Annotated in this window: 52 protein-coding genes and 4 pseudogenes (1 of these 56 running past the window's edge); 38 read left to right on the top strand and 18 right to left on the bottom strand. The window is 70.9% G+C overall.

Annotated elements, in window-relative coordinates; all coding sequences use genetic code 11:
* Positions 1 to 107 precede the first annotated feature (107 nt).
* Positions 108 to 1,046, bottom strand: coding sequence for a GntR family transcriptional regulator YhfZ (gene yhfZ, locus ACZ7LS_RS27000; protein ID WP_382517157.1), 939 nt, complete (start codon positions 1,044 to 1,046; stop codon positions 108 to 110).
* A gap of 67 nt (positions 1,047 to 1,113) precedes the next feature.
* Positions 1,114 to 1,995: a class I SAM-dependent methyltransferase gene (locus ACZ7LS_RS27005; RefSeq protein WP_382517154.1), complete on the bottom strand. Its 882-nt coding sequence runs from the start codon at positions 1,993 to 1,995 to the stop codon at positions 1,114 to 1,116.
* 203 nt (positions 1,996 to 2,198) lie between these two features.
* On the opposite strand from ACZ7LS_RS27005, the gene proS reads away from it, so the two are divergent.
* From proS to ACZ7LS_RS27095, 18 genes and pseudogenes are all read left to right on the top strand, one after another.
* A complete protein-coding gene (gene proS, locus ACZ7LS_RS27010; RefSeq protein ID WP_385133393.1) occupies positions 2,199 to 3,614 on the top strand; it encodes a proline--tRNA ligase in 1,416 nt (471 codons plus the stop codon).
* A 294-nt stretch (positions 3,615 to 3,908) separates the two neighbouring features.
* The gene (locus tag ACZ7LS_RS27015; protein ID WP_030351743.1) at positions 3,909 to 4,502 is read left to right on the top strand and encodes a hypothetical protein; all 594 of its coding nucleotides are present in this window, start codon (positions 3,909 to 3,911) and stop codon (positions 4,500 to 4,502) included.
* Positions 4,503 to 4,712: 210 nt separating this feature from the next.
* Positions 4,713 to 5,159 carry a 30S ribosomal protein S16 gene (rpsP, locus tag ACZ7LS_RS27020; protein WP_129772198.1) on the top strand — a complete coding sequence of 149 codons (447 nt, stop codon included), beginning with the start codon at positions 4,713 to 4,715 and terminating at the stop codon, positions 5,157 to 5,159.
* Positions 5,160 to 5,161: 2 nt separating this feature from the next.
* Positions 5,162 to 5,401 (top strand): RNA-binding protein, encoded by a 240-nt coding sequence (locus ACZ7LS_RS27025; protein WP_382517146.1) that lies wholly within the window; start codon positions 5,162 to 5,164, stop codon positions 5,399 to 5,401.
* Between the two features lie 93 nt (positions 5,402 to 5,494).
* Complete coding sequence (gene rimM, locus ACZ7LS_RS27030) at positions 5,495 to 6,133, top strand: ribosome maturation factor RimM (RefSeq protein WP_382517915.1); 639 nt, start codon at positions 5,495 to 5,497, stop codon at positions 6,131 to 6,133.
* A complete protein-coding gene (trmD, locus tag ACZ7LS_RS27035) occupies positions 6,133 to 6,954 on the top strand; it encodes a tRNA (guanosine(37)-N1)-methyltransferase TrmD (protein WP_382664646.1) in 822 nt (273 codons plus the stop codon). The genes rimM and trmD overlap by 1 nt, the downstream gene beginning before the upstream one ends.
* Before the next feature lie 127 nt (positions 6,955 to 7,081).
* Positions 7,082 to 7,432: a 50S ribosomal protein L19 gene (gene rplS, locus ACZ7LS_RS27040; protein ID WP_129772195.1), complete on the top strand. Its 351-nt coding sequence runs from the start codon at positions 7,082 to 7,084 to the stop codon at positions 7,430 to 7,432.
* A gap of 70 nt (positions 7,433 to 7,502) precedes the next feature.
* Positions 7,503 to 8,402, top strand: a complete 900-nt coding sequence (gene lepB, locus ACZ7LS_RS27045; protein ID WP_385133397.1) for a signal peptidase I — start codon at positions 7,503 to 7,505, stop codon at positions 8,400 to 8,402.
* A pseudogene (gene lepB / locus ACZ7LS_RS27050) lies at positions 8,395 to 9,511 on the top strand (signal peptidase I). Before lepB (ACZ7LS_RS27045) ends, lepB (ACZ7LS_RS27050) begins: the two are co-directional and overlap by 8 nt.
* A complete protein-coding gene (lepB, locus tag ACZ7LS_RS27055; RefSeq protein ID WP_382517913.1) occupies positions 9,504 to 10,328 on the top strand; it encodes a signal peptidase I in 825 nt (274 codons plus the stop codon). The pseudogene lepB (ACZ7LS_RS27050) and the gene lepB (ACZ7LS_RS27055) overlap by 8 nt, the downstream one beginning before the upstream one ends.
* A gap of 83 nt (positions 10,329 to 10,411) precedes the next feature.
* The gene (lepB, locus tag ACZ7LS_RS27060) at positions 10,412 to 11,182 is read left to right on the top strand and encodes a signal peptidase I (protein WP_382517139.1); all 771 of its coding nucleotides are present in this window, start codon (positions 10,412 to 10,414) and stop codon (positions 11,180 to 11,182) included.
* Between the two features lie 133 nt (positions 11,183 to 11,315).
* Positions 11,316 to 11,792 (top strand): NUDIX hydrolase, encoded by a 477-nt coding sequence (locus ACZ7LS_RS27065; RefSeq protein ID WP_382517910.1) that lies wholly within the window; start codon positions 11,316 to 11,318, stop codon positions 11,790 to 11,792.
* Between the two features lie 54 nt (positions 11,793 to 11,846).
* Complete coding sequence (locus ACZ7LS_RS27070; protein WP_014675276.1) at positions 11,847 to 12,155, top strand: DUF2469 domain-containing protein; 309 nt, start codon at positions 11,847 to 11,849, stop codon at positions 12,153 to 12,155.
* Positions 12,156 to 12,296: 141 nt separating this feature from the next.
* Complete coding sequence (locus tag ACZ7LS_RS27075; RefSeq protein WP_382517136.1) at positions 12,297 to 12,674, top strand: YraN family protein; 378 nt, start codon at positions 12,297 to 12,299, stop codon at positions 12,672 to 12,674.
* Complete coding sequence (locus ACZ7LS_RS27080; RefSeq protein WP_385133401.1) at positions 12,674 to 14,296, top strand: YifB family Mg chelatase-like AAA ATPase; 1,623 nt, start codon at positions 12,674 to 12,676, stop codon at positions 14,294 to 14,296. The genes ACZ7LS_RS27075 and ACZ7LS_RS27080 overlap by 1 nt, the downstream gene beginning before the upstream one ends.
* Positions 14,293 to 15,435 (top strand): DNA-processing protein DprA, encoded by a 1,143-nt coding sequence (dprA, locus tag ACZ7LS_RS27085; protein ID WP_382968524.1) that lies wholly within the window; start codon positions 14,293 to 14,295, stop codon positions 15,433 to 15,435. The genes ACZ7LS_RS27080 and dprA overlap by 4 nt, the downstream gene beginning before the upstream one ends.
* A gap of 245 nt (positions 15,436 to 15,680) precedes the next feature.
* Positions 15,681 to 16,517: an RNA polymerase sigma factor WhiG gene (gene whiG / locus ACZ7LS_RS27090; RefSeq protein WP_129772189.1), complete on the top strand. Its 837-nt coding sequence runs from the start codon at positions 15,681 to 15,683 to the stop codon at positions 16,515 to 16,517.
* 79 nt (positions 16,518 to 16,596) lie between these two features.
* A complete protein-coding gene (locus tag ACZ7LS_RS27095) occupies positions 16,597 to 17,136 on the top strand; it encodes a TetR/AcrR family transcriptional regulator (RefSeq protein ID WP_078490686.1) in 540 nt (179 codons plus the stop codon).
* Positions 17,137 to 17,267: 131 nt separating this feature from the next.
* On the opposite strand, the pseudogene ACZ7LS_RS27100 reads toward ACZ7LS_RS27095, so the two are convergent.
* A pseudogene (locus tag ACZ7LS_RS27100) lies at positions 17,268 to 17,900 on the bottom strand (murein hydrolase activator EnvC family protein); the annotation flags it as partial.
* Between the two features lie 284 nt (positions 17,901 to 18,184).
* Here ACZ7LS_RS27100 and rpsB point away from each other — a divergent pair.
* From rpsB to ACZ7LS_RS27145, 9 genes and pseudogenes are all read left to right on the top strand, one after another.
* Positions 18,185 to 19,156, top strand: a complete 972-nt coding sequence (rpsB, locus tag ACZ7LS_RS27105; protein ID WP_385133405.1) for a 30S ribosomal protein S2 — start codon at positions 18,185 to 18,187, stop codon at positions 19,154 to 19,156.
* Between the two features lie 93 nt (positions 19,157 to 19,249).
* Positions 19,250 to 20,086: a translation elongation factor Ts gene (gene tsf / locus ACZ7LS_RS27110; RefSeq protein ID WP_382664637.1), complete on the top strand. Its 837-nt coding sequence runs from the start codon at positions 19,250 to 19,252 to the stop codon at positions 20,084 to 20,086.
* Between the two features lie 156 nt (positions 20,087 to 20,242).
* The gene (gene pyrH, locus ACZ7LS_RS27115; RefSeq protein WP_365976750.1) at positions 20,243 to 21,022 is read left to right on the top strand and encodes a UMP kinase; all 780 of its coding nucleotides are present in this window, start codon (positions 20,243 to 20,245) and stop codon (positions 21,020 to 21,022) included.
* A gap of 126 nt (positions 21,023 to 21,148) precedes the next feature.
* Positions 21,149 to 21,706 carry a ribosome recycling factor gene (frr, locus tag ACZ7LS_RS27120; RefSeq protein WP_030351725.1) on the top strand — a complete coding sequence of 186 codons (558 nt, stop codon included), beginning with the start codon at positions 21,149 to 21,151 and terminating at the stop codon, positions 21,704 to 21,706.
* Positions 21,706 to 22,776 (top strand): phosphatidate cytidylyltransferase, encoded by a 1,071-nt coding sequence (locus tag ACZ7LS_RS27125; protein WP_382664634.1) that lies wholly within the window; start codon positions 21,706 to 21,708, stop codon positions 22,774 to 22,776. The genes frr and ACZ7LS_RS27125 overlap by 1 nt, the downstream gene beginning before the upstream one ends.
* A 211-nt stretch (positions 22,777 to 22,987) precedes the next feature.
* Positions 22,988 to 24,100 carry a dual-specificity RNA methyltransferase RlmN gene (gene rlmN / locus ACZ7LS_RS27130; RefSeq protein WP_382517117.1) on the top strand — a complete coding sequence of 371 codons (1,113 nt, stop codon included), beginning with the start codon at positions 22,988 to 22,990 and terminating at the stop codon, positions 24,098 to 24,100.
* A gap of 267 nt (positions 24,101 to 24,367) precedes the next feature.
* On the top strand, positions 24,368 to 25,519 hold the full coding sequence (locus ACZ7LS_RS27135) for a thiamine ABC transporter substrate-binding protein (RefSeq protein WP_382517114.1): 1,152 nt from the start codon (positions 24,368 to 24,370) through the stop codon (positions 25,517 to 25,519).
* Between the two features lie 77 nt (positions 25,520 to 25,596).
* The gene (locus ACZ7LS_RS27140; RefSeq protein ID WP_385133411.1) at positions 25,597 to 27,210 is read left to right on the top strand and encodes an ABC transporter permease; all 1,614 of its coding nucleotides are present in this window, start codon (positions 25,597 to 25,599) and stop codon (positions 27,208 to 27,210) included.
* Positions 27,210 to 28,238, top strand: a pseudogene (locus tag ACZ7LS_RS27145) (ABC transporter ATP-binding protein); the annotation flags it as partial. The gene ACZ7LS_RS27140 and the pseudogene ACZ7LS_RS27145, both read left to right, overlap by 1 nt.
* Positions 28,239 to 28,377: 139 nt before the next feature.
* Here ACZ7LS_RS27145 and ACZ7LS_RS27150 read toward each other — a convergent pair.
* The 6 genes and pseudogenes from ACZ7LS_RS27150 to ACZ7LS_RS27175 all read right to left on the bottom strand — a co-directional run.
* Positions 28,378 to 28,647: pseudogene (locus ACZ7LS_RS27150) on the bottom strand (response regulator transcription factor); the annotation flags it as partial.
* Between the two features lie 23 nt (positions 28,648 to 28,670).
* Entirely contained in the window at positions 28,671 to 29,804 is a 1,134-nt protein-coding gene (locus tag ACZ7LS_RS27155; protein WP_382517109.1) for an LOG family protein, read from the bottom strand.
* Between the two features lie 129 nt (positions 29,805 to 29,933).
* Entirely contained in the window at positions 29,934 to 31,277 is a 1,344-nt protein-coding gene (locus ACZ7LS_RS27160; protein ID WP_385133415.1) for a hypothetical protein, read from the bottom strand.
* Positions 31,259 to 31,987: an ABC transporter ATP-binding protein gene (locus ACZ7LS_RS27165; RefSeq protein ID WP_382517103.1), complete on the bottom strand. Its 729-nt coding sequence runs from the start codon at positions 31,985 to 31,987 to the stop codon at positions 31,259 to 31,261. Before ACZ7LS_RS27165 ends, ACZ7LS_RS27160 begins: the two co-directional genes overlap by 19 nt.
* Positions 31,988 to 32,221: 234 nt before the next feature.
* Positions 32,222 to 33,601 carry an aspartate aminotransferase family protein gene (locus ACZ7LS_RS27170; protein ID WP_382517100.1) on the bottom strand — a complete coding sequence of 460 codons (1,380 nt, stop codon included), beginning with the start codon at positions 33,599 to 33,601 and terminating at the stop codon, positions 32,222 to 32,224.
* Entirely contained in the window at positions 33,586 to 34,089 is a 504-nt protein-coding gene (locus tag ACZ7LS_RS27175) for an Lrp/AsnC family transcriptional regulator (protein ID WP_382517097.1), read from the bottom strand. The genes ACZ7LS_RS27170 and ACZ7LS_RS27175 overlap by 16 nt, the downstream gene beginning before the upstream one ends.
* A 193-nt stretch (positions 34,090 to 34,282) precedes the next feature.
* Between ACZ7LS_RS27175 and ACZ7LS_RS27180 the strand changes: the two genes are divergently transcribed.
* Both ACZ7LS_RS27180 and ACZ7LS_RS27185 read left to right on the top strand, forming a co-directional pair.
* Positions 34,283 to 35,722 carry a gamma-aminobutyraldehyde dehydrogenase gene (locus ACZ7LS_RS27180; RefSeq protein ID WP_382517094.1) on the top strand — a complete coding sequence of 480 codons (1,440 nt, stop codon included), beginning with the start codon at positions 34,283 to 34,285 and terminating at the stop codon, positions 35,720 to 35,722.
* 340 nt (positions 35,723 to 36,062) lie between these two features.
* Entirely contained in the window at positions 36,063 to 36,932 is an 870-nt protein-coding gene (locus ACZ7LS_RS27185) for an MIP/aquaporin family protein (RefSeq protein ID WP_382665030.1), read from the top strand.
* A gap of 77 nt (positions 36,933 to 37,009) precedes the next feature.
* Here ACZ7LS_RS27185 and ACZ7LS_RS27190 read toward each other — a convergent pair whose 3' ends face one another.
* The 6 genes from ACZ7LS_RS27190 to ACZ7LS_RS27215 form a co-directional block, all read right to left on the bottom strand.
* Positions 37,010 to 38,224, bottom strand: a complete 1,215-nt coding sequence (locus tag ACZ7LS_RS27190) for a serine hydrolase domain-containing protein (RefSeq protein WP_385133420.1) — start codon at positions 38,222 to 38,224, stop codon at positions 37,010 to 37,012.
* Positions 38,225 to 38,322: 98 nt separating this feature from the next.
* Positions 38,323 to 39,033, bottom strand: a complete 711-nt coding sequence (locus ACZ7LS_RS27195) for a response regulator (RefSeq protein ID WP_382517085.1) — start codon at positions 39,031 to 39,033, stop codon at positions 38,323 to 38,325.
* Positions 39,030 to 40,304, bottom strand: coding sequence for a sensor histidine kinase (locus ACZ7LS_RS27200; protein WP_385133423.1), 1,275 nt, complete (start codon positions 40,302 to 40,304; stop codon positions 39,030 to 39,032). Before ACZ7LS_RS27200 ends, ACZ7LS_RS27195 begins: the two co-directional genes overlap by 4 nt.
* A 1-nt stretch (position 40,305) precedes the next feature.
* Positions 40,306 to 41,121 carry an SAM-dependent methyltransferase gene (locus ACZ7LS_RS27205; protein ID WP_385133426.1) on the bottom strand — a complete coding sequence of 272 codons (816 nt, stop codon included), beginning with the start codon at positions 41,119 to 41,121 and terminating at the stop codon, positions 40,306 to 40,308.
* Between the two features lie 96 nt (positions 41,122 to 41,217).
* Positions 41,218 to 42,018 carry a glycerophosphodiester phosphodiesterase gene (locus ACZ7LS_RS27210; protein WP_385133478.1) on the bottom strand — a complete coding sequence of 267 codons (801 nt, stop codon included), beginning with the start codon at positions 42,016 to 42,018 and terminating at the stop codon, positions 41,218 to 41,220.
* Positions 42,019 to 42,020: 2 nt separating this feature from the next.
* Entirely contained in the window at positions 42,021 to 43,046 is a 1,026-nt protein-coding gene (locus ACZ7LS_RS27215) for an adenosine deaminase (RefSeq protein ID WP_382517079.1), read from the bottom strand.
* Between the two features lie 167 nt (positions 43,047 to 43,213).
* On the opposite strand from ACZ7LS_RS27215, the gene ACZ7LS_RS27220 reads away from it, so the two are divergent.
* A complete protein-coding gene (locus ACZ7LS_RS27220) occupies positions 43,214 to 44,014 on the top strand; it encodes a DUF4190 domain-containing protein (protein WP_385133429.1) in 801 nt (266 codons plus the stop codon).
* Here ACZ7LS_RS27220 and ACZ7LS_RS27225 read toward each other — a convergent pair.
* Positions 43,988 to 44,665, bottom strand: a complete 678-nt coding sequence (locus tag ACZ7LS_RS27225) for an NADAR family protein (protein WP_385133432.1) — start codon at positions 44,663 to 44,665, stop codon at positions 43,988 to 43,990. The genes ACZ7LS_RS27220 and ACZ7LS_RS27225 overlap by 27 nt on opposite strands.
* Before the next feature lie 224 nt (positions 44,666 to 44,889).
* Between ACZ7LS_RS27225 and ACZ7LS_RS27230 the strand changes: the two genes are divergently transcribed.
* The 8 genes from ACZ7LS_RS27230 to ACZ7LS_RS27265 all read left to right on the top strand — a co-directional run bounded on the left by ACZ7LS_RS27230 (position 44,890) and on the right by ACZ7LS_RS27265 (position 54,963).
* Positions 44,890 to 46,410 (top strand): gamma-aminobutyraldehyde dehydrogenase, encoded by a 1,521-nt coding sequence (locus tag ACZ7LS_RS27230; protein WP_385133435.1) that lies wholly within the window; start codon positions 44,890 to 44,892, stop codon positions 46,408 to 46,410.
* A 42-nt stretch (positions 46,411 to 46,452) separates the two neighbouring features.
* Complete coding sequence (locus ACZ7LS_RS27235; RefSeq protein WP_382517070.1) at positions 46,453 to 47,700, top strand: ABC transporter substrate-binding protein; 1,248 nt, start codon at positions 46,453 to 46,455, stop codon at positions 47,698 to 47,700.
* A 75-nt stretch (positions 47,701 to 47,775) separates the two neighbouring features.
* Positions 47,776 to 48,960, top strand: a complete 1,185-nt coding sequence (locus tag ACZ7LS_RS27240) for an ABC transporter ATP-binding protein (protein ID WP_382517068.1) — start codon at positions 47,776 to 47,778, stop codon at positions 48,958 to 48,960.
* Positions 48,957 to 49,889, top strand: a complete 933-nt coding sequence (locus ACZ7LS_RS27245; RefSeq protein WP_385133439.1) for an ABC transporter permease — start codon at positions 48,957 to 48,959, stop codon at positions 49,887 to 49,889. Before ACZ7LS_RS27240 ends, ACZ7LS_RS27245 begins: the two co-directional genes overlap by 4 nt.
* Complete coding sequence (locus ACZ7LS_RS27250) at positions 49,889 to 50,686, top strand: ABC transporter permease (RefSeq protein WP_382517063.1); 798 nt, start codon at positions 49,889 to 49,891, stop codon at positions 50,684 to 50,686. Before ACZ7LS_RS27245 ends, ACZ7LS_RS27250 begins: the two co-directional genes overlap by 1 nt.
* A gap of 129 nt (positions 50,687 to 50,815) precedes the next feature.
* A complete protein-coding gene (locus ACZ7LS_RS27255) occupies positions 50,816 to 52,258 on the top strand; it encodes an NAD(P)/FAD-dependent oxidoreductase (protein ID WP_382873108.1) in 1,443 nt (480 codons plus the stop codon).
* Positions 52,259 to 52,464: 206 nt separating this feature from the next.
* On the top strand, positions 52,465 to 52,953 hold the full coding sequence (locus tag ACZ7LS_RS27260; protein WP_382517057.1) for a bifunctional DNA primase/polymerase: 489 nt from the start codon (positions 52,465 to 52,467) through the stop codon (positions 52,951 to 52,953).
* A 183-nt stretch (positions 52,954 to 53,136) separates the two neighbouring features.
* Positions 53,137 to 54,963, top strand: coding sequence for a chitinase (locus ACZ7LS_RS27265; protein ID WP_382874471.1), 1,827 nt, complete (start codon positions 53,137 to 53,139; stop codon positions 54,961 to 54,963).
* Here ACZ7LS_RS27265 and ACZ7LS_RS27270 read toward each other — a convergent pair.
* Together ACZ7LS_RS27270 and gabT are read right to left on the bottom strand one after the other, a co-directional pair.
* Positions 54,917 to 55,492 carry a phosphatase PAP2 family protein gene (locus tag ACZ7LS_RS27270; RefSeq protein ID WP_382664603.1) on the bottom strand — a complete coding sequence of 192 codons (576 nt, stop codon included), beginning with the start codon at positions 55,490 to 55,492 and terminating at the stop codon, positions 54,917 to 54,919. The two genes, ACZ7LS_RS27265 and ACZ7LS_RS27270, sit on opposite strands and share 47 nt — an antisense overlap.
* Before the next feature lie 463 nt (positions 55,493 to 55,955).
* On the bottom strand, positions 55,956 to 56,548 hold the final stretch of the coding sequence (gene gabT, locus ACZ7LS_RS27275; RefSeq protein ID WP_382517049.1) for a 4-aminobutyrate--2-oxoglutarate transaminase. 742 nt of this gene lie beyond the right edge of the window; the window shows 593 of its 1,335 coding nt (coding positions 743–1,335); the start codon falls outside the window, past its right edge — the gene reads right to left on this strand; its stop codon occupies positions 55,956 to 55,958.

Genomic DNA, 56,548 nt, shown 5'->3' on the forward strand with positions numbered 1-56,548 from the left:
GGGTCCGGTCCTCGGAGCCGACGAAGAGACAGTAACCAGGATTTTGTATTTTGAGCCGACGCGTCGGCGCGCGCAGGTGTCCTTTCGCGTGGCCGTGGCCGTGACGGTCAGTACGAGGGCGTGCGCTCACCGCGCAACACCTCGGTCTGGAGGGTGGTGACGACCGACAGATCGAGGGATTCGCGTACGGCGCCGAGCGCCTTCGCCCCCTCCGTCCTGCCGATGATCGCCGCGCTGGAGTTGCGCAGCGACAGATCGCGGGTGATCTCGTCGCCGAGCGGCAGGACGTCCACGCTCACCCCGAGCAGCCCCTGCGCCTCATCGAGGTTCCAGACGGTGGCGTCGGCCTGATCGTGTTCGAACAGCTCGCGCAGCTGCATGTACGACGCCTCGATCCACTCGATGTCCGGGCGCCCGGCGAACGCGCGCTCGGCGAGCATCCGCTGATCCTCCGAGGCGTGGTCGACGGCGACGCGCAGCCCCGGGGTCTCCGGGTCCGAGCCGCGCCGCAGCAGCAGACCGTGCGCCCCGACGTACGTGGCCGGGCCCAGATCCGCGACCAGCTCGACGGGATGGTCCTCGATCAGCCGGTCGGCGGCGAAGCGCGACAGGACGACGAGATCGACCTTGCCTTCGAGGAGGGCGGTCGTACGGGCGCCGGCGCCCCGCATGAAGGTGATCGCGAAAGGCGCGCCGGCCTCCTCGAAGGCGGCGCGCAGCCCGGTCGCCAGCCCCTCGTACCGGCGGGAGTACGGCAGCGGCATCGCGGCGAGGAGCGTGCCGAGCCCGGAGAGCCGCCACAGTATGGAGCGGTCCGAGCGGACGAGGAAGGTGCCGAGATGGCCCCGGGCCGTCGTCTCGATCGCCTCGGCGTTCTCCAGCAGCTGGAGCGCGGCCTGGACGGTGCCGTTCCCCACGCCCAGCTCCACGGCGAAGTCCCGCACGCGCGGCAGCCGGGTCTCCGGCTCGTGGTTCAGCAGGAGAACCGCCAGCTGCCGGGCCGCGAGGCCGTTGCGGGTCAGGAAACGCTCGTCGAAGCCAGTCACGGGTGCGACAGTAAACAGAATTCCGGATACTGTCCAGGGTTTGGTGCCGGTCCGTTATGAGCGGACCTCAGGGCGTACGGGCGATCAGATACCGGAAGACATTCGGCATCCAGACCGTGCCGTCACGGCGCAGATGCGGATGGAGCGCCTCACCGATCTCCTTCTCCACCAGCCGGCGGTTCGTCGTCCGGATCGCGCCGTCGAACACCCCCGTCGACAACAGGCCGCGGACCGCGCTCTCCTGGTCCGCGTATCCGAACGGGCAGGCCACCCGGCCCGAACCGTCCGGCTTCAGACCGGCCCGCGCCGCGACCTCCTCCAGATCGTCGCGGTGCCCCGGCCGCCGGGCGCCCCTGCGCGGGCGGTCGCCCAGCCGGCCCGCGACCCGCAGCACCCCGTCCGTGGCACACCGCTCCGGCGGACCCCAGGCCGCGAGCACCACGGGCGTGCCGCGCCGGGCCAGTGGTATCGCCTCGTCGAGCGCCGGTCCCAGCCCCTTCGCGTCGCCCGCCACGGAGCCGATCGGCTGGAAGGCGGTGATCAGGTCGTACGGTGAACGGCCGGGCCCCGGCGCGGCGTCGGCCATCCGGTCCACCGGCAGCAGTGTGCCCGTGTCGGCCGCGCGGTCCGTCCGGCCGTCCCGCTCCAGGTCGGCGCGGAGCCGCTCGCGGGCCAGTGCCAGCCGCTCATGGTCGGAATCGACACCGGTCACCCGCGCACCCCGCGCGGCCGCGAGCAGCAGCGCGAGCCCCGAGCCGCAGCCGAGGCCGAGCACCCTGGTCCCGCTCCGGACCTCCAGGCGCTCGTACACCGCCTCGTAGAGCGGCACCAGCATCCGTTCCTGGATCTCGGCCCAGTCGCGGGCGCGCGCGCCCGCCTCGGCGGAGGCCGCCGGTGCCGTGCCCGTGGTCGAGAGCCGCTGGTGGTGCCGGCCGAGCGTACGTGTCATGGATAGCGCCCCAATCCGCCGAGAGGTCGGTCATGCCCTGATGGACTCCCCCCGTGTACGTGCGCGCGTTCTTCCCCCGTATGCCAGAGAACTCCGCATCCGTGCCCGCGTCCAGTGGGCGGCGGGCAAAGCGTGTTTGCCCCGGGCGTGCGCCCCCGCGCGCATGGCCGGTTCCTTGCGTCCGGGCCCGTACGATGCCCGCCATGGCGAAGGCACCTGTTCTCACGCCCCGGGCCGACGACTTCCCCCGCTGGTACCAGGATCTGATCAACAAGGCCGAACTGGCCGACAACGGGCCGGTGCGCGGCACGATGGTGATTAGGCCATATGGGTACGGTCTGTGGGAGCGGATGCAGCAGGAGCTGGATGCCCGTATCAAGGCCGCCGGCGCCTCGAACGCGTACTTCCCGCTCCTCATCCCGCGGTCGTATCTGACCCGGGAGGCGGCGCACGTCGAGGGTTTCGCGCCCGAACTGGCGATCGTCACGCACGGCGGCGGCAAGGACCTGGAGGAGCCGGTCGTCGTCCGGCCCACCTCCGAGACGATCGTCAACGAGTACTTCGCCAAGTGGGTGCGCAGCTACCGCGATCTGCCGCTGCTGATCAACCAGTGGGCCAACGTCGTCCGCTGGGAGATGCGCCCCCGCGTCTTCCTGCGCACCACCGAATTCCTCTGGCAGGAGGGCCACACCGCCCACGCCACCTCCGAGGACGCCAGGGACTACGCCGCGCACATCCACCGGAACGTCTACGCGGACTTCATGACCGAGGTCCTCGGAATCGATGTCGTCCTGGGCCGCAAGACCGCGCGCGAGCGCTTCGCCGGAGCGGTCAACACCCTCACGCTCGAAGGGATGATGGGCGACGGCAAGGCCCTCCAGATGGGCACGAGCCACGAGCTGGGACAGAACTTCGCGCGGGCCTTCCACACCCGGTATCTGTCGAAGGAGGGCACCGAGGAGCTGGTCTGGCAGACCTCCTGGGGCGCCTCGACGCGGATGATCGGCGGACTGATCATGTCCCACGGCGACGACGACGGACTGCGCGTCCCGCCGCGCCTCGCCGCCGTACAGGCCGTCGTGCTGGCCATCAAGGACGACGAACCGGTCCTGGCCGCCGTCCGTGAGACCGCCGAGCGCCTCCGGCTCGCCGGCGTCCGGGCCCTGGTCGACGACCGCACCGACATCCCCTTCGGCCGCCGGGCCGTCGACTGGGAGCTGAAGGGCGTGCCCGTACGGATCGAGATCGGCCCGCGCGACCTGGAGAACGGCACGGCGATGCTCGTACGCCGGATCCCCGGAGGCAAGGAGCCGGTGGCGGCGGGCGCCCTCGCCGGGCTGCTGCCCACCGTCCTTGAGGACGACCAGGCCCTGCTGCTGACGGAGTCCAGGGCGCGCCGCGAGGCCCGTACCGCCGACGTCTCCACCGTCGCCGAGGCCGCCGAGGCCGCCGCGGCGGGCGGCTGGGCACGCATTCCCTGGGCGACGCTGGGTACCCGCGGAGAGGCGGCTCTCGCCGAGCGCGGGGTCTCCGTACGGTGTCTGGTCGCCGAGGACGGGGCGGTGCCGGAAACGGATGATGAGGCGGGTAGTGTCGCCATTGTGGCCCGCGCGTATTGAGCGGATCCGTCACCAGGCGTCCAGCGCGTCCCCCGTCCGGAACCCCTTCCGCGGGGAGCCCCTCTTGAGGGGGAGAAGCTCCTCTTGAAGAGGAAGCGCCGGTGTACGTAGATCGTCTACGCGTCGAAGCGTACGAGACGCTACGTACCACCTTGGTAGGAGCTGTGAGACTTCTCCGCAGATCAGCGCACCCGCCCTCGTCCGGACGCATCAATGGCAACTGACGGGTACGTGCAAATTATTTGGGATGCCCCGTAATGGAACCCGGGAGCCTTCCGGCTCGTTGTTCACGACGTGAGCACGACACCACCTGTTCTCGCCGCAGAGCTGGCGCAGGCGTGGGCCGATATTCAGCGGTCCCACCCCGAGCTGCCGGATCTTGCCGCGCCCGAGTCCCTGATCGGAGAGTCGTCGTCCGCCTGTGGCGCCGAGCTCTCTTTCGAACGACTGCTTCACGAAGCGGTCCATGGCATCGCCGCGGCCAGAGGTGTCCGGGACACCTCGCGGGCCGGCCGCTATCACAACCGCCGATTCCTGGCGATCGCCGAGGAGATGGGCCTCGACCATCCCGAGGAGCCGCATCCCAGCAGTGGTTTCTCCCTGGTCTCGCTCAGCCCCGAGGCGAAGCGGCGGTACCGCCCCACCATCGAGCGATTGCAGCGCGCCCTCAAGGCGCACACGGTCGCGACGGCCGCCGACACCAAGCGCAGCTTCCGCGGCCCGGCCGCCAGACACGGCTCGTCGGGCGGCGGGGTACGCGTCAAGGCGGTCTGTGACTGCGGGCGGAACGTACGGGTCGTACCGTCGGTCCTCGCCCAGGCCCCGATCGTCTGCGGTGGCTGCGGCAAGCCCTTCCGTATCCCCGAAGTGGTCGGCGCCGCGGGCTGAGTCACCGGCCGTCCCGGACGCTCCCGCCCCCTGCCCGCCACCGGGTCATGCCCGGTCGCGGGCGTATGGCAGAATGGCCAGCTGTACTCGACAGTCGCACAGGACCCCTCTCTCCTCCGGCTGACGCGTCCATCGGGCGGATCGGGTACCGCAACCCCACGCGGCATCCCGTTGTGCCCAACCACGTCAAGACCAGGAGACACCACTCCAGTGGCAGTCAAGATCAAGCTGAAGCGTCTGGGCAAGATCCGTTCGCCTCACTACCGCATCATCGTCGCCGACTCCCGTACCCGCCGCGACGGCCGGGCCATCGAGGAGATCGGTCTGTACCACCCGGTGCAGAACCCCTCGCGCATCGAGGTCGACTCGGAGCGCGCGCGTTACTGGCTGTCCGTCGGCGCCCAGCCGACCGAGCCGGTTCTCGCGATCCTCAAGCTCACCGGTGACTGGCAGGCGCACAAGGGCCTGCCGGCCCCCGCGCCGCTGCTCCAGCCGGAGCCGAAGGCCGACAAGCGCGCCCTCTTCGAGGCCGCCGCGAAGGACGCCGGCGACGAGCCCAAGGGTGAGGCGATCACTCAGAAGGCCAAGAAGTCCGACAAGAAGGCCGACGAAGCCGGGACCGAGTCCTCGGCCGCCGCCGAGTCGACCGAGGCCTGAGCATGCTCGAGGAGGCTCTCGAGCACCTCGTGAAGGGCATCGTCGACAACCCGGACGAAGTGCAGGTGGCCTCGCGCGACCTGCGCCGCGGCCGTGTGCTGGAGGTCCGGGTGCACCCGGACGACCTCGGCAAGGTGATCGGCCGCAACGGCCGCACCGCACGTGCTCTGCGGACCGTCGTGGGCGCCATCGGCGGCCGCGGCATCCGCGTCGATCTCATCGACGTGGACCAGGTTCGCTGAGCCAGCAGAACACCGGCAGGGGCCGGGAGGGCCACGGCCTTCCCGGCCTTCGCTGTTTCCGGTGCGTGATCGTGACAAGAAGGTGGAGTGTCAGTGCAGTTGGTGGTCGGGCGGGTGGGCCGCGCCCATGGGATCAAGGGCGAGGTCACCGTCGAGGTGCGTACGGACGAGCCCGAACTGCGGCTCGGGCCCGGCGCCGTACTCGCCACGGAACCGGCGCAGGCCGGACCGCTGAGGATCGAGACGGGCCGGGTGCACAGCGGCAGGCTGCTGCTCCGCTTCGAGGGCGTACGCGACCGTACGGGCGCCGAGGCGCTGCGCAATGTCCTGCTGATCGCGGAGGTCGACCCCGAGGAACTCCCCGCCGACCCCGAGGAGTTCTACGACCATCAGCTGATGGACCTGGACGTGGTACTCGCCGACGGCACGGAGATCGGGCGGATCACCGAGATCTCGCATCTGCCCTCGCAGGACCTGTTCATCGTGGAGCGGCCGGACGGCAGCGAGGTGATGATCCCCTTTGTGGAGGAGATCGTCACCGAGATCGACCTGGAGGAGCAGCGGGCCGTCATCGACCCGCCGCCGGGGCTGATCGACGACCAGGCGGAGATCGCCTCGGGCCGGGACGGTGACGCCGGCGGCGCGTCCGGTACGCCCGGCCAGGACGGCGCGTCCGGCGAGGGAGCCACGTCCTCCGGCAGGGACGGCGCGTCCGGTGGGGACGGCGGCTGATGCGGCTCGATGTGGTCACGATCTTCCCGGAGTACCTGGAGCCGCTGAACGTCTCGCTCGTCGGCAAGGCCCGCGCGCGCGGCCGGCTCGACGTGCACGTGCACGACCTCCGGGAGTGGACGTACGACCGGCACAACACGGTCGATGACACCCCGTACGGCGGCGGTCCCGGCATGGTCATGAAGACCGAGCCCTGGGGCGACGCGCTGGACGACGTCCTGGCGAGCGGCTACGAGTCGGGCGCCCACGGCCCGGTCCTGGTCGTGCCCACCCCCAGCGGCCGCCCGTTCACCCAGGAACTGGCCGTCGAGCTGTCCGAGCTGCCCTGGCTGGTCTTCACCCCGGCGCGTTACGAGGGCATCGACCGCCGGGTCATCGACGAGTACGCGACCCGCGTACCGGTGGTCGAGGTCTCCATCGGTGACTATGTGCTCGCCGGCGGCGAGGCCGCCGTACTGGTGATCACGGAGGCCGTGGCCCGGCTGCTGCCCGGTGTGCTCGGCAACGCGGAGTCGCACCGCGACGACTCCTTCGCCCCCGGCGCGATGGCGAATCTGCTGGAGGGCCCCGTCTACACGAAGCCGCCGGAGTGGCGCGGGCGCGGGATTCCCGGGGTGCTGCTCAGCGGCCACCACGGCAAGATCGCGCGCTGGCGGCGGGACGAGGCGTTCCGGCGCACCGCCCTCAACCGGCCCGATCTGATCGAGCGTTGCGACCCGGCGTCCTTCGACAAGAAGGACCGCGAGACGCTCTCCATCCTGGGCTGGGCGCCGGAGCCCGGCGGCCGATTTTGGCGCAGGCCAGGGGCCATGGAAGAATAGGCCGCTGCTGTACGTCCGGTGTGCGCCCCTGCCACAGGGGGAACGACGCCCGCCCGACGCGGACAGCACATCCGACTCTCTCGATATCCGCTGATGACCTGTGGCATCAGCGAGGAAGCAGACCTTCATGGCCAGCCTGCTCGACGTCGTCGACGCATCGTCGCTCCGCAGCGACCTCCCCGCTTTCCGTCCCGGTGACACCGTGAACGTCCACGTACGGGTCATCGAGGGCAACCGCTCCCGTATCCAGCAGTTCAAGGGCGTCGTCATCCGCCGCCAGGGCTCCGGCGTCCGTGAGACCTTCACGGTCCGCAAGGTCTCCTTCTCCGTCGGCGTCGAGCGCACCTTCCCGGTGCACAGCCCGATCTTCGAGAAGATCGAGCTCGTGAGCCGCGGTGACGTCCGTCGCGCCAAGCTGTACTACCTCCGTGAGCTGCGCGGCAAGGCCGCGAAGATCAAGGAGAAGCGCGACAGGTAAGCCCGTGGCGTCCGGGCCCGCTCGGACGCGCACCCGGGTCCGCAGGGCCGCCGGATAAGATCTGGCCCCGATGGACACCGAAGCACGACAGACGGAGCGCGACCGCTCTTCCGCTTCCCACGACGGGACGGAAGAGGGGTCGCGCTCCGCGTGTTCCCCCCGTTCCCCCCGTTCCTCCCGGTGGCTGCCCGGGGTGTCCGGACTGTCCGGGCTCTCGTGGGGAAGGGTGGGGCTGCTCGGGCTCGCCTGCGGGGTCTTCGCACTGCTCCTCAGCAACTTCGTGGTGCAGCCGTTCCTGATCCCCAGCGGTTCGATGGAGCCCACGCTCCAGGTCGGGGACCGGGTGCTCGTCAACAAGGTGGCGTACCGTTTCGGTACCGCGCCGGAGCGCGGTGATGTGGTGGTCTTCGACGGCACCGGATCCTTCGTCCAGGAGCCGACGGGGGAGAACCCCGTCACCGGGCTGCTGCACGGGGCGGCCGCGGCCCTGGGTCTCGCCGAGCCCGCCGAGACCGACTTCGTCAAGCGCGTGGTCGGTGTGGGGGGTGACCGCGTGGTCTGCTGCGACAAGGGGGGCAGGGTCGAGGTGAACGGCCGGGCCGTGGACGAGCGGTATCTGTACGCCGGAGACGCGCCCTCCAGCGTCCCCTTCGACATCGTCGTACCCCGGGGCACCCTCTGGGTGATGGGCGACCACCGCAGCAATTCGCGCGACTCCCGCGACCATCTCGGCGACCCCGGCGGCGGCATGGTGCCCGTGGACAAGGTCATCGGACGGGCGGACTGGATCGGCTGGCCGCTGGGCCGCTGGGCCGCTCTGGAGCCGACAGAGGCCTTCCAGGGCGTACGGGGGCCGGGGGACGCCGAGCCCACTGGTGCCGGGGCGGACTCCGGTGACGCAGCGGCCCCGGGTGACGAGGCGGCCCCGGGTGGTATGGAGACCCCTGTCCCGGGCGGTGTCCATGGGTAAGCGGGGGCGCCGCCGCCGTCCCAGCCATGGGGCCGACACCCGGCTGCCGACCGGCTCCCGGCCCACCACCGGCCGGACGCTGCCGGGGCGCGCGGAGCGCCGTAAGCTCGCCCGCCGGGTGAAGCGGCGCCGTCGCAGGTCCGCGGCGAAGGAGATACCGCTGCTCATCACCGTGGCGGTGCTGATCGCGCTCGTCCTCAAGACGTTTCTGGTGCAGGCGTTCGTGATCCCCTCGGGATCGATGGAGCAGACGATCAGGATCAGCGACCGGGTGCTGGTGGACAAGCTCACGCCGTGGTTCGGCTCGAAGCCGGAGCGCGGCGATGTCGTGGTCTTCAAGGACCCCGGCAACTGGCTCCAGGACGAGAAGCCGGCGCCGGACGACTCGCCCATTGTGATCAAGCAGGTCAAGCAGGCGCTGACGTTCATCGGACTGCTGCCGTCCGCCGACGAGCAGGATCTGATCAAGCGCGTCGTCGCGACCGGCGGGGACACCGTCAAGTGCTGCGACCGGGACGGCAAGGTCACCGTCAACGGCACGCCGCTGACCGAGCCGTATCTGAACCCCGGGAACGCGCCCTCCACGATCCCCTTCGAGGTGCGGGTGCCGGCCGGACGCATCTTCGTGATGGGGGACCACAGGTCCAATTCGGCCGACTCCCGCTTCCACCTCCAGGAGGCGGACAAGGGGACCGTCTCGGAGGACGAGGTGGTGGGCCGCGCGGTCGTCATCGCCTGGCCGGTCGGTCACTGGCGGCGACTGGAGGAGCGGGAGACCTACGCTTCGGTCCCCGATCCGCGCGCCGCGCCGACGACGGCACTGGGGCCGTCCCATAGTCTGTCTTCCCAGGATCTGAACGGATTGATCCGGCTCCCGAGCCCTGCGGAACTCCCGCTCGTTATGGGAGTGGTGGGCCTGTCCCGTCTCCGGGGCAGGCGGTCGCACGGAGTAATCGCACGGAGTGAGGAGTGGATGTGGGGGATGTGGCGGTCGGCGCACGATCCGGACACGATGATCCCGAGGAGGGACACGAGCAGCTCGCCGAGTCGCCCGAGAACGTGACGGACAGGCGGACGGAACGCGGAAGCGGGTCCGGTGGGATCCATGACGGCGACAGGGACGGCGACAGCGACGGAGACGGATCGGACGCGAGGAAACCGCGCTCCTTCTGGAAGGAGCTGCCCCTCCTCATCGGGATCGCGCTCCTGCTGGCGCTTCTGATCAAGACTTTCCTGGTGCAGGCGTTCTCGATCCCCTCGGACTCGATGCAGGACACCCTGCAGCGGGGCGACCGGGTGCTGGTGGACAAGCTCACCCCCTGGTTCGGCTCCGAGCCGGAGCGCGGTGAGGTCGTCGTCTTCCATGACCCGGGCGGCTGGCTGGACGACACCCAGGCACCCGAGCCGAATGTGGCGCAGCGGTTCCTGAGCTTCATCGGGCTGATGCCGTCGTCCGAGGAGAAGGACCTGATCAAGCGGGTCATCGCGGTCGGCGGTGACACGGTGGAGTGCAAGAAGGGTGGAAAGGTCCAGGTCAACGGGGTTCCGTTGAACGAGACGGATTACATCTACCCGGGCAACACTCCCTGTGACGACAAGCCGTTCGGGCCGATCGACGTGCCCAAGGACAGCATCTGGGTGATGGGCGACCACCGGCAGAACTCGCTGGACTCCCGCTACCACCAGGAGCTGACCGGTAACGGCACGGTCTCCAACGACGAGGTCGTCGGGCGCGCGTTCGTGGTGGCCTGGCCGGTCAACCGCTGGTCGCTGCTTCCGGTGCCCGGCACGTTCGACCAGTCGGGGCTGAGCGCGGCGGCGTCGGTGGCCTCGGCCGCGGTTCCGGGGGCGCTGGGCCTGGCCGGAGCGGTGCCGTTCGTACTGTGGCGCCGAAGGAGGCTGACCCGGGGGCGTACCGCCGGGTAGGGTGCCGTCCCGGATCGTCGATCTCCGAGGATCATTCTCCGGAACGGTGAGTGATCGTTCTCCGGAACGGGGGGAGTGCTGGGATGAGCGGATCAGGACGAGCGGAACGTGCGAACGGCGGCCATGGCCGCCTCGGCAGTGTGCTGTCGGGGCTGGCCGTGGCCGTCGGCTGTGTGCTCTTCCTCGGCGGGTTCGTGTGGGGGGCCGTCGAGTACCTGCCGTACACCGTCCCGACCAACTCGATGGACCCGACCGTGAAGGCCGGTGACCGGGTGCTGGCGCAGCGGATATCCGGCGACGAGGTGCGCCGCGGCGACGTGGTGGTCTTCAAGGACGCGGACTGGGCCAATATGCCGATGGTGAAGCGGGTGGTCGCGGTCGGCGGCGACACGATCGCCTGCTGTGACGCGGACGGCCGGCTCACCGTCAACGGCACGGCGGTCGAGGAGCCGTACGTACAGGGAATGATCGGTGGGCGGGCGTCCACGACCGACTTCGACGCGACCGTGCCCGAGGGGAAGCTGTTTCTGCTCGGTGATGAACGCAGCGGTTCGCTGGACTCCCGGGTCCATCTGGAGGACGCGGGGCAGGGATCGGTGCCGCGCTCGGCGGTCGACGCGCGCGTCGACGCCGTGGCCTGGCCGCTGGGCGGGGTGATCGAACGGCCGGCGGGATTCGCCGCGCTGCCGGGCGGGGTGTCCGGGCCGGGGCCGGTGCGGCTGATCGTGGGGGCGGTGGTGGCCGGGGCGGCGCTGATCTTCGGCGGGGCGGCGTACGGGCCGGTCGCCCGGCGGTTCTCGAAGCCGCGGGCCGGTGGCCGGAGTGGTGAAGGGGTGTCCGCGGGTGTCCGCTGAATCTGCCGGGGCTGCTGGGGCCGCCGGGGCAGCGGGGGCAGCTGGGGCAACCGGGGCCGCACGGTCCGCCGGGGGCGCCGGGTCGCCGGGGCCGCCGGGGCAGGGTGGGACCGCCGGGCAGGGTGAGCGAGCGCTGCGGAAGGTGGCGCGGGTGGTGCTGCTGGATCCGGAGGACCGGATTCTGCTGTTGCACGGATACGAGCCCGGTGACCGGGACAACACCTGGTGGTTCACGCCCGGCGGGGGCCTGGAGGGCGACGAGACCCGGGAAGAGGCCGCGCTGCGCGAGCTGGCGGAGGAGACGGGGATCACAGAGGTGGAGCTGGGACCCGTGCTGTGGCGCCGGACCTGCTCCTTCCCGTTCGACGGGCGCCGCTGGGATCAGGATGAGTGGTACTTCCTGGCGCGTACGACGCAGACCGAGACGTCGCCCGAGGGGCTGACCGAGCTGGAGCTGCGAAGTGTCGCGGGGTTGAGGTGGTGGACCTCCGCCGAACTGTCGGCGGCGCGTGAGACGGTGTATCCGACCAGGCTCGCCGAGCTGCTGCGCACGCTGCTCGACGAGGGTCCCCCGGGTGCGCCGGTGGACCTCGCCCCCGAGAGCGTCTAGGGGCGCGAGTGCCGGAGCACAATGGGGGGACGTACGGCTGAAGGGGAACATGCCATGAGCGCCGAGGACCTCGAGAAGTACGAGACCGAGATGGAGCTGAAGCTCTACCGGGAGTACCGAGATGTCGTCGGTCTGTTCAAATACGTGATCGAGACCGAGCGTCGCTTTTATCTCACCAATGACTACGAGATGCAGGTGCACTCGGTGCAGGGTGAGGTCTTTTTCGAGGTCACGATGGCGGATGCGTGGGTCTGGGACATGTACAGGCCGGCCAGGTTCGTCAAGCAGGTGCGGGTGCTCACGTTCAAGGACGTGAATATCGAGGAGCTGAACAAGAGCGACCTCGAACTCCCCGGCGGCTGAAGGACGTGATCGTGCCGGGGGCGCCGGAGCGCGGGAGCGCCACGGACGAGTGAGCGGGTTTTCCACAACCACCGGGTTGTCCACCAAGATCCACTAGTTGCGGGCGGTCGCGTCAGAGTCGGTACCGGAGGTGGTGCCGGAATGAACGCGACGGGGGCACTGGGGCGGTACGGCGAGGATCTGGCGGCGCGGCGGCTGGCCGACGCGGGGATGACCGTGCTGGCGCGCAACTGGCGGTGCGGCAGGGTCGGCGAGATCGACATCGTGGCCCGCGACCAGGACAGCGGCGGCCGGGACGTACTGGTCGTCTGCGAGGTGAAGACCCGCAGGGCCGGCTGGTTCGAGCATCCGATGGCCGCGGTCACGCCGGTGAAGGCGGACCGGCTGAAACGGCTCGCGTACTGCTGGCTGGAGCGGTACGGCGGTCCGCCGCCCGGCGGGGTGCGGATCGATCTCATCGGGGTGCTGCTGCCCGGCCGGGGCGCGCCCGTGGTCGAGCACGCCCAGGGGGTGGCCTGATGGGGTTCGCGCGTGCGTGCTCGGTGGCGCTGCTGGGCGTCGAGGGTGTGGTGGTCGAGGTCCAGGCGGACCTGGAGCCGGGAGTGGCCGCCTTCACCCTGGTGGGGCTGCCCGACAAGAGCCTGGTGGAGAGCCGCGACCGGGTGCGGGCGGCCGTGGTGAACTCCGGGGGCGAGTGGCCGCAGAAGAAACTCACGGTGGGGCTGAGCCCCGCCTCCGTGCCGAAGGGTGGCAGCGGCTTCGACCTCGCCGTGGCCGCCGCGGTGCTCGGCGCGGCCGAACGGATCGATCCCAGGGCCATCGCCGATCTGGTCCTGATCGGGGAGCTCGGTCTGGACGGGCGGGTCAGGCCGGTGCGCGGGGTGCTGCCGGCCGTGCTCGCGGCGGCGGAGGCCGGCTACCGCCAGGTCGTCGTCCCCGAGCAGACAGCGGGCGAGGCCTCCCTGGTGCCGGGGGTGTCGGTCCTCGGGGTACGGACGCTGCGCCAGCTCATCGCCGTACTGACCGACGAGCCGGTGCCCGAGGAGCCGCCGGAGAGCGCGCCGGGACGTCCCGACGCGATGCTGGCGGGGCTGATGGTGCCCGGCGCCGGGGTGGGCACCGGTCTGGCCACGGGCGCCGGGGCGGGCGACGGACACCGGCCGGATCTCGCGGACGTGGCGGGTCAGGAGCCGGCCCGTACGGCGCTGGAGGTGGCCGCGGCCGGCGGGCACCATCTGCTGCTCCACGGGCCGCCGGGAGCGGGGAAGACGATGCTGGCGGAGCGGCTGCCGGGTGTTCTGCCGCCCCTGACCGGCCAGGAATCCCTGGAGGTCACGGCCGTGCACTCGGTGGCGGGCATGCTGCCGCCCGGCGAGCCGCTCGTCAGCGCCCCGCCCTACTGCGCACCGCATCACTCGGCGACCATGCAGTCCCTGGTCGGCGGCGGGAGCGGGCTTCCGCGGCCGGGCGCGGTGTCGCTGGCGCACCGAGGAGTGCTCTTCCTCGACGAGGCGCCGGAGTTCTCGGGCCGGGCGCTGGACGCTCTGCGGCAGCCGCTGGAGTCCGGCCATGTGGTGGTGGCACGCAGTGCCGGGGTGGTGCGGCTGCCCGCGCGGTTTCTGATGATCCTCGCGGCCAATCCCTGCCCGTGCGGGCGGCACACTCTGGTCGGGGCCGCGTGTGACTGCCCGCCCTCGGTGATCCGGCGCTACCAGGCCCGGCTGTCCGGGCCGCTGCTCGACCGGGTCGATCTGCGGGTCGGTGTCCAGCCCGTCCACCGCGCGGACCTGCTGGGGCAGGGCGGCAGGGGCGAGTCCACGGCGGCGGTGGCCGTGCGGGTACGGGAGGCCAGACAGCGGTCGGCGGCCCGGCTGGAGGGCACGCCGTGGACGGTGAACAGCGAGGTGCCCGGCCATGAGCTGCGTACGCGCTGGGCCGTCGCCCCCGGAGCGCTCGCGGCGGCGGAACGCGATCTGGAGCGTGGCCTGCTCACCGCGCGCGGTCTGGACCGGGTGCTGCGGGTGGCCTGGACAGTCGCGGACCTCGCCGGGCGAGCCCGGCCGGAATCACGCGATGTGGCCCTGGCGCTGGAGCTGCGTACCGGTGTGGCCAGGGGTGCGGCGGCAGGAGCGGCGTCATGATCGCCGTCGCCCCGGGGGAGCGGCTGGCGCGGGCCGCGCTCACGCGGATTCTGGAACCGGGAGACGAGTGCGGCGGACGGTGGCTGCGGAGGTACGGGGCGGCTCGGCTGCTGGAGCTGCTCACCTCACCGGACGCCGGACCTGAGCAGCTCACCGAGGCCGGTGAGCGGCGGCTCGGCGGCTATCGGATACGGGCGGCGACGGCCGATCCCGAGCGCGATCTGGCGGCGGTGAACACGCTCGGCGGCCGGTTCGTCTGCCCCGGCGACCGGGAGTGGCCCAGCCAGCTCGACGACCTGGAAGCGGCCGCGCCCATCGGGCTGTGGGTGCGCGGCGCGGCGGATCTGCGGCTCTGGTCACTGCGCTCCGTCGCGGTGGTCGGCGCCAGGGCGTGTACTCCGTACGGGGCACATATGGCGGCGAGTCTGGGCTCTGGTCTGGCGGAGCGCGGCTGGGTGGTGACCTCAGGCGGAGCGTTCGGGGTGGACGGCGCGGCGCACCGCGGCGCGCTGGCGGCCGACGGCGCCACCGTGGCCGTCCTCGCCTGCGGGGTCGACGTGGTCTATCCGCGCGGTCACACGGAGCTGATCGGACGCATCGCCGAACAGGGCCTGGTCATCGGTGAATTACCGCCGGGCGACCATCCCACCCGCAGCAGGTTCGTTCTCCGCAACCGCGTGATCGCCGCGCTCACCAGGGGGACTGTCGTGGTGGAAGCGGAGTACCGCAGCGGATCCCTGGTCACCGCGCGCGCGGCGCGGCGGCTCGGCCGCTTCACGATGGGCGTGCCGGGCCCCGCCACCAGCGGCCTCTCGGCGGGCGTGCACGAACTGCTGCGCGGTGAGGGAGTGCTGGTCACGGACGCCGCGGAAGTGATCGAGCTGGTGGGAGACATGGGCGAGCTGGCACCGCTCCGACGCGGTCCCGTACTGCCCAGGGATCTGCTCGATCCGGTCAGCGCACGGGTTCTGGAGGCGCTGCCCGCGCGAGGGGCCGCGCGTGGGCCGGAGATCGCGCGCGGCGCGGGCACGACCACGGACGAGGCGCTCGGCAGATTGTACGAACTGCACTCGTTGGGGTTCGTCGAACGGCATGGCGACGGCTGGCAGTTGGCCGCCGCGCGGCGAGGCGGTACTTGACCTGGGGCATTCGGGTGAAAAGGTGATGCGAATGACCCCTGTCTCTCGATCGGTGACACACCAGGGGCCGGCGCGAGCGGCGTCGGCCCCGGACCGACGGTGTGGCCGGCGGCGTCCGTCATGGCGGGTACGGGCGCCCGTTCCTCGCTCAGCGCGACGCGCCAGTCACGCTACGCTCACCTGCATTCCGGCCCCCGAGACAGATGTCCCCCCGCACTTCACAGCAGAACGGCTCAAGGCAACGCATGCCCCAGCACACCTCCGGGTCTGACCGCGCGGCGGCGCCCCCTGCCGCCCGGAGCGGCGTGCGGCCCCCCGCGCCCTCGTCGCTCGACGAGTTGTGGCGGTCGTACAAGGCCACGGGCGACGAGCGGCTGCGCGAGCAGTTGATCCTGCACTACTCGCCCCTGGTGAAGTATGTGGCGGGCCGGGTGAGCGTGGGGCTGCCGTCCAATGTCGAGCAGGCCGATTTCGTCTCCTCCGGGGTCTTCGGTCTGATCGACGCGATCGAGAAGTTCGACATCGAGCGGGCCATCAAGTTCGAGACCTACGCGATCACCCGTATCCGCGGCGCGATGATCGACGAACTCCGCGCCCTGGACTGGATCCCACGCTCCGTACGCCAGAAGGCCAGGGCCGTCGAGCGCGCCTACGCCACGCTGGAGGCCCAGCTGCGGCGCACGCCCTCGGAGCCCGAGGTCGCCGCCGAGATGGGGATCGCGCTGGAGGAACTGCACGCGGTTTTCAGCCAGTTGTCCCTGGCGAACGTCGTGGCGCTGGAGGAACTGCTGCATGTCGGCGGCGAGGGCGGTGACCGGCTCAGCCTCATGGACACCCTGGAGGACACCGCCGCCGACAACCCGGTGGAGGTCGCCGAGGACCGCGAGCTGAGACGGTTGCTCGCGCGGGCCATCAACACCCTCCCCGACCGGGAGAAAACCGTCGTCACGCTCTACTACTACGAGGGCCTCACGCTTGCCGAGATCGGCCATGTCCTCGGGGTGACCGAGAGCAGGGTCAGCCAGATCCACACAAAGTCCGTGCTGCAGCTGCGGGCGAAGCTGGCCGACGTCGGACGCTGACGCTGTGTGGGCGCCCGCTCATCCGTAGAGTGGAGGCGTGCCCAGGATTCGAGCGGCCTCCGTGGCCGAGCACCGGACCATGCAACGAGGCGCCCTGCTGGACGCCGCGCGTTCCCTCCTGTCCGAAGGCGGTACGGACGCGCTGACCTTCCCCGCACTCGCCGAGCGCACCGGCCTCGCCAGGTCCTCCGTCTACGAGTACTTCCGCTCGCGCGCCGCTGTCGTCGAGGAACTGTGCGCCGTCGACTTCCCGGTCTGGGCGGCCGAGGTCGAGGCCGCCATGGCCGGAGCGGAGACGCCCGAGGCCAAGATCGAGGCGTATGTGCGCCGTCAGCTCGCGCTGGTCGGGGACCGGCGCCACCGCGCGGTCGTCGCCATCTCCGCGAGTGAGCTGGACGCCGGGGCCCGCGAGAAGATCCGTGCCGCGCACGGCGGTCTGATCGCCATGATCGTGGAGGCGCTCGGCGAACTGGGCCATGAACAGCCCCGGCTCGCCGCGATGCTGCTCCAGGGCGTCGTGGACGCGGCGGTCAGACGTATCGAGCTCGGCGCGGCCGAGGCGCCCCCGGAGATCGCCGAGGCGGCCGTCTCCATGGCGCTGCGCGGCGTACGGGGCTGAGCGCCGGGCGCGGACGTAGGCGGCGCGTACACGGACGGCGCGTACGCCGGCGGATGCGCCGCCAGTGTCCACCGCACGCCCCACTGGATTCGTACCGCCCGGACTCGTACCGCCCGGACTTGTTCCGGTTCCGGTTCGGGGACGCCGAAGACCGGCAGGAGCCGCGACGGACCCCGGCGCAGCAGCTCGCGGGGCAGCAGGGACAGCGGGTTCAGATGGACTCCGCCCCGCAGCAGACCCCAGTGCAGACATCCCCGCGCGCAATGGGACGGAGCGCCCGTCATCGTGGCGACCCGCTGGCCCGCCGTCACCTCGTCTCCCTCGGCGACGAGAGGCGACACCGGCTGGTAGGTCGTCCGCAGCGGCGGATCGCCCGTACCGGACAGCGTGATCGAGAGCACCCCGCGCCCCGCCACCCGCCCTGCGAAGGAGACCCGGCCCGCTGCCGCCGCGCGTACCGGCTCCCCGGCCGCCGCGGCCAGGTCCACCCCACGATGACCGGGGCCGTACGCCGAGGCGGGCGGCTCCCAGCCCCGCAGCACCGCCGGACCCGGACGCGCACCCACGCCCACGGGCCAGGCCCGGCCCTCGCCGCCGCCGGGCGCCTTCGCGGCCACCGCCTCCGGCGCGGCCCACAGCCCGAGCGGTGCCGGAACGGCGGCGACGAGTACGCCGAGCGCGAGCAGTACGAGCCGTACGCGGCGCCGGACGAGGAGAGGGGAGAGAAGGGCGAGTGTGCCGACGTGGTCACGGAAAGTAGTCATGCCGTCCACGGTCCCGCATGAGGGCCCCAGCGCGCTGATCATGAACGGGATCTGTGGAGTACCGACGGGTTGTGGACAACGCCGTCACCCAGGGGTGCGAAGGTCCCGTACACTTCTCGTGGCGATCCGGGTCACCGGGTCGACTTCGCACGCCCCGCCATCGGCCCCTTCGCGCCGATGTCAGCGCTTCTCGGTCTCGGTCTTCCGTGGCACAGCGCATCGGGGCGTCAGGCGCGACTGCCGTCCGGCGGACGCGACAACCGAGTATCTCAAGGAGTGCGGCCATGGCCGTCGTCACGATGCGGGAGCTGCTGGAGAGCGGCGTCCACTTCGGTCACCAGACCCGTCGCTGGAACCCGAAGATGAAGCGCTTCATCTTCACCGAGCGCAACGGCATCTACATCATCGACCTGCTCCAGTCGCTGTCGTACATCGACCGCGCCTACGAGTTCGTCAAGGAGACCGTCGCCCACGGCGGCTCCATCATGTTCGTCGGTACGAAGAAGCAGGCCCAGGAGGCCATCGCCGAGCAGGCGACGCGCGTCGGCATGCCCTACGTCAACCAGCGCTGGCTGGGCGGCATGCTCACCAACTTCTCCACCGTCTACAAGCGCCTTCAGCGTCTGAAGGAGCTTGAGCAGATCGACTTCGAGGACGTGGCCGCCTCCGGCCTCACCAAGAAGGAGCTGCTGGTCCTCTCCCGCGAGAAGGCCAAGCTGGAGAAGACCCTCGGTGGTATCCGCGAGATGCAGAAGGTGCCCAGCGCCGTCTGGATCGTCGACACCAAGAAGGAGCACATCGCCGTCGGTGAGGCGCGCAAGCTCCACATCCCGGTCGTCGCGATCCTCGACACCAACTGCGACCCCGACGAGGTCGACTACAAGATCCCGGGCAACGACGACGCGATCCGCTCCGTCACCCTGCTCACCCGCGTGATCGCCGACGCCGTCGCCGAGGGCCTCATCGCCCGTTCCGGCGTCGCCACCGGTGACTCGAAGCCGGGCGAGAAGGCCGCCGGCGAGCCGCTCGCCGAGTGGGAGCGCGACCTGCTTGAGGGCGAGAAGAAGGACGACGCCGAGAAGCCGGCCGAGGCCGAGAAGCCGGCCGAGGCCGAGAAGCCGGCCGAGGCCGAGGCCAAGACCGAGGGCGACGTCCAGACCTCCGCCGAGACGGAGAAGGTCGCCGACGCGGAGCAGGCCGAGGCCCCCGCCGAGGCCCCCGCCGAGGCTCCGGCCGCGGACACCGAGCAGGCCTGACCTTCCCCAGGTTCGGTAGTTGACGGCGGGGGCCCACCGGCCCCCGCCGTTCACCCGTAGATCCTTCAGACCTTCGAGAGAGAATTACAGATCATGGCGAACTACACCGCCGCTGACGTCAAGAAGCTCCGTGAGCTCTCCGGCGCCGGCATGATGGACTGCAAGAAGGCGCTCGTCGAGGCCGACGGTGACGTCGACAAGGCCGTCGAGCTTCTCCGTGTCAAGGGTCAGAAGGGCGTCGCCAAGCGCGAGAGCCGTTCGGCCGAGAACGGCGCCGTCGTCTCCCTCATCTCCGAGGACAAGACGTCCGGCGTTCTGCTTGAGCTGAAGTGCGAGACGGACTTCGTCGCCAAGGGCGACAAGTTCCAGACCGTCGCCAACACGCTCGCCGCCCACGTCGCCGCGACCTCCCCGGCCGACCTCCAGGCGCTGCTCGCCTCCGAGATCGAGGCCGGCAAGACCGTCCAGGCGTATGTCGACGAGGCGAACGCCAACCTCGGCGAGAAGATCGTCCTGGACCGGTTCGCGCAGTTCACCGGCGGTTACGTGGCCGCCTACATGCACCGCACCATGCCCGACCTCCCGCCGCAGGTCGGCGTCCTTGTCCAGCTGGACAAGGAGAACGAGGACATCGCCAAGGACATCGCGCAGCACATCGCCGCGTTCGACCCGAAGTACCTCAGCCGCGACGAGGTCCCGGCCGAGACGGTCGAGAACGAGCGTCGCGTGGCCGAGGCCACCTCGCGCGAGGAGGGCAAGCCCGAGGCCGCCCTGCCGAAGATCATCGAGGGCCGGGTCAACGGCTTCTTCAAGGACGTCGTCGTCACGGAGCAGGCGTTCGCCAAGGACAACAAGAAGTCCGTCCAGAAGGTCCTGGACGAGGCCGGTGTCACCCTGACGCGCTTCGTGCGCATCCGGGTCGGCGTCTGAGTCTGTACGCGATCAACCCAAGACCCCGATAGGGTCTGACGCAGTCGTCCGGGTACCTGCCGGGCGGCCGCAGATCTGACGAGGAGGCCATTGCCGCACAGGGAACCGCAAGGACCCCGGCAATGGCCTTCTTCGTATGCGCACGAGGAGATCTCCATGGAACAGGCCGACACAAGCGACGACGGCAAGAAGAGCGACGACGGCAGGAATCACGGCCACGGCCGCTTCATGCTGAAGCTGTCCGGTGAGGCGTTCGCCGGACGGGGAGCGCTCGGCGTCGACCCCGATGTCGTCCACGCCATCGCCCGCGAGATCGCCGCCGTCGTCCGGGACGGCGCCCAGATCGCGGTCGTCATCGGCGGGGGCAACTTCTTCCGGGGTGCCGAACTCCAGCAGCGCGGCATGGACCGGGCGCGCTCCGACTACATGGGCATGCTCGGCACGGTCATGAACTGCCTCGCCCTCCAGGACTTCCTGGAGAAGGAGGGCATCGACTCCCGTGTCCAGACCGCCATCACCATGGGGCAGGTCGCGGAGCCGTACATCCCCCTCCGCGCCGTGCGCCACCTGGAGAAGGGCCGCGTCGTGATCTTCGGCGCCGGTATGGGCATGCCGTACTTCTCGACCGACACCACCGCCGCCCAGCGCGCGCTGGAGATCGACGCCGAGGCATTGTTGATGGGGAAGAACGGAGTCGACGGGGTGTACGACTCCGACCCCAAGACCAACCCCGCCGCGGTCAAGTTCGACGCCCTGGAGTACGGCGAGGTGATCGCCGGAGATCTGCGCGTCGCCGACATGACCGCCATCACGCTGTGCCAGGACAACAAGCTGCCGATCCTCGTCTTCGAATTGCTGAAGGAAGGCAATATCGCGCGTGCGGTCAAGGGTGAGAAGATCGGCACACTCGTGAGCGACCAGGGCACCCGGAGCTGATCCGGGGCCGCCCCGCACGGGATGGACAAAGCCCTGCCGGTCGGACACCGTGCAGGACAAGACGCGACGCAGGTTCCGCCGGCCGATTCGCACGCCGGGCCCACTCAAGACACGCAGGAGCAAGTGGTGATCGAAGAGACCCTCCTCGAGGCCGAGGAGAAGATGGAGAAGGCCGTCCTGGTCGCCAAAGACGACTTCGCCGCGATCCGCACAGGGCGGGCGCACCCGGCGATGTTCAACAAGATCGTGGCGGACTACTACGGTGCTCTGACCCCGATCAACCAGCTCGCCTCGTTCGCCGTGCCCGAGGCGCGGATGGCCGTGGTGACCCCGTTCGACAAGAGCGCGCTGCGCAATATCGAGCAGGCGATCCGCGACTCCGACCTCGGCGTCAATCCGAGCAACGACGGCAACATCATCCGGGTGGTGTTCCCCGAGCTGACGCAGGACAGGCGCAAGGAGTTCATCAAGGTCGCCAAGACCAAGGCCGAGGACTCGAAGATCTCGATCCGCGCGGTCCGCCGCAAGGCCAAGGAGACCATCGACAAGCTGATCAAAGACGGCGAGGTCGGCGAGGACGAGGGCCGCCGCGCCGAGAAGGAGCTCGACGACACCACCGCGAAGTATGTCGCGCAGGTGGACGAGCTGCTGAAGCACAAGGAAGCCGAGCTGCTCGAAGTCTGATGAACGACTCTTCCCGGGGAGCCTCGTCGACAGCCGGATACTGGGGACCGACCGACCCGGGGGCTGTCCCGGCGGGTCCCGCATACGATGAGCATCCCGCACAGCAGACTCGGCCCATGCCCATCGTGCCCGACGGACCCGCCGACAGCGGGAACCAGGATGACGACCGGGGGGCTGCTCGGCCGGGCGGCCCCCTGTTCCGTGACAAGACCCCGCAGGAGCCCATGGCAGCCCCGCCGCCACCCCCGCCGAAGAAGCGGGCCGGACGTGATCTGCGTGCGGCCATAGGGGTCGGTATCGGGCTCGGCGCGGTCGTCGCGGCCTCGCTCTTCATCGTGAAGGCCGTTTTCATCGGTGTCATAGCGGTCGCGGTGGTGATCGGGCTGTGGGAGCTGACCTCACGGCTCGACGAGAAGAAGGGCATCAAGGCACCGCTCGTCCCACTCGCCGTCGGCGGCGCCGCGATGGTCGTCGCCGGATACGCGCGGGGAGCGGAAGGTGCCTGGGTCGCGATGGCCCTCACCGCGCTCGCGGTGCTGATCTGGCGGATGACGGAACCGCCCGAGGGCTACCTCAGAGATGTCACGGCGGGCGTCTTCGCCGCGTTCTACGTGCCGTTCCTGGCCACCTTCGTCGCGATGATGCTCACCGCGCACGACGGTCCGTGGCGGGTGCTGATGTTCCTGCTGCTGACGGTCGTCAGCGACACGGGCGCGTACGCGGTCGGCTGGCGCTTCGGCACGCACAAGCTGGCGCCCCGTATCAGCCCCGGGAAGACCTGGGAGGGGCTGGCCGGAGCTGTCGGCTTCGCGATGGCGGCCGGTGCGCTCTCCATGGAGTTCCTGATCGACGACGGGGTCTGGTGGCAGGGACTGCTGCTGGGACTCGCGGTCGCGGCCAGTGCCACCCTCGGTGATCTCGGCGAGTCCATGATCAAGCGGGATCTCGGCATCAAGGACATGGGCACGCTGCTGCCGGGGCACGGCGGGATCATGGACCGGCTGGACTCCCTGCTGCCCACGGCGCCGGTGGTCTGGTTGCTGCTGGTGCTCTTCGTGGGCTCCGGGTAGTGCTCCCGTCCCCGGCAAGGTCGGCCCGTCGCGGCACTACCCGTACCGGTTACCCTGAAAGGGCTCGCCGCTCACGGGTGGCGGGCCCTTTTGAGCCCCGCGGCTGTGAAGCCGTTCCCGTGAGGTCTCCCGGCACCGGCACAGTCCTGCCGTACTCCCCGCCACAGCGGGGGTAGCCCGGCCTCGCCGCATCGAGGAGATTTGGTTTTTCATGGCCCCGCCGACACCCGGAGAACTCACTTTCGTCGCGCCTCGCGGAGCCAAGAAGCCCCCGCGGCATCTCGCCGACCTCACCCCCGCGGAGCGCCGCGACGCCGTCGCCGCGATCGGCGAGAAGCCGTTCCGCGCCAAGCAGCTGTCGCAGCACTACTTCGCGCGGTACGCGCACGACCCCGAGCAGTGGACCGACATCCCGGCCGCCGCCCGCCAGAAGCTCGCCACGGAGCTGCTGCCCGACCTGATGTCGGTGGTACGGCACATCTCGTGCGACGACGACACCACCCGTAAGACCCTGTGGCGGCTGCACGACGGCACGCTCGTCGAGTCGGTGCTGATGCGCTACCCGGACCGCGTCACCATGTGCATCTCCTCGCAGGCGGGCTGCGGGATGAACTGCCCGTTCTGCGCCACCGGCCAGGCCGGTCTCGACCGCAACCTCTCCACCGCCGAGATCGTGCACCAGATCGTCGACGGCATGCGCGCGCTGCGTGACGGCGAGGTCCCCGGCGGCCCCTCGCGGCTGTCCAACATCGTCTTCATGGGCATGGGCGAGCCGCTCGCCAACTACAACCGGGTGGTCGGGGCGATCCGCCGGCTCACCGACCCCGAGCCGGACGGGCTGGGCCTCTCGCAGCGCGGGATCACCGTCTCGACGGTCGGTCTGGTGCCCGCGATGCTGCGCTTCGCCGACGAGGGCTTCAAGTGCCGGCTCGCGGTCTCCCTGCACGCGCCCGACGACGAACTGCGCGACACTCTCGTGCCGGTCAACACGCGGTGGAAGGTGCGCGAAGTGCTGGACGCCGCCTGGGAGTACGCGGAGAAGTCGGGCCGCCGGGTCTCCATCGAGTACGCGCTGATCCGCGACATCAACGACCAGGCCTGGCGCGGCGACCGGCTGGGCCGGCTGCTCAAGGGCAAGCGGGTGCACGTCAATCTCATCCCGCTCAACCCGACGCCCGGCTCCAAGTGGACGGCGTCGCGCCCCGAGGACGAGAAGGCGTTCGTCGAGGCGATCGCGGCCCACGGGGTGCCGGTGACCGTACGGGACACCCGGGGCCAGGAGATCGACGGGGCGTGCGGACAGCTGGCGGCCTCGGAGCGGTAGGAACGCGGGAGGAGTCGGTACGGCGCCACGGGGTAATCTTGGCCTGAACGTATTGCATATTTTCCGACAGGGGAGCGCCACAGCGCTGAGAGTGCGGCACATGTCCGTGGGAGCGGGCAGCGGTCGCAGACCCTCTGAACCTTGCCCAGGTCATTCTGGGTAGGAAGTTCGGACACCACTCAAGCTGTAGCGCCCTGCCCGGAGTCCGGCCGGTACGGACCCCGGGCGGGGCCGCGTCTTCTCCTGGACATCCCAGGAGGAAAGTCAGTGAGCAGTACCCGTATTCGTACCCGTACGCGGACCAGCATCCGTACGCGGACCAGCACGAGAAGGGCGGCGGCCGGCGCGCTCGCCGCCGCGCTCGGCGTCTCGGCGCTCGCCGCCTGCGGCGGGTCCGGCGGCTCCACGTCGTCCGGCGACGGCGGCAGCGGCCCCGAGTCGAAGACCGTCACCCTCGTCAGCCACGACTCGTTCAACGCCTCGCCCGCCGTGCTGAAGGAGTTCACCAAGGAGACCGGTTACACGGTCAAGGTCCTGAAGAGCGGCGACGCCGGAGAGGCCCTCAACAAGGAGATCCTGACGAAGGGTTCGCCCCAGGGCGATGTCTTCTTCGGCGTGGACAACACCCTGCTCTCCCGCGCCCTCGACAACGGCCTGTTCACGCCGTACGAGGCGAAGGGCCTGGACCGCGTCGAGGACAGTACGCGGCTCGACAAGGACAAGAACCGGGTCACCCCGGTCGACACCGGCGACATCTGCGTCAACTACGACAAGAAGTACTTCGCGGACAAGAAGCTGGCGCCGCCGCGGACCTTCGACGATCTGATCAAGCCCCAGTACAAGAACCTCCTCGTCACCGAGAACGCCGCGACCTCCTCACCCGGCCTCGGCTTCCTCCTCGGCACGGTCGCGCGGTACGGCGACAAGGGCTGGCAGGACTACTGGAAGAAGCTGAAGGACAACGGGGTCCAGGTCGTGGACAGCTGGGAGCAGGCGTACAACGACAGCTTCTCCGGCTCCGCGGGCGGCAAGAAGGCCAAGGCCGACCGGCCGCTCGTCGTCTCGTACGCCTCCAGCCCGCCCGTCGAGGTGCTGTACGCGGAGCCCCGGCCCGAGGAGGCGCCGACCGGCGTCTCCACCGGGACCTGCTTCCGGCAGACCGAGTTCGCCGGTCTGCTGGGCGGCGCGAAGAACGAGGCCGGCGGGAAGGCGCTGCTGGACTTCCTGATCGGTGAGAAGTTCCAGGCGGACATGCCGCTGAACATGTTCGTCAACCCCGTGGTCAAGGATGTCGCGCTGCCGGAGCTGTTCACGAAGTTCGGCGCGACCGTCGACACGCCCAGGACCGTGGCGCCCGACACCATCGCCGCCCACCGTGAGCAGTGGATCCAGTCGTGGTCCTCACTCGTAGTGAAGTAACACCCAGGACGCCGGGGGGAGGGCGGCCGGGGCGCGGCCGGGCCCGGGGGCGCGGAAACGCCCTGCGGCTCGCCCTCATGGCCGTGCCCCTCGCCTTCTTCGCCGTCTTCTTCGCCTACCCGGTGGCCGCGATCGTGGGCCGGGGACTGAAGACGGACGGCGGCTGGCAGTTCGGCCGGATCGGGGACGTACTGACCCGCCCTGACATCCTCGGCGTCCTGTGGTTCACCACCTGGCAGGCGCTCGCCTCCACGGCGCTCACCCTGCTGATCGCGCTGCCGGGCGCGTATGTTTTCGCACGCTTCGACTTCCCCGGCAAACAGCTGCTGCGCGCGGTCGTCACCGTCCCGTTCGTGCTGCCGTCCGTCGTGGCCGGCACCGCCTTCCTGGCGCTGCTCGGGCGCGGCGGACTCCTCGACGACCTGTGGGGCGTACGGCTCGACACCTCGGTCTGGGCGATCCTCCTCGCGCATGTCTTCTTCAACTACGCGGTGGTCGTCAGGACGGTGGGCGGGCTGTGGGCGCAGCTCGATCCGCGCCAGGAGGAGGCGGGCCGGGTGCTCGGCGCGGGGCGGCTCGCGGCCTGGTGGCGCGTGACGCTGCCGGCCCTCGGTCCCGCCGTCGCGGCCGCCGCGCTGATGGTCTTCCTCTTCACCTTCACCTCCTTCGGGGTCGTACAGATCCTGGGCGGTCCCGGCTTCTCCACCCTGGAGGTGGAGATCTACCGGCAGACCGCGCAGCTCCTCGATCTGCCCACCGCCGCCGTGCTCACGCTGGTGCAGTTCGCGGCGGTCGGCGCGGTCCTGGCGGTGCACGCGTGGACCGTACGGCGGCGGGAGACCGCGCTGCGGCTGGTCGACCCCGCGCTGACCGCCCGCCGGCCGCGCGGCGCCGGACAGTGGGCGCTGCTCGGCGGGGTGCTCGGCACCGTACTGCTGCTGATCCTGGTGCCGTTGGGGGTGCTCGTCGAACGCTCCCTGAGCGGTCCCGGCGGGTACGGATTCGACTTCTACCGGGCCCTCGGATCGGTGGAGTCCAGCGGCGGCACCTTCCTCGTGCCGCCGCTGGAAGCGGTCTGGAACTCCCTGCGGTACGCGCTCGTCGCGACCGCCGTCGCGCTGGTGGTCGGAGGGCTGGCCGCCGCCGCGCTCACCCGGCGCGCGGGCCGTCTCGTGCGGGGCTTCGACGCGCTGCTGATGCTGCCGCTCGGCGTCTCGGCCGTGACCGTCGGCTTCGGTTTCCTGATCACGCTGGACAAGCCGCCGCTGGATCTGCGGGCCTCCTGGATCCTGGTGCCGCTCGCCCAGGCGCTGGTGGGGGTCCCCTTCGTCGTACGGACCATGCTGCCGGTGCTGCGGGCGGTGGACGGACGGCTGCGCGAGGCGGCGGCCGTGCTCGGAGCGTCACCGCTGCGCGCCTGGCGGGAGGTGGACCTGCCGCTGGTGCGGCGGGCTTCGCTGGTCGCCGCCGGGTTCGCGTTCGCCGTCTCGCTCGGCGAGTTCGGCGCGACGGTCTTCATCGCGCGCCCGGACCGGCCGACGCTGCCGGTGGCCGTCGCGCGGCTGCTGGGGCGGCCGGGTGAGCTGAACTACGGCCAGGCGATGGCCCTTTCCACGGTCCTGATGGTGGTGTGCGCGGTGTCGCTGCTGGCGCTGGAACGTATCCGTACCGACCGCTCGGGAGAGTTCTGATGGCCTTGCTGACCCTGTCGGATGTGACCGTACGGTTCGGCGCGCGCACCGCGCTCGACGCGGTGGATCTGGAGGTCGCCGAGCACGAGACCGTCTGTGTGCTCGGACCGAGCGGCAGCGGCAAATCCACGCTGCTGCGGGTGGTCGCCGGACTCCAGGAGCCGGCCGGCGGACGGGTGGCGCTCGACGGCTCCGACCAGTCGGGGGTACCGGTGCACCGGCGTGGGGTCGGCCTGATGTTCCAGGACCACCAGCTCTTCCCGCAGCGCGACGTGCGCGGCAATGTCGCCTTCGGGCTGCGGATGCGCGGCGCCACCCGGGACGAACAGGCCCGCCGCGTCGAGGAGTTGCTCGATCTCGTCGGACTGCCGGGGGCCGGCCGCCGGGCCGTCGCCGAGCTGTCGGGCGGCGAACAGCAGCGGGTCGCGCTGGCACGGGCGCTCGCGCCGAGGCCGCGGCTGCTGATGCTGGACGAACCGCTCGGCCAGCTCGACCGCGGCCTGCGCGAACGGCTCGTGGTCGAACTGCGCGGCCTGTTCGGACGGTTGGGCACGACCGTGCTCGCCGTCACCCACGACCAGGGCGAGGCCTTCGCGCTCGCCGACCGGGTGGTGGTGATGCGCGACGGCCGTATCGCCCAGACGGGCACCCCGCTGGAGGTCTGGCAGCGGCCCGCCTCCGCCTTCGTCGCCCGCTTCCTCGGCTTCGGCAATGTCGTGGACGCGACGGTGAGCGGCGCGGTCGCCGACACGGTCTGGGGGAAGGTGCCGGTCCCCGACGGATCGGCCCAGGGCGAGCGGACGGTGCTGGTACGGCCCGCCGGGGTACGTCTCGTGGCCCCGGGTGAAGGGCTGCGCTGCGTCGTCGGGGCGCGTACGTTCACCGGCGGCCGGGTCGCCGTACGGCTACGGCCCGGCGCGCCCACCGGCGCGCCGGACATCGAGGCCGAGTGCGGGCTGCGCGAGGCGCCGGAGGAGGGCGCGGAGGTGGGGGTCGTCTTCGCCGCCGAGGAAGTGGTGGTGCTGGCCGCTCAGGACCGGCCCGGAGTGCCGGCCGCTCAGAACCGGCCGGATACGCGGGCGGCGGATCAGGACCGGCCGGGAGTGCGGGCCGCTCAGAACCGGCCGGATACGCGGGCGGCGGACACGGCCGGGGCGTCCCCGTACCTCACGGGTCATGGCGCCGCGCGCCCGGCCGCACCGGACCGAGTTCGTACGCCAGGATCACCGCCTGCGCCCGGTCCCTGAGCCGCGCCTTCGCGAACAGCCGGCTGATGTGCGCCTTGACCGTGTGGTCCGCGATGGTGAGCCGGCCGGCGATCTCGGCGTTGGACGGACCGCGCGCGAGCGGCGCGTCGCCCCTGGCCACGACCCGTACGGCGTCCAGCGGTTCGGGAAACGTCGCGTCCTTCAGGAGGAAGCCGTCCGCTCCCGCCGCTCACCTCGTCGACGGCCCGCCGCTCACCCCGCCGCGAGCCGGGCGAGCGCCGCCGGTGCCTCGTCCACCGTGTCGACGAGCGCGATACGGGACTCCATCCGGCGTTCCCGCGCGAGCGCCGTCAGCAGCGGCCAGGCAGGCAGCCGCTCCGTCCAGTGGGCCCGGTCGACCAGGACCATCGGGGTCGGCTCACCGCGCGACTCGTAGTAGTTCGGCGTCGCGTTGTCGAAGATCTCCTGGACGGTGCCCGCCGCGCCCGGCAGGAAGACCACGCCCGCGTTGGAGCGCGCCAGCAGGCCGTCCTCGCGGGTGGCGTTGGCGAAGTACTTGGCGATGTGCGCGGCGAAGGCGTTGGGCGGCTCGTGGCCGTAGAACCAGGTGGGGATCCCGATCGAGGCCTCGCCCTTGGGCCAGCGCGCGCGTACGGCGAAGGCGGCCCGCGCCCAGTCGGATATGGAGGGCACGAACGACGGTGCCTCCGCGAGCATGCCGAGCGCCTCGTCCAGCATGTCGTCGGGGTGGGAGGCCGCGTACGCGCCGAGGTTCGCGGCCTCCATGGCGCCGGGCCCGCCGCCGGTCGCCACGGTCAGTCCGGTACGGGTGAGCGAGCGGCCGAGCCGTGCCGCGCCGGCGTACGCGTCGGTACCGCGCGCCATCGCGTGTCCGCCCATCACGCCCACCACCCTGGCGCCCACGAGGAGTTCGTCCAGGGCGTCGGAGATCGCGTCGTCGTGCACCGCGCGCAGCATGGACGCGAGGATGTCGCCGTCCGCCTTGGTCCGCTGGAACCACGCGTAGGCGCGCGCGTCGGGTGTGGCCTCGTAACCGCCTTCCGCCAGCCCCTCGAAGAGCTGGTCGGGCGAGTAGACGAACCCTCGGTAGGGATCGAACGGGAGATGGGGAACGGGCGGGAACACCATGGCGCCGTCGGACCGGACCTTGTCGGCGGCGCGGGGCTCCATGGGGCAGCCGAGGAAGACGGCGTCGGCGGTGTCGGTGCGGAGCAGTTCCGGCGTACGGGCCGTCAGATCGACGGACTGCAGCCGGTATCCGCCGAGCGTGCCCGCCCGCACGACCCGGTCGAACTCGTCGAGGGTCTCGATCTCGTGGTCCTCGTGGTCCTCGGTGTGCGCGGGGGACTGGGCGTCGTTCGGCATGGGGTCACGATAGGGCGTGGCCGACGGGGTGTTGCCGCCAGGGCCCCCGGCCCGACGGCCCCGGAACGCCGGAACCGGCCGTCCCCCGCACTCGGGCGGGGCACGGCCGGTTCCGGCGAGAGCGCCGGCTCAGTTGGTCAGCGGGACCGCCGCCAGGGCCGCCACCGCCCAGGTCAGCGGGGCGAACACCACGAGGATCGTGGTCGCGCGCACCGCCGCCGCCGTCCGCAGGAGCGTGGCGGGGGCACCGAGCCGGTACAGGGACTCGGTGGTGGAGACACGGGCCTGTTTGGCCTCCAGGACCGCCGTCAGAACCGTGGCCACCGTGCAGCCGATGACCAGGGCGGCGCCGAGGCCGGTCAGCGGGCCGAAGGGCCGTTCCTCACCGGGGCCGTACAGGGACGCCGCGGCGAACGCGCCCGAGACCACCGCGCACAGCACGCCCAGCGGGCGTCCGATGCGGCGCGCCTCGGCCATCAGCGTGCGGCCCGCGAGCAGCCGGATCGCGCCGGGCCGCATGGCCTGGAGCAGCAAGCCGCAGAGATGGGTGATCCCCGGCCCGGCCAGCGCCAGGCCGAGCGCCGTCAGCGCCCAGCCCGCCAGCACTCCGGCCGAACTGCCGTCGAAGTGGCCCGGCAGCGGCGGCGGGGTGCCGCCACCGCCCCGGCTCGCGTAGGTCTCGACCGCGAGCCCCGCCGCCGCGATCGCGACACCCCACGGCAGACCGGCCGGCGTCGGCCCCGGTTCGGGTACGCGCACGGGCGGCATCAGCCTGGGCTCGTCGATGGCGGTGTCCGGGGCCTTGGCCGCCTCCGCGGCCTCCGCCGCCTCGATGGCCTTGCCCGACGCCGTATGCGGATCCGCGTCCATGTCCGCGCCCGCGCCCGTGTCCGTGTCCGGATCCGTGGTCGCCACCATGGTGTTGACGGGCCGGACCGGCATCCTGGCGGGGGCGGGCGGGAGCCCGGCCGTGGTGCGCGTCCGCAGCGCCAGCCAGGTCGCCGCCGACGCCAGCACCGGCACCGCGGCCAGCAGCGTCAGTGCCGCGCCCAGCGGCAGCGGACGGCCCGCGGCGAGCAGTTTCGCGGCCTCGCCGTCGAACGGCATCCCCGTCAGATCACCGCGCAGATGAAGGAAGAACAGCAGCGCCACCGCGCTGCCCAGCGTGCAGGACACGGCGGTCGACGCGGCGGCCAGCGCCGCGAGCCGCGCCGGGCCGAGGCCCACCGCCGACAGCCCGGAGCGGGGCAGGGTGCTCTGATCGGTACGGGCCGTGGCGACCGCGAACTGCACCGTCGCGGCCAGCGGGATCAGACACCAGAGCAGTCGCGCCTGGGACCCGGCCGGATGGTCCAGCGCCCAGCCCAGGGTGCACAGAAGAAGGAAACCGACCCCGGCGGAGGCGGCGGCGACCAGCAGCCGGCGCAGCAGGACCAGGGGGTGGGCGCCGCGGCCTAGACGGAGAGCGAGCACGCGGCCCGGCCTTCCGCCTCGGACGGCCGGAGGGAGTTGACCCGGCGTCCGTCCACCAGTGAGACCGTACGGTCGGCGAGCGCCGTGAGCTCCTCGTCCAGAGTGGCCAGGACGACGGTGATCCGGTGCGAGCGGGCCGCGGTGGTCAGCGTGCGCAGCACCTGCGCGCCGTCCGTGAGGTGCAGCGCCGCCGCCGGCTCGTCGGCGAAGAGCACCGAGGGCGTGGTGACCAGCGCGCGGGCGACGGCGACGCGTTGCCGCTGTGCCTGGTACAGCGCGTACGGACGTTTACGGGCGCAGCCGCCGATGTCGAGGCGCTCCAGCCACTCCATGGCCGCCGCCTTGGCGGCGCGATGGGACGAGCCGCGCATCAGCAGCGGCAGGGCCGCGTTCTCCCAGGCGTTGAGTTCGGGGACGAGGGACGGCTCGGGGCCGATCCAGCTGAAGCGGTCGCGGCGCAGCTGTTCGCGGAGCGCCGCGCTCATGGTGTGGACCGGCGAGCTGTTGAACCAGACCTCGCCCTCCTGCGGCACCAGCTGACCCGACAGACACCGCAGCAGAGTCGTCTTGCCGCTGCCGCGCGGGCCGTTGACGGCGAGGATCTCACCCTCGCGCACCCCGAGCGAGACGCTGTCGAGTGCGGGGGAGCCGTTGTGGGAGTAGTTCAGAGAACGCGCCCAGAGCACGTCGTTGTCCGGTGGGGCCACCATTGGCGTACACCTCGGTTCGGATTTACCTCCCCCGTCCGGGGGAACGAAGGCGGCGACGATCGGTCACTGGGCACGGTAAGGATTCGGAGCCGGGAGTACGGACAGCACACGGCCCGGGTGCCGCCCTTCTCACTCGAAAGGCGGCACCCGGGCCGTCATGCGGGGGTGGGTTCCGTACGGTCGGTACGGAACCGGCCGGAGGTGTCCCGGGAAACGGGAGGGACACCGTCGGCGTCAGAGCTTGGTCCACGCCTCCGTCAGCACCGACCGCAGGATTCCCTCGATCTCGTTGAACGTCGACTGGTCGGAGATCAGCGGCGGCGCCAGCTGCACGACCGGGTCGCCGCGGTCGTCGGCACGGCAGTACAGGCCGTTCTCGTACAGCCCCTTGGAGAGGAAGCCGTACAGGACGCGCTCGGTCTCCTCGTCCGTGAACGTCTCCTTCGTGGCCTTGTCCTTCACCAGCTCGATGCCGTAGAAGAAGCCGTTGCCGCGCACGTCGCCGACGATCGGCAGGTCGTGCAGCTTGTTCAGCGTGTCGAAGAAGGCGGACTCGTTGTCCAGGACGTGCTGGTTGAGGCCCTCGCGCTCGAAGATGTCGAGGTTGGCGAGGCCGACCGCCGCCGAGACCGGGTGGCCGCCGAAGGTGTAGCCGTGCAGGAAAGTGTTGTCACCCTGGTAGAACGGCTCGGCGAGCCGGTCGGAGACGATGCACGCGCCGATCGGGGAGTAGCCCGAGGTCATGCCCTTGGCGCAGGTGATCATGTCCGGTACGTAGTCGAACTTGTCGCACGCGAACATCGTGCCGAGCCGGCCGAAGGCGCAGATGACCTCGTCGGAGACGAGCAGGACGTCGTACTGGTCGCAGATCTCGCGGACCCGCTGGAAGTATCCGGGCGGGGGCGGGAAACAGCCGCCCGCGTTCTGCACCGGCTCCAGGAAGACCGCCGCGACCGTGTCCGGACCCTCGAAGAGGATCTGCTGCTCGATCTGGTCGGCGGCCCAGCGGCCGAAGGCCTCGGGGTCGTCGCCGTGGAGCGGCGCGCGGTAGATGTTGGTGTTCGGCACCTTGTGCGCGCCCGGGACCAGCGGCTCGAACGGCGCCTTCAGGGCCGGCAGACCGGTGATGGACAGGGCTCCCTGCGGCGTGCCGTGATAGGCGACGGCGCGTGAGATGACCTTGTACTTGGTCGGCTTGCCGGTCAGCTTGAAGTACTGCTTGGCGAGCTTCCAGGCGGTCTCGACCGCCTCGCCGCCGCCCGTGGTGAAGAAGACCTTGTTGAGGTCGCCCGGCGCGTAGTGGGCGAGCCGCTCGGCCAGCTCGACGGCCTTGGGGTGCGCGTACGACCACACCGGGAAGAAGGCCAGCTCCTGCGCCTGCTTGTAGGCGGTCTCGGCCAGCTCGTGGCGGCCGTGCCCGGCGTTCACCACGAAGAGCCCCGAGAGACCGTCCAGGTAGCGCTTGCCCTGATCGTCGTAGATGTAGGTGCCCTCACCACGCACGATGGTGGGCACGGGTGCGTTCTCGTACGACGACATGCGGGTGAAGTGCATCCACAGGTGGTCGTACGCGGTTTTGGAGAGGTCCTTGCTCACGGCTATCGGGTTCCCCACATGTAGGTCTGCTTCTTCAGCTTGAGGTAGACGAAGCTCTCGGTGGAGCGCACGCCGGGGAGCGCGCGGATCCGCTTGTTGATGACGCCCAGCAGGTGGTCGTCGTCCTCGCAGACGATCTCCACCATCAGGTCGAACGAGCCCGCGGTCATCACCACGTACTCGCACTCGTCCATGGCCGACAGCGCGTCCGCGACGGGATCGAGATCGCCCTCGACATTGATGCCGACCATCGCCTGGCGCCGGAAGCCCACGGTGAGCGGGTCGGTGACGGCGACGATCTGCATCACGCCCTGGTCGAGCAGCTTCTGGACGCGCTGGCGCACGGCCGCCTCGGAGAGGCCGACGGCCTTGCCGATCGCGGCGTACGGACGCCGCCCGTCCTCCTGGAGCTGTTCGATGATCGCGAGGGACACGGCATCGATGGACGGCGACGATCCGTTCCCGGTCCTGGAGTCTGTCCTGGAGTCTGCGCTGCGACTGGCCACGCGCTTCACTGTGCACTGCGACTCGTCTGTCCCGCAACCCTGTATCGATGAAATTCGTTGTTGAGGCGATCGAATCTCACCGAATCCGAAGTTGTGGGGGGTCCGGCCTGTCGAAAGCGTCGACCGACCGATTAGGGTGGGTGTCTCACCCATCGGACATTCCGATACGTAACTTCCGACAGGAGGGGTGGCAGTGACCACCGAGCTGCGCCGGCTGCGTAACTACATCAACGGAGAGTTCCGGGACGCCGCGGACGGGCGGACCATCGACGTGGTCAACCCGGCCACGGGCGAGGTGTACGCCACCTCCCCGCTCTCGGGGCAGGCCGACGTCGACGCCGCCATGGAGGCAGCCGCGGCCGCCTTCCCGGCCTGGCGCGACACCACCCCGGCAGAACGCCAGAAGGTACTGCTCAGGATCGCGGACGCCTTCGAGGAGCGGGCGGAGGATCTGATCGCCGCCGAGTCCGAGAACACGGGCAAGCCGCTGGAGCTGACCCGTACCGAAGAGATCCCGCCGATGGTGGACCAGATCCGCTTCTTCGCGGGCGCCGCCCGGATGCTCGAAGGCCGCTCGGCCGGGGAGTACATGGAGGGGCTCACCTCCATCGTCCGCCGCGAGCCGGTCGGCGTCTGCGCGCAGGTCGCGCCGTGGAACTACCCGATGATGATGGCCGTGTGGAAGTTCGCGCCGGCCCTCGCCGCGGGCAACACCGTGGTGCTCAAGCCGTCGGACACCACCCCGGCCTCGACCACGCTGATGGCCGAGATCATCGGCGCGATCGTCCCCAAGGGCGTCTTCAACGTCATCTGCGGCGACCGCGACAGCGGCCGGGCGATGGTCGAGCACCCGATCCCGGCGATGGCCTCGATCACCGGTTCCGTACGGGCCGGCATCCAGGTCGCCGAGTCGGCGGCCAAGGACGTCAAGCGCGTCCACCTGGAGCTGGGCGGCAAGGCGCCGGTCGTCGTCTTCGAGGACGTCGACATCGCCAAGGCCGTCGAGGACATCGCGGTGGCGGGCTACTTCAACGCGGGCCAGGACTGTACGGCCGCCACCCGCGTCCTCGTCCACGAGTCGATCCACGACGAGTTCGTGACGGCGCTCGCGAAGGCCGCGGCCGACACGAAGACCGGCGCGGCGGACGACGAGGACGTGCTGTACGGCCCGCTCAACAACGCCAACCAGCTGAAGCAGGTCTCCGGCTTCATCGAGCGGCTGCCGGCCCACGCCAAGGTCGAGGCGGGCGGCCACCAGGTCGGCGACAAAGGCTACTTCTACGCCCCGACCGTCGTCTCCGGCCTCAAGCAGGACGACGAGATCATCCAGAACGAGGTCTTCGGCCCGGTCATCACCGTCCAGTCCTTCACGGACGAGGCGCAGGCGCTGGAGTACGCCAACGGCGTCGAGTTCGCGCTCGCCTCCTCGGTGTGGACCAAGGACCACGGCCGCGCGATGCGGATGTCGAAGTCCCTGGACTTCGGCTGTGTGTGGATCAACACCCACATTCCGCTGGTCGCGGAGATGCCGCACGGCGGCTTCAAGAAGTCCGGCTACGGCAAGGACCTCTCGGCGTACGGCTTCGACGACTACACGCGTATCAAGCACGTGATGACCTCGCTCGACGGCTGACCGGGCCGCCGGGGCGGGTTCCCGGCCGGGCGGAATTCCCGCCGGAAGGGCGGGCGGTGGACTTCTTGTCCACCGCCCGCCCTTTTCGTTCGCGCGCGGCGGAAAACCCTCACCCGAATGGCTCCCCCGCCTGTGTGACAGGCCCTCAGCTGTGCGCCGCACTCGCCGGGCGCATTCCGCCGGACGGTCCTACAGTCGCTTCTATCAAGGCCCGCTCGGGCCGTCCGATGGATGCGCGAAGGCTGTCCGAAGCAGGTCTGAAGCAGGAGGAGCGATGGCGACCACCAGTACGACCACCAGTACAAAGCGCCGGGGCTACCACGAAGGACTCAATGGCGAGCTGCTCGCGGAATTCCTGGGAACGTTCGTACTGATTCTGCTGGGCTGCGGATCGGTCGCCGTGGCCGTCGCCGGACTTCCTGGTTCGGGCCGCCAGACGGTCGCCTTCGGCGCCGCGAACTGGCTGATCATCTCGTGGGGCTGGGGTCTGGGCGTGGTCTTCGGGGTGTACGTCTCCGGAGGTATCAGCGGAGGGCATATCAACCCGGCCGTCACGCTCGCCTTCGCCGCGCGCCGCGGATTCCCCTGGAAAAAGGTCCTTCCGTACTGGGGCGCACAACTCCTGGGCGCCTTTCTCGCCGCCGCCCTGGTATTCGGCGCGTACAGCTGGGCCATCAACGATTTCAATGACAAGGCCGGAGTCGCCAGGGACGAGTCTCTCTCCACCTTCTCGATTTTCGCCACCTTCCCGGCCGAATACTTCGGCAATTCCTGGTGGGGTCCCCTGCTGGACCAGCTCATCGGGACCGCGATTCTCCTGATCCTGGTCTGCGCGCTCATCGACACGCGCAACAGCGGGCCCTTGTCCAATCTCGCACCGTTCCTGATCGGTCTGGTCGTCTTCGCGATCGGTCTGAGCATCGGGACGAACGCCGGATACGCGATCAACCCCGCACGCGACTTCGGTCCGCGGCTGTGGACGTACATCGTGGGCTGGGGGGACATCGCGCTGCCGGGCAGCTTCCAGTGGTTCAGCGGCTACTTCTGGATCCCGATCGTCGGACCGCTGGTCGGGGGGCTCATCGGGGTCTTCGTCTACGACCTGTTCATCGGGAAGGTGCTGACGGCCCGCGCCAAGGAGGTGCCGCCGGAGACGCTCAGGGCCGAGGACCCGGGTCCGTCGCGGGAGGACCCGGGCGCCGACCTGTGAGGCCATCGGTCTGAGAGGCGGCGGGCCGGCGCGGGCGCGGCTCCGCGCGGGCGCGGCTCTCCCCGTGCGCGGAGGGCCTACGCGGGCGGGGCCTGCTCCTCGGACGGCGCGCCGAACGTGGCGACCATCAGCTTCAGCGCGGTCGGATTCATGTCCCTGCCCTTCGCGTCCGTCGCGTTGACGCTGTACACCAGGGTCCGGGAGAGATCCCGGGTGGCGGCGACCGCCGTGTTGTAGCCCCATCGTCCGCCCGTCTTGCCCCACACCTGACGGCCCCCGAGCGTCGCCACCGACAGACCGGCGCTGTACGCGGCGGGGTCGCCGGACTCATGGTCGCGCACGGACGGGTCCGGCAGGGTGAACATCTCCGCCAGCTGCGGCTCCGGCACCACCCGGCCCCGGAACAGGGCCTGGAGGAACCGTTCGAGATCGGCGGTGGTGGAGATGACGTCGCCCGCCGCCCAGGCGTCCGTGGCCCCCCACGCCGTCACATCGCGCAGTTCGGAGCCCTCGTCGGAGCCGTCGCCGGGCCGGGAGAAGGACTGATAGCCGTGGTTGTGCGGCCCCTTGATACGCGGATCGTCGCCGGGGAAGTACGTGTCGCGCAGCCCGAGCGGTGCCAGCACACGGCGGTGGACCTCGGCGGCGTACCGGCCGCCCGTGACCCGCTCGATCAGCAGCCCCAGCACGGTGTAGTTGATGTTGAGGTAGTGCTGCGCCTCCCCGGGCGCGAACTCCCGCTCCCGCGCGGTCGCCGACGCGACCATGTCCCGCGGGTCGTGGCGGTCGAAGCGGTGGGCGTACGACTCCTCGACGGTGCTCCAGGGCAGCTCGGCCGCCGGGATTCCGCTGGTGTGGTCGAGCAACTGCCTTACGGTCACCGCGCCGTACGCCGCCGGGATCAGCGCCGGCAGATAGGACCTGGCCGGGCGGTCGAGGTCCACCTTCCGCTCGGCGGCGAGCTGGAGCACCACGGCGGCGGTGAACACCTTGGTCACCGAACCGGCCCGGAAGCGGCCGTCCTCGTCGGCGGGCCGGCCGCCGCGCAGATCGTGGACGCCCGCGCCGCCGCGCCAACTGCCGTCATCGCCGCCGACCCTGACCAGCGCGGCGGTCGCGTCGGCGCGGGGCAGACCGGCGAGCGCGGACCGCAGCGCCTCGGCGTCGGGGGCGGTTCCGTACGTGTCGCTGTGCGGAGCCGCCGTGGCGAGGGCGGCCGGGGCCGCGGGTCCCGCCGCGAGCCCCAGAACGAGGGCGGCGGCCAGGGCGGCGGTGCGTGTGCGGGCAGGCATCTCTGGGTCTCCAGGCGCGAGGCGGGTGGTGCCGACCCGTCCCATCCTGCTGAGCGCGGCGGTCCGGCGGATCGCCTGAGCGAGCGGTCCTCGCGGTCTCAATCCCTCGCCGGTACGGGGGAGCCGGGCACGCCGTCTCCTCCGTGGGGAGGATGCCCGGCGGTGACCAGACCGGTCTCGTACGCGCAGATGACCGCCTGGACGCGATCGCGCAGACCGAGCTTCGCCAGTACGTGTCCCACATGCGTCTTGACGGTGTGTTCGCTGACGGTGAGCGCCGCCGCGATCTCCGCGTTGGACAGACCGCGGGCCAGCTGCAGCAGCGTCTCGCGCTCCCTGGCGGTGAGGACACCGAGCCGCGCGGCACCCGCCGCCGCGGGCCTCGGCGGCTGCCGGGTGTACTCCTCGATGAGCCGGCGGGCCACCGACGGGGCGAGCAGGGAGTCCCCGGCCGCCACCACCCGTACCGCGTGCACCAGATCGTCGCGCCTGACGTCCTTGAGCAGGAACCCGCTCGCCCCCGCGTGCAGGGCCTCGTACACATACTCGTCGGAGTCGAAGGTGGTGAGCATGACCGCGCGGCAGCCGGTCGCGTCCGTGATGGCGCGGCACGCCTCGATCCCGTCCATCACGGGCATCCGGATGTCGAGAAGCGCCACCTCGGGGCGGTGGCGGCGCACCTCCTCGACCGCACGCGCGCCGTCGCCCGCCTCGGCGACCACCTCGATGCCGGGCTGCGCGTCCAGGATCATCGAGAACCCGCTGCGCACCAGCTCCTGGTCGTCGGCCACCACCACACGGATCGTCAACTCCCCACCTCCGCACGGGAGTGTACGAACGGAAGCCGTACGGCGAGCCGGAAGCCCACTCCTCCGGGGCCCGGTCCGGTCCTGGCCGTTCCGCCGTGGAGTGCGGCGCGTTCCCGGATGCCGGCCAGCCCATGACCGGGGACGGCGCCGGGGGCAGAGCCGGTGGGGCCGCGGCCGTCGTCGGTGACCGTGATCTCCAGGGCGTCGGGCCCGTACTCCAGCCGTACGCGGACGGAGCGCGCGGCGGCATGCCTGACCACATTCGTCAGCGCCTCCTGGACGACGCGGTAGACGGTCGCCTCCGTGTCGAGCGACAGCGGGCGGGGCAGGCCCTCCGTCACGCAGTCGATGGCGAGGCCGCCCGCGGCGACCCGTTCGACGAGCCCGGGGAGCCCGGCCAGGGAGGGCTGGGGCCGGCGCGGCGACCGCGCGGCGGCTCCGGCGTCCTCGGGGATCGTATGGTCCTCGCCGCTCTCCGTGTTCGCGCCGTGCTCCGCGGTCTCGCGGAGCACGCCCAGCATCCTGCGCAGCTGGACCATCGCGTCCCGGCCGGTCTCCGAGATGGCCTCGAAGGCCGCCTCGGCACGCTCGGGCGCGGTGCGTACGGCGACCGGGCCCGCCTCCGCCTGCACCACCATGACGCTGACCGCGTGCGACAGGATGTCGTGCATCTCCCGCGCGATCCGGGCCCGTTCACGCGCTGTCGCCTGCTCGGCCTCGATACGGTTCGCCCGCTCCAGCTGAGCCGCCCGGTCCTCGACCGCCGCCGTATAGGCCCGACGGGTGTGGGTCAGCCGGCCGAACGCGTACGCCGCGCCGAACACGAAGAGCGAGAACAGCAGCTCCCTCGCCTCCCCGGAGTTCAACGCGACCCCCGGCGGGACCAGCGCGAAGGTCACTACGGCAGCGGGGACTCGGCGGCGGGCGGGAGACAGCGCGGCGACGGTGTAGAGCGCCATCAGACTGGTATACGGCAGCGGCTGGCCGGGACCGTCGAGCGTGAACCTGTAGACGACCTGGGCCGCCAGCACGGCCAGCAGTACGGTCACGGGCGCCCTGCGCCGCCAGACCAGCGGCAGCACGGCCAGCGTGGTCAGACCGTACGACGGCCAGTCGGCGGGCGGCAGTTCCGGCCCGCGCGGCACGACGAACGGAATGGTCACCGCGGCCTGGATGAGCAGAGCCACCCCGAGGTCGACGGCCCACGCACCTGCGCCGGACGCCGCTCCGCCGCCCGCGCCCGCCCCTTCGCTCCCCCCTGTTCGCAGCACGTCAGGGCTTACGGGCCACCACGCCGAACTGGGCCACGTCCGCCGCGCCGTCGTCCCGGCGGGGGTCGGGACGCCAGCGCGCGCAGGAGACGATGCCGGGATCGAGCAGCTCCAGACCGGCCACGAAGGACTCGATGTCCGTCCGGCCGCGGGCGGTGATCGGCGGAGTCGCGTTCTCGTTCCAGAACCGCATGGCCTCGGCGTTGCCCTCGCCGCCCAGCTCCAGCGTGGGGTGGGTCAGTACCAGATAGCTGCCGGAGGGTACGGCGGCCAGCAGCTTCCGTACGATCGACCGCGCCTCGTCCGTGTCGAGGACGAAGTTCAGGATGCCGAGCAGTATGACCGCGACCGGCCGCCGCAGGTCGAGCGTCGGCTCGACGCCGGCCAGGATCGCGTCCGGGTCATGGGCGTCCGCGTCGAGGTACTCGGTGACGCCCGCCGCCGAACCTGTCAGCAGCGCGCGGGCGTGCGCCAGCACGATCGGGTCGTTGTCGACGTAGACGATCCGGGACTCGGGCGCGATCCGCTGCGCCACCTCGTGGGTGTTGTCGACGGTGGGCAGGCCCGTGCCGATGTCCAGGAACTGCCGTACGCCCAGGTCCTCGGTGAGATGCCGGACCGCCCGGCCGAGGAACGCCCGGTCCGCGCGCGCCACTTCCCCGATGCTCGGGTACATGCCGGTGATCCGGTCGCCGACCGCGCGGTCCACCAGATAATTGTCCTTTCCGCCCAACCAGTAGTTCCAGACCCGTGCGTTGTGGGCGATGTCGGAGCGGATGCGCCCCGTCGCGCGTGGCTTGTCGTGGTCGTCGGACACATCCGCTCCTCTGCTCCTGTCACGCCCGCCGTGATCACGGGAAGGACCGTCGGTCACGGCGGGCGGCTCGTCATGCCCGACCGTATGCCCGGGGGCTCAGGAACGACGAGTGTCCAGCAGCGCGGCCAGGACACCGATCCGGTTGGTGGTGACGGAGTCGACGCCGTGCGCGATCAGCCGGCGCATGCTGCGCCGGGTGTCCACGGTCCAGGCGGAGACCAGCAGGCCGGCCCGGTGGTCGCGGTCGGCCAGCTCCCGGCTGACCAGTCCGAACCGGTAGTTGAGCCAGCGTGGCCGCACCGCCGCGAGCAGGGCCGGACGCGGAGGCGCGAGCGTCGTCCACGTCATGGCGATCTCGGCGCGCGCGTCGGCGGCGCGGACGGCGAGCATCGCGCTCGGGCCCGCGCAGTAGTACACGCGCTCGGCGGCGCCGCAGTCACGCACCGTGCCGATGATCGTACGTACCGACTCCTCGGTCGCGCCGGGAAGATCCACCATGAAACGCGTCCCGTCCGTGACCGCGTCGCCTGCGTTGCCCGCGTCGCCAGCGTTTCCGCTGCCCGCGCTTCCGCCGGGCGCCCCGTCCGGGTCCGCCGCCGTGAGCGCCTCGCGCAGCGTCGGGACGCCGCCGTCCGTCAGCGCGCGCAGCTCCTCGTACGTCAGCTCCGCCAGCCGCCGGTCATGGCCCCAGAGCCGCTTCAGCGTGGAGTCGTGCAGCAGCACGGGCACGCCGTCACGGGTGAGCCTGACATCGATCTCGACCGCGTCCGCGCCCCGCAGCCGCGCGGAGCGCACGGACGGGAGGGTGTTCTCCCGTACGCGGTAGGGGTCACCGCGGTGGCCGACGGCGACGACGGTCCGCGCGGCGGTGTCCCGGTCCGTCCGGTCGCCGGCCATCGTCAGCGCGCGAGCCACTGGGCGGTGTACGCGTCGATCTCGGCGGTGAGCCGCTTCTTGCCGTCCGTGTCGAGGAACGAGGCCTCGACACCGTTCTTCGCGAGATCCGCGAGACCGCGCTCGTCCAGGCCCAGCAGCCGGGCGGCCACCCCGAACTCCTGGTTGAGGTCCGTGCCGAACATCGGCGGGTCGTCGCTGTTGACCGTCACCAGCACCCCGGCCGCGACCATCTCCTTGATCGGGTGCTCGTCGAGATCGAGGACGGCGCGGGTGGCGATGTTGGAGGTCGGGCACACCTCCAGCGGGACGCGGTGCTCGGCGAGGTACGCGAGCAGCTCCGGGTCCTGGACGGCGCTCGTGCCATGGCCGATGCGCTCCGCGCCCAGGTCGCGCAGGGCGTCCCAGATCGTCCCCGGACCCGTTGTCTCACCGGCGTGCGGCACGGAGTGCAGGCCCGCGGCGATCGCGCGGTCGAAGTACGGCTTGAACTGCGGCCGGGGCACGCCGATCTCGGGGCCGCCGAGACCGAAGGCGATCAGTCCCTCGGGCCGCAGGTCCACCGCGAGCCTGGCGGTCTCCTCGGCCGCGGGCAGCCCGGCCTCGCCGGGAATGTCGAAGCACCAGCGCAGCACGACCCCGAACTCGGCCTCGGCGCTCTTCCTGGCGTCCTCGATCGCCTCCATGAAGCCCTGCTCCGGGATGCCCCGGCTGGTCGAGCTGTACGGGGTGACCGTCAGCTCGGCGTAGCGGATGTTCTGGCGGGCCATGTCACGGGCGACCTCGAAGGTCAGCAGCCGGACGTCCTCGGGTGTGCGGATCAGATCGACGACGGAGAGATAGACGTCGATGAAGTGCGCGAAGTCCGTGAAGGTGAAGTAGTCGACGAGCGCCTCGGGGTCGGTGGGCACCTTCGAGTCCGCGTGCCGGGCGGCCAGTTCGGCCACGATGCGGGGCGACGCCGATCCGACATGGTGCACATGCAGTTCGGCCTTGGGCAGCCCCGCGATGAAGGGGTGCAGATCGGTCATCGGGGTCCTCCGGATGCTGGGGCGGGTGCCGAGAGGGAACGGCCGTGGGCAGGGACGGGACGTCCGTACCCTGCCTTGGGCCGCTCGGGTCAGGGATCATCGTAGGCCGGGCCGTTTCCGGGTGGACCGGAGGCCGTAGCATGACGGAATTACGATGGGGGAGGCCCATGTCAGACAAGAGCGAGCAGCCGCCGGGCGGCTACGAGCCGGGTGATCCGTGGGCTCCGCCCGAGCAGCGGATTCCGCTGGACAACCCGGCGCCGCTGCCGCCGCCGCCGATATCGCCCGACCTCCCGGGACAGCAGCAGTCGGCAGGGGCCGCCCAGCACCCACAGCACCCACAGCCCCCGCAGCCTTCGGCGGGGTCGATCCACAACCAGCCGACGATCATGGACACGCCGGCCGGAGGGTCCGGGTTCGGCGCCGTGCCCCCGCCGCCCACCGCTCCCGGGGGACCCGCCCAGCCCGCCCCCGGTCCCTACGGCTACCCGGGCGCCTCGCCCGGCCAGCACCCCGCCGCTCCGTACGGCGCCGGCGCGGGACCGGGGCAGGCCCCGGGCTATGGCTATCCCGGCTACCCCGCCGCCCAGCCGTATCCGGGCATGCCGGGGTACGGCCAGCCCGGCTGGCAGCCCCCGGCGAACGGGATGGGCGTCGCCGCGATGGTGCTCGGCATCCTGTCCGTCTGCCTGTTCTGTCTCTACGGCATCGGCGGCATCGTCCTCGGCGTACTCGCGCTGATCTTCGGCATCGTCGGCAGGAAGAGGGTGCGGCGGGGCCAGGCAACCAACGAAGGCCAGGCCCGCGCCGGTGTCATCCTCGGGTCGATCGGTATCGCCCTCGGCGTCATCTTCCTCGGCTTCATCATCTGGGGCATCACCCAGGCGATCAACGAGGAACGGAACAACGACTACGACAGCACCTACGACGACTACAGCACCTCACTGGTCGTCGACGTCACCCGCTAGACCCGGAGACCCGGCAGAGCCAGGGGCCGCGGCGACGGACCCAGTCCCAGCCCCGGTCCCCGTACTGGCCCCGGTTCCGGTACTGGCCCCGGTCCTGAGCCGCTCGCGCGCCTCCATCAGCGCCACGCCCAGCAGATTCAGCCCGCGCCAGCGCGCGGGGTCGCGCGCCCGCTCGTCGTCCGAGGCCAGCCCGATGCCCCAGATCCGGTCCATCGGGCTGGCCTCCACGAGTATCCGGTCGCCCGTGGCCAGCAGAAATCCGCGCAGCGCGGCATCCTGCCCGAACTTGTGGACGCTGCCCTCCACGACGATGCCGAGGCGCTCGCGCTCCCAGACGGCCTCGTCGAAATCGCGCACCAGCCGCCCCGCCTTCTTGGCGAGCGCGGGATTCGACGCCTCCAGAACGGCGCGCTCGGCCCGCTCGTCCCCGAAGAGCCGCGCCTTGCCCGCCATCATCCAGTGCTCGGCCGTCGCGTACTCCACCCCGTCCGCCGTGAACGGCGACGGCCACCACTGACTGAGACAGCTCGCGCCGAGCGTGCCGTCCCGGCGCGGTGCGTGCCCCCAGAAGAGCAGGTACTTCTCACGCTTCGGGTGTCCCGGGTGTCCCGGGTATCCCGGGTGTCCCGAGCGCTCCGCATTCGTCCTCATGCATGCGAGTCTGGCAGCCACCACTGACATTCCGTCCGCCGATCACCACGCTGACGCGACACATGGTCGACCGATTCCGTCGCGTAACCAAAAGGCAACAACGGAATCCCTTGTTGAGGTGGCAGTGCTCTGTCAGGATCGGCACTCAATTGAAGCCGGAACAACAGCCGGAACAACAGCCGGGACAACAGTTGACCAACCAGCCGGACCATCGGGAGAGCGTCATGGCCAACCGCTTCCAGGTGCGGGACCGCTTCGCGGACGGTGCGCAGTTCATCGGCGGGCGGCCGCGTCCGGGCACCTCGGGACGTACGCACGCCGTCGTGAACCCGGCGACCGGCGAGGAGTTGTACGCGTACGAACTGGCGGGGCCCGCCGATGTCGACGCCGCCGTCGCCGCCGCGCGGGAGGCGTTCCCCGGCTGGTCGGGCACCACCCCGGGGGAGCGTTCCGACGCCCTGCACCGGTTCGCGGCCGTCCTCGCCGAACAGGCCGACGACTTCGCGTACGCCGAATCGCTCCAGTGCGGCAAACCGATCAAGCTGTCCACCGAGTTCGATGTCCCCGGCACCATCGACAACACCGCCTTCTTCGCGGGCGCCGCACGCCATCTCCAGGGCGCCTCCGCCGGTGAGTACAGCGCCGATCACACCTCGTACGTACGCCGCGAGCCGATCGGCGTCGTCGGCTCCATCGCGCCCTGGAACTACCCGCTCCAGATGGCCGCCTGGAAGATCCTCCCGGCCGTCGCCGCGGGCAACACCATCGTGCTCAAGCCCGCCGAGATCACCCCCTTCACCTCGCTGATGTTCGCGCGGGCCGCCCAGCGGGCCGGACTGCCCGACGGCGTGATCAACATCGTCAGCGGCGCCGGGCCCGACGCAGGGGAACGTCTCGTCGGCCACCCCGATGTCGTGATGACCTCCTTCACCGGCTCCACCGCCGTCGGCAGGCGCGTCGCCGAGATCGCCACCGCCACCGTCACACGCCTCCATCTCGAACTCGGCGGCAAGGCGCCCTTCCTGGTGTTCGACGACGCCGACCTGGAAGCCGCCGCCCACGGCGCGGTCGCCGGTTCCCTCATCAACGGCGGCCAGGACTGCACGGCCGCCACCCGCGCCTATGTGCAGCGGCCGCTGTACGACGCCTTCGTCGGCGCCGTCGCCGACCTGATGGAGACCGTACGCATCGGCGACCCCTTCGATCAGGCCACCGACCTCGGCCCGCTGATCTCGCACACCCACCGCGACCGGGTGGCCGGCTTCGTCGACCGGGCCCGCGGCCACGCCCGGATCGTCACCGGCGGCGAGGCGCCCGGCGGCGCCTGGAAGGACGGCGCGTACTACCGGCCCACCCTCGTCGCGGACGCCGCCCAGGACAGCGAGATCGTCCAGTCCGAGATCTTCGGCCCGGTCCTGGTCGTCCTGCCCTTCGACTCCGACGACGAGGGCATCCGGCTCGCCAACGACACCCCGTACGGCCTGGCCGCCTCCGCCTGGACCCGCGACGTCCACCGCGCCGGCCGGGCCACCCGCGAGATCAAGGCCGGCTGCGTCTGGGTCAACGACCACATCCCGATCATCAGCGAGATGCCGCACGGCGGATACAAGGCCAGCGGGTTCGGCAAGGACATGTCGGCGTACTCCTTCGAGGAGTACACGCAGGTCAAGCATGTGATGTACGACAACACCGCGGTGGCCAGGAAGGACTGGCACCGCACGATCTTCGGGGACCGCCCCCAGTGACCGTCCGCCCGCAGTGACCACCCACCCGAAAGGGCACAGCGCATGGAGCAGTACGAGCCCGACCGTCTCTCCGGGGCCCAACTGGCCGCGATGCGGCGCAGCCTGACCAGCGGCAGGGGTGCCCTCACCCGCCGCTCCATGCTGCGCGCCACCGGTGTCGGCGCGCTCACGATCGGCGGGCTCGCCGGTCTGAGCGGCTGCGGGATCCCGCCGGCCAAGCGGGAGGGCGACGGCCCCGCGTCCACCGACCACTCGGCCGAAGAGAAGCGGGTCGTCTTCTCCAACTGGACCGAGTACATGGACGTCAGCGAGGACGAGAAGCACTACCCGACGCTGGAGGCGTTCACCAAGCGCACCGGCATCGGCGTCAAGTACACCGCGGACATCAACGACAACGTCGAGTTCTTCGGCAAGATCCAGCCGCAGCTGGCGGCCGGCCAGGACACCGGCCGTGACCTCATATGCGTCACCGACTGGCTCGCCGCCCGCATGATCAGGCTCGGTTACGCGCAGAAGCTCGACCCCGCCCAGCTGCCCCACGCGTTCGCGAACCTCTCCGACCAGTTCCGCTCACCCGACTGGGACCCGGGCCGCGCCCACAGCTACCCCTGGACGGGCATCCCCACCGTCATCGCCTACAACGCGAAGGCCACCGGCGGACGCACGGTCGACTCCGTCTCCCAGCTGCTCGACGACCCGCGGCTCAAGGGGCGGGTCTCCTTCCTCTCCGAGATGCGCGACTCCATCGGAATGACCCTGCTCGATCTGGGCAAGGACCCGGGCAGCTTCACCGATGACGACTTCGACGCCGCCGTCGCCCGTATCCAGAAGGCCGTCGACAAGAAGCAGATCCGCCGCTTCACCGGCAACGACTACACCGCCGACCTCGACAAGGGCGATATCGCCGCCTGCGTCGCCTGGGCCGGGGACATCGTCCAGCTCCAGAACGACAACCCGGACATCAAGTTCACCATCCCCCGCAGCGGCTACATCATCTCCAGCGACAATCTCCTGGTCCCGGCCAAGGCGCGGCACAAAACCAACGCCGAGAAGCTCATCGACCACTACTACCGGCCGCCGGTCGCCGCCCAGCTCGCCGCGTACATCAACTACGTCTGCCCGGTCGACGGGGTGCGCGCCGAACTCACGAAGATCGACAAGTCGATGGCCGACAACACACTGATCCTCCCGGACGCGGCGATGGCCGCCGCCTCGCACGCCTTCCGCTCCCTCAGCGCCGAGGAAGAGACAGCGTACGAGCAGAAGTTCGCCAAGCTCATCGGCGCCTGACGCCGTACCTCCCCCATCGCCGGGGACGGCCTGGTCTCAGCCCGTCCACCTCTCTCATCCCCGGGACCGTTACCCATGACAGAGACTGCATCCACCAGCCGGGGCGGCGGCGACGTCCGCCTGTCCGGGATCAGCAAGACGTACGGATCCTTCCGCGCCGTCCAGCCGCTCGATCTCACCGTGCCGCAGGGCTCCTTCTTCGCCCTCCTCGGCGCGTCGGGATGCGGCAAGACCACCACCCTGCGGATGATCGCGGGCCTGGAGGAGCCGACCACCGGCACGGTCTTCCTGGGCGACAAGGACGTCACCGGCCTGCCCCCGTACAAGCGGCCGGTCAACACCGTCTTCCAGAGCTACGCGCTCTTCCCGCACCTGGACATCTACGAGAACGTCGCCTTCGGACTGCGCCGCCGCGGCATCACGTCCGTACGCCGGCAGGTCGGCGCGATGCTCGATCTCGTCCAGCTCGGCGACTTCGCCAAGCGCAAGCCGCACCAGCTCTCCGGCGGCCAGCAGCAGCGGGTCGCCGTCGCCCGCGCCCTGATCAACCACCCGCAGGTGCTGCTGCTCGACGAACCGCTCGGCGCCCTCGACCTCAAGCTGCGCCGCCAGATGCAGCTGGAGCTGAAGCGCATCCAGACCGAGGTCGGCATCACCTTCATCCATGTCACCCACGACCAGGAGGAGGCCATGACGATGGCCGACACGGTCGCGGTGATGAACGGAGGCGTGGTCGAGCAACTGGGCAGCCCCGCCGACCTCTACGAGAACCCGGACACCACCTTTGTCGCCAACTTCCTCGGCACCTCCAACCTCATCGAGGCCGAGGTCGCCGAGAACCACGGCGACGACGTGGTGGTCACGGCGGGCGGCGCCACACTGCGGCTGCCCGCGGGACGCTGCTCCGCCCCGACCGCGCGTGGCGGCAGGCTGCTGGTCGGCATCCGGCCCGAGAAGATCTCGCTGGCACACGCGGACGACGCGGCCACCGTCCCCGACGGCCGCAACCGCATCACCGGACGGATCGCCGACTCCAGCTTCATCGGGGTCTCCACCCAGTATGTGATCGACAGCCCGGTCTGTCCCGAGTTCGAGGTGTACGCGCAGAACATCGAGCGGGACAGCCGGCTCGCCCCCGGCGCCGAGGTGGTCCTGCACTGGAACCCGGCGCACAGCTTCGGTCTGGACGCCGCCCAGTCCCCGCTCGCCGGGACAGTGGGCGCCGCGGGCATCGAGACGGTGGACGGGGAGGTCTCGTGACGCTCACCGAGGCGCCTACCGCCGCGCCCGCCACCCCGCCCGAACTCCCGGTACGCAAGGCGTCCAGGCGCAAACGGCTCGTCCCGTACTGGCTGCTGCTGCCCGGCATCCTCTGGCTGCTGGTCTTCTTCGCGCTGCCGATGGTCTACCAGGCCTCGACGTCCGTACAGACCGGCTCCCTGGAGAAGGGCTTCGAGGTCACCTGGCACTTCCAGACCTACTGGGACGCGCTCCAGGAGTACTACCCGCAGTTCGTCCGCTCCCTGCTGTACGCCGGCACGGCCACGATCCTGTGTCTGCTGCTCGGCTACCCGCTCGCGTATCTCATCGCCTTCAAGGCCGGACGGTGGCGCAATCTGCTGCTGGTCCTCGTCATCGCCCCGTTCTTCACCAGCTTCCTGATCCGTACGCTCGCCTGGAAGACGATCCTCGCCGACGGCGGCACGGTCGTCGGCGTCCTGGACTCCCTGCACGTGCTGGACGTGACCAGCTGGCTCGGCTGGACCGAGGGCGACCGTGTGCTCGCCACCCCCATGGCCGTGGTCTGCGGACTCACCTACAACTTCCTGCCCTTCATGATCCTGCCGCTCTACACCTCGCTGGAGCGCATCGACGGGCGGCTGCACGAGGCCGCGGGCGATCTGTACGCCACGCCGCTGACCACGTTCCGGAAGGTGACCTTCCCGCTCTCCCTGCCCGGGGTCGTCTCCGGCACCCTGCTCACCTTCATCCCGGCGAGCGGCGACTACGTCAACGCCGAACTGCTCGGCTCCACCGACACGAAGATGGTGGGCAGCGTCATCCAGACGCAGTTCCTGCGGGTCCTGGACTATCCGACGGCCGCCGCGCTCTCGTTCATCCTCATGGCGATCGTCCTGCTGATGGTCACCTTCTACATCCGCCGAGCAGGGACGGAGGACCTGGTCTGATGCGCTGGCTCCGACGCAACATCGTCGTCATCGCGGGCGTGCTGACGCTCGGCTATCTGGTCGTGCCCAACATCGTCGTGATGGTCTTCTCCTTCAACAAGCCGAACGGGCGCTTCAACTACTCCTGGCAGCGGTTCTCGCTGGACGCCTGGAAGGATCCGTGCGGAGTCGCCGACCTGTGCGGCTCGCTGACGCTCTCGCTCCAGATCGCCGCCTGGGCGACGCTCGGTGCCACCGTCCTCGGCACGATGATCGCGTTCGCGCTGGTCCGCTACCGCTTCCGGGCGCGCGGCTCGATCAATTCCCTGATCTTCCTGCCGATGGCGATGCCCGAGGTCGTGATGGCCGCCTCGCTGCTGACGCTCTTCCTCAACCTGGGCGCGCAGCTCGGCTTCTGGACCGTGCTCATCGCGCACATCATGTTCTGCCTCAGCTTCGTGGTCACCGCCGTCAAGGCCCGCGTCATGTCGATGGACCCGCGGCTGGAGGAGGCGGCGCGGGATCTCTACGCGGGGCCCGTGCAGACCTTCGTACGGGTCACGCTGCCGATCGCCGCCCCCGGGATCGCGGCCGGCGCCCTGCTCGCCTTCGCGCTCTCGTTCGACGACTTCATCATCACCAACTTCAACGCCGGCTCGACCGTGACCTTCCCCATGTTCGTCTGGGGCTCCGCCCAGCGCGGCACGCCGGTGCAGATCAATGTCATCGGGACGGCGATGTTCGTCATCGCCGTACTGCTGGTGGTCGGCGGCCAGCTGATCAGCAACCGGCGGAAGAAGACCGCCGCCACGACCTGAGCGGATCTCACCGCCCCCGGTCACCGCCCCCCCCGGTCACCGCCCCCCCGGTCACCGCCCCCCCCGGTCACCGTCCCTCGGTCACCGTCCCCGGAAGAATCCAGAAGGATCCAGAAGGAGTGGGAAGCCATGGCCCCAAGCGCCATGCGTACCGCAGGCGCGGCGCTCGCCGCCGCATCGCTCTCCGACGCCCGGCCGGTCCCATACTGGCTGGACGATCCCGGCAGGCCGGGGGCCCTGCCGGCCCTCACCGGCGACGAACACTGCGACCTGCTCGTCATCGGCGGCGGCTACAGCGGGCTGTGGACCGCGCTGCTCGCCAAGGAACGCGATCCGGACCGCGACGTCGTGCTGATCGAGGGACGCGAGGTGGGCTGGGCCGCATCCGGCCGCAACGGCGGCTTCTGCGCCGCCTCCCTCACCCACGGCTTCGGCAACGGGCTCGCGCGCTGGCCGGGTGAGCTGCGGAAACTGGAGGAGCTGGGCGAGCGCAATCTCGACGCCATCGAGGCGGCCGTCGCCCGCTACGCCATCGACTGCTCCTTCGAGCGCACCGGCGAGATCGATGTCGCCACCGAGCCGTACCAGCTCGACGACCTCCACGAGCTGTACGCGGAGGCCAGGCGCCTCGGCCGCACGGGTCTGGAACTTCTCGACCGGGACGCGGTGCGCGCCGAGGTCGACTCGCCGACGTTCCTCGGCGGGCTGTGGGACCGGCGCGGCGTCGCCATGCTGCACCCGGCCAAGCTCGCCTGGGGCCTCAAGCGCGCCTGCGAGGACCTCGGGGTACGCGTCTACGAGAACACCCGCGGGCTGGAGCTGGCGCGTACCAGGCCCGGAGCCGGAGCCGGGATGGCCGTCCGTACGCCGTACGGGCGGGTCTTCGCGCGCTCGGTCGCGCTCGGCACCAACGTGTTCCCCTCGCTGGTCCGACGCGTGCGTCCGTACACCGTCCCGGTCTACGACTACGCGCTGATGACCGAGCCGCTGACCGAGGCACAGCGCGCCGCGATCGGCTGGCGGAACCGCCAGGGGCTCGGCGACAGCGCCAACCAGTTCCACTACTTCCGGATCACCGACGACCACCGCGTCCTGTGGGGCGGTTACGACGCGGTCTATCCGTACGGCGGGCGGCTCGACCCGGCGCTCGACCACCGCCCGGAGACCTATCTCAAGCTCGCCACCCACTTCTTCCGCTGTTTCCCGCAGCTGGCGGGGGTGCGCTTCAGCCATGCCTGGGGCGGTGCCATCGACACCTGTTCGCGCTTCTCGGCCTTCTTCGGCACGGCGTACGACGGCCGGGTCGCGTACGCCGCCGGCTACACCGGACTCGGTGTCGGGGCGACCCGCTTCGGCGGAGAGGTGATGCTCGATCTCCTGGCGGGCGAACGCACCGAGCGCACCGCGCTGGAGATGGTCAGGAGCAAGCCGCTGCCCTTCCCGCCCGAACCGGCCGCGTGGGCCGGGATCGGTCTCACGAAATGGTCGCTCGCCCGCGCGGACGCCCGGGGCGGACAGCGCAATCTGTGGCTGCGGACCATGGACCGGCTGGGGCTGGGCTTCGACAGCTGAGCCGCTGAGCCGCGCCGCCGAAGGCTGTGATCCGGATCCGCGCGCCTGCTGATCCGGGTCCGTGGGACCTCGTGCTCCGGATCCCGCAGGCCCTGTGATCCAGATCACCGCAAGATCACCGGCCGAACCCGCGTCATCGACCGGCACCCCCCGTGTCTCCTCCTTGTGGACAGATTGTCCAACAATACGGAGGGGAGGCCGGGCAGATGACCGGCTCAGGGGCGAACAACGCGGTGGAGTGGCTGATTTCGGTGGCACCGGATCCCGAGGCCTGCCGGCGGGAGTGGGAGCGCAACCCCCTGGGGGTGGCTCTCCTGCCCGCGGGCAGGCGCTGGGACGTGCTGATCCTCCCCGGTGAACTCGGCTATCCGACCCTCGACGTGCTGACCAGGCTCGTCGACCGGCCGGGGCCGGTGCTCGCCGACTTCGGCGACGCGCGGATGGGGTTCTTCGTGCCGCCGGGCACGGTCGCGCGCTGGCTCGGTACGGGCGTACGCGGCGCCGGCTCCGGTACCTGGATCGTGGTGCCGTACCCGGGGCGGACGAGCGGCGGCATGCGCTGGCTGATCCCGCCGGACGGCTCGGGCACGCTCACCGACGCGTCACTGCTGGAACTGGCCATGCACGAGGCGGCGGCGAACCTCGCGGCGGGAGACCGGGACGGGGACGGGGGTGGGGAGGGCGGCGCCGCGTGACGTGGGGGGCGGGGGGCGGGGGAGTGGGGGAAGGGGCGTGAGCCGGGGAGCGGGGGAAGCGGCGTGAGCGGGGGAGCGGCGGCGGTTCCGGGGCGGCGCTGTCAGAGGTCTTGACCAAGCAATTGGTCTGGACCATGCTGTGCGCGCTCCGCCACCTCATTTCCCCCATGCCCGGAGGCAGTTGTGGAACGCACGAGACGTCCTGCTCTGTACCCAAGACTGGTGGCCGCCCTCGCGGCCGCCGTACTGACCGCGGGCGGACTCGTCGCCGCCGCCCAGACGGCGCGGGCCGCCGACGCGGACATCGCCCGCAACGGCGGCTTCGAGTCCGGCCTGACGGGCTGGAGCTGTACGGCGGGCAGCGGCGCCGTCGTCACCACCCCCGTCCACGGCGGCAGCGGCGCGCTCAAGGGGACCCCCGCGGGCAGTGACAACGCCAAGTGCTCGCAGACCGTCGCGGTCCAGCCGGACTCCGCGTACACACTCAGCTCCTGGGTCCGCGGGGGCTACGTCTATCTCGGCGCCTCCGGCACCGGCACCACCGATGTCTCCACCTGGACGCAGTCCGCGTCCGACTGGCAGAAGCTGACGACGAGCTTCCGCACCGGCCCGAACACCACCTCGGTGACCGTCTACACCCACGGGTGGTACGGCACGCCCGCCTACTACGCCGACGACCTCACCCTCGTCGGTCCTGGCGGCGCCCCGGCGCAGCCACCGGCCGTCCCCACCGGTCTGAAGACGGGCACCGTCACCTCCACCTCCGTGGCGCTCTCCTGGGCGCCCGTCACGGGCGCCACCGGCTACACCGTCTACCGGGGCGGCGCCAGGGCGCTGGACGTCAGCGGCACCTCGGCCACCGTCACCGGACTCAGCCCCTCCACGGCGTACGGCTTCCAGGTCGCCGCCACCAACGCCGCCGGCGCCTCCGCGCTCTCGCCCGCCGTCACCGCCACCACCTCCGCCTCGGGCGGCGGCGGAGGCGGCGGCGCGGACCTGCCCGCCCACGCGCTGGTCGGTTATCTGCACTCCAGCTTCGCCAACGGCTCCGGCTACACGCGGATGGCCGACGTGCCCGCCTCGTGGGACGTCATCAACCTCGCCTTCGGCGAACCCACCTCGGTCACCTCGGGCGACATCCGTTTCAGCCTCTGCCCGGTCGCCGAATGCCCGAACGTCGAGTCCGCCGCCGAGTTCAAGGCGGCGATCAAGGCCAAACAGGCCGCGGGCAAGAAGGTCCTGATCTCCATCGGCGGCGCGAACGGCCAGGTGCAGCTGTCCACCACCGGCGCCCGCGACGCCTTCGTCTCCTCGGTCTCCAAGATCATCGACGAGTACGGTCTGGACGGCCTGGACATCGACTTCGAGGGCCACTCGCTCTCGCTGAACACCGGTGACACCGACTTCCGCAACCCCACGACCCCGGTCGTCGTCAACCTCATCTCCGCGATCAAGACCCTCAAGGCCAAGTACGGCGCGGACTTCGTCCTCACCATGGCCCCCGAGACCTTCTTCGTACAGCTCGGCTACCAGTTCTACGGGTCCGGCCCCTGGGGCGGCCAGGACCCGCGCGCCGGCTCGTACCTCCCGGTGATCCACGCGCTGCGCGACGATCTCACCCTGCTGCACGTCCAGGACTACAACTCCGGACCGATCATGGGCCTGGACAACCAGTACCACTCGATGGGCGGCGCCGACTTCCATATCGCCATGACCGACATGCTGCTCACCGGCTTCCCCGTCGCCGGTGACACCACGAAGGTCTTCCCGGCGCTCCGCCCCGAGCAGGTCGCCATCGGCCTGCCCGCCTCGACCCAGGCGGGCAACGGCCACACCTCACCGGCCGAGGTGAACAAGGCGCTGAACTGCCTGACCAAGAAGACCGACTGCGGTTCCTACCAGACCCATGGCACCTGGCCCGCCCTGCGCGGACTGATGACCTGGTCCATCAACTGGGACCGCTTCAACCAGTGGGAGTTCTCGAAGAACTTCGACGCGTACTTCGGCTGAGGTCGCGCGATCCGGCCACGCGGAGTGCCCGCTCCAGAGCCAGGAGCAGCATCCCGCACAGCGCCAGGCTGCCGAGGACGTCCAGCGGCCAGTGGTAGCCACGCAGCATGAGACCGGTGCCCGTCGCCAGGGTGAGCAGGACGGCGGCGGGCACCGTCCGGTTCCGCGGCGTGCCCGGAGCGAGGAGCAGCGCGGCGCCGCCGTACGCGACCATCGCCGTCGCCGTGTGCCCGGACGGGTAGTACCCGGTGGCGTCGGTGAACGGGCCCGGCCGGTCGGTCCAGAGCTTGAGCGGTACGACCAGGACGGGCACGGCGGCCATCGCGAGCGCCGCCACCAGCGGCCGCGCGCGCTGCCCGCGCCACAGCGCGTATCCGATCGCCACGGCCAGTACGGGCACGGCGACGAGCATGCTGCCGAGATCGGCGAGGAATTCCGTCAGTGGTCTGGGCCCCTGGCCCGCGAGCACGCGACCGGCACGCTCGTCGGCCGACATCAGCGGCCCGCCGGCGGATACCTGCCAGGTCACGAGCGCGAAGACGGCCGCGCACAGCGCGAAGGGAATCCAGAACCACCGGGCGGGGCGGGGAAAGAAGGACGGCCGCCCGGGAACAGGGGGGGTGGTTCCGGGGCGGCCGTGCGGACCGGTGTGCCGCACGCCCCGGGGGGTTTGGGGCGGGCGGCCATCCGATCGGTGAGGTGCTCCAGAGCCGGAGGCTCCAGTGGTGTGCGCGAAGGCACGACCAGAGCGGCGCCGGGGATGCCCCGCTCCGGTGTCGCTCGCAGTCCCCTGCGAGCGGGGTGTTTCTCTCATCTGCGGAAACGGTACGTCAGGCGCGCCGACACCGACAGTCCGAAACGCATCCCGCCATCGGCCCCGCACACCTTCTTCACAGGCCCTGACAGGTGTGGCGGACCGGGGCCGCTCCCGCGGGTCCCGGTCCCTGTTCCGGCAGCTCAGACGGCGGTTTCCGGCGGCGGTTTCCGGCGGCTCAGACGGTGGCGAACGCCTGCTCGATGATGTCCAGGCCCTCGTTCAGCAGGTCCTCGCCGATCACCAGCGGCGGCAGGAAGCGCAGCACATTGCCGTAGGTGCCACAGGTCAGGACCAATAGCCCGGCCGCGTGGCACGCCTTGGCGAGCGCGGCGGTCGCCTCCGGAGCCGGCTCCTTGGTCTCACGGTTCTTCACGAGTTCGATCGCGATCATCGCGCCACGGCCGCGCACATCACCGATCAGGTCGTACTTCTCGCGCAGAGCGGAGAGCCGGCCCTTCATGACCGTCTCGATACGGCGGGCCTTCGCGGCGAGATCCAGCTCCCGCATCGTCTCGATGGCGCCGAGCGCGGCGGCGCAGGCCACCGGGTTGCCGCCGTACGTACCGCCGAGGCCGCCCGAGTGCGCGGCGTCCATGATCTCGGCGCGGCCGGTGACGGCGGCGAGCGGCAGACCGCCCGCGATGCCCTTCGCGGTGGTGATCAGGTCGGGGACGACGCCCTCGTCCTCACAGGCGAACCACTGGCCGGTACGGCAGAAGCCGGACTGGATCTCGTCCGCCACGAACACGATGCCGTTGTCCTTGGCGA

The sequence above is a fragment of the Streptomyces sp. NPDC039430 genome, from assembly GCF_055639435.1.

Bases quoted from the DNA above. Each gene is read 5' to 3' on its own strand.
- ACZ7LS_RS27005 (WP_382517154.1), bottom strand. From the start codon at position 1,995: ATGACACGTACGCTCGGCCGGCACCACCAGCGGCTCTCGACCACGGGC.
- proS (WP_385133393.1), top strand. From the start codon at position 2,199: ATGGCGAAGGCACCTGTTCTCACGCCCCGGGCCGACGACTTCCCCCGC.
- ACZ7LS_RS27025 (WP_382517146.1), top strand. From the start codon at position 5,162: ATGCTCGAGGAGGCTCTCGAGCACCTCGTGAAGGGCATCGTCGACAAC.
- trmD (WP_382664646.1), top strand. From the start codon at position 6,133: ATGCGGCTCGATGTGGTCACGATCTTCCCGGAGTACCTGGAGCCGCTG.
- rplS (WP_129772195.1), top strand. From the start codon at position 7,082: ATGGCCAGCCTGCTCGACGTCGTCGACGCATCGTCGCTCCGCAGCGAC.
- lepB (WP_385133397.1), top strand. From the start codon at position 7,503: ATGGACACCGAAGCACGACAGACGGAGCGCGACCGCTCTTCCGCTTCC.
- lepB (WP_382517139.1), top strand. From the start codon at position 10,412: ATGAGCGGATCAGGACGAGCGGAACGTGCGAACGGCGGCCATGGCCGC.
- ACZ7LS_RS27070 (WP_014675276.1), top strand. From the start codon at position 11,847: ATGAGCGCCGAGGACCTCGAGAAGTACGAGACCGAGATGGAGCTGAAG.
- ACZ7LS_RS27075 (WP_382517136.1), top strand. From the start codon at position 12,297: ATGAACGCGACGGGGGCACTGGGGCGGTACGGCGAGGATCTGGCGGCG.
- ACZ7LS_RS27080 (WP_385133401.1), top strand. From the start codon at position 12,674: ATGGGGTTCGCGCGTGCGTGCTCGGTGGCGCTGCTGGGCGTCGAGGGT.
- dprA (WP_382968524.1), top strand. From the start codon at position 14,293: ATGATCGCCGTCGCCCCGGGGGAGCGGCTGGCGCGGGCCGCGCTCACG.
- whiG (WP_129772189.1), top strand. From the start codon at position 15,681: ATGCCCCAGCACACCTCCGGGTCTGACCGCGCGGCGGCGCCCCCTGCC.
- ACZ7LS_RS27095 (WP_078490686.1), top strand. From the start codon at position 16,597: ATGCAACGAGGCGCCCTGCTGGACGCCGCGCGTTCCCTCCTGTCCGAA.
- rpsB (WP_385133405.1), top strand. From the start codon at position 18,185: ATGGCCGTCGTCACGATGCGGGAGCTGCTGGAGAGCGGCGTCCACTTC.
- tsf (WP_382664637.1), top strand. From the start codon at position 19,250: ATGGCGAACTACACCGCCGCTGACGTCAAGAAGCTCCGTGAGCTCTCC.
- pyrH (WP_365976750.1), top strand. From the start codon at position 20,243: ATGGAACAGGCCGACACAAGCGACGACGGCAAGAAGAGCGACGACGGC.
- ACZ7LS_RS27125 (WP_382664634.1), top strand. From the start codon at position 21,706: ATGAACGACTCTTCCCGGGGAGCCTCGTCGACAGCCGGATACTGGGGA.
- rlmN (WP_382517117.1), top strand. From the start codon at position 22,988: ATGGCCCCGCCGACACCCGGAGAACTCACTTTCGTCGCGCCTCGCGGA.
- ACZ7LS_RS27140 (WP_385133411.1), top strand. From the start codon at position 25,597: ATGGCCGTGCCCCTCGCCTTCTTCGCCGTCTTCTTCGCCTACCCGGTG.
- ACZ7LS_RS27155 (WP_382517109.1), bottom strand. From the start codon at position 29,804: ATGCCGAACGACGCCCAGTCCCCCGCGCACACCGAGGACCACGAGGAC.
- ACZ7LS_RS27165 (WP_382517103.1), bottom strand. From the start codon at position 31,987: ATGGTGGCCCCACCGGACAACGACGTGCTCTGGGCGCGTTCTCTGAAC.
- ACZ7LS_RS27190 (WP_385133420.1), bottom strand. From the start codon at position 38,224: ATGCCTGCCCGCACACGCACCGCCGCCCTGGCCGCCGCCCTCGTTCTG.
- ACZ7LS_RS27210 (WP_385133478.1), bottom strand. From the start codon at position 42,018: ATGGCCGGCGACCGGACGGACCGGGACACCGCCGCGCGGACCGTCGTC.
- ACZ7LS_RS27215 (WP_382517079.1), bottom strand. From the start codon at position 43,046: ATGACCGATCTGCACCCCTTCATCGCGGGGCTGCCCAAGGCCGAACTG.
- ACZ7LS_RS27220 (WP_385133429.1), top strand. From the start codon at position 43,214: ATGTCAGACAAGAGCGAGCAGCCGCCGGGCGGCTACGAGCCGGGTGAT.
- ACZ7LS_RS27225 (WP_385133432.1), bottom strand. From the start codon at position 44,665: ATGAGGACGAATGCGGAGCGCTCGGGACACCCGGGATACCCGGGACAC.
- ACZ7LS_RS27230 (WP_385133435.1), top strand. From the start codon at position 44,890: ATGGCCAACCGCTTCCAGGTGCGGGACCGCTTCGCGGACGGTGCGCAG.
- ACZ7LS_RS27235 (WP_382517070.1), top strand. From the start codon at position 46,453: ATGGAGCAGTACGAGCCCGACCGTCTCTCCGGGGCCCAACTGGCCGCG.
- ACZ7LS_RS27240 (WP_382517068.1), top strand. From the start codon at position 47,776: ATGACAGAGACTGCATCCACCAGCCGGGGCGGCGGCGACGTCCGCCTG.
- ACZ7LS_RS27250 (WP_382517063.1), top strand. From the start codon at position 49,889: ATGCGCTGGCTCCGACGCAACATCGTCGTCATCGCGGGCGTGCTGACG.
- ACZ7LS_RS27255 (WP_382873108.1), top strand. From the start codon at position 50,816: ATGGCCCCAAGCGCCATGCGTACCGCAGGCGCGGCGCTCGCCGCCGCA.
- ACZ7LS_RS27260 (WP_382517057.1), top strand. From the start codon at position 52,465: ATGACCGGCTCAGGGGCGAACAACGCGGTGGAGTGGCTGATTTCGGTG.